Origin of the sequence: Rhodococcoides fascians NBRC 12155 = LMG 3623 (assembly GCF_001894785.1) — a bacterium.
Taxonomy (GTDB): domain Bacteria; phylum Actinomycetota; class Actinomycetes; order Mycobacteriales; family Mycobacteriaceae; genus Rhodococcoides; species Rhodococcoides fascians.
Genome location: NZ_BCWW01000003.1, coordinates 456,054 through 511,887, shown reverse-complemented (window position 1 = coordinate 511,887; position 55,834 = coordinate 456,054). Strand labels below are relative to the sequence as shown.

Below are 55,834 nucleotides of genomic sequence, written 5' to 3'. Positions count from 1 at the left end.
CAGTTTGCTCCGGCCGAAGGAAATCCAGGCCCGTATCCGCAGCGGCGCGACCATCGAACAGGTCGCCGCAGATTCCGGAATGGCCATCAGCCGAGTCGAGGTGTTCGCGCACCCCGTACTGCTCGAGCGTTCGCAGGCAGCGTCGATGGCCCAGGCCGGACATCCGCTGCGGCACGACGGCCCGGCTGTGCAGACCCTGCTCGACATCGTCACCCTCGCCTTCCGCGCTCGCGGACACAACCTCGACGACGCGGCGTGGGACGCCTGGCGCGACGAGGACAACAAGTGGGTCGCCCAGCTGAAGTGGCAGGCAGGTCGCACCACGAACAAAGCGCACTGGCAGTTCTTGCCCGACGGTCACGGCGGCACCATCGCTCCGCTCGACGACACCGCACGCGAACTGATCGACCCGGACTTCGGACGTCAACTCCGCGGCCTGGCCCCGGTACGTGCACTTGCCTCCGCCGAGGACTCCGACGACGAGACCTCGCAGCAGAGTTTCGACGAGTACTACGGCACCACCGCCGACAGCGAGATCGACGCCGAGACCATCGACGTCGAGGTGGACGATGCGCCGACTCCCGAGCCCGAGCAGCCGCGCGAACCGGTGGCGAGGGAGCCCAGGCCCGCACCCAAGCCTGCCGCCGGTCACACCAGCGGCAAGGACAAGCGTGGCAAGCCGGCCATGCCATCGTGGGAAGACGTCCTGCTCGGTGTGCGCAGCAGCGGTCACAACTGAGTTCTTCGTGTGACCGATGTGCCGCGCGATGTCGGAGTGTCGACACCCACACCGTAGGCTTCGATGGAAGTCACGGAGAGAGAGGTGCCGGTAGTGGGGGCCAAAGCATCAACGATCTGGTACGTGGACGCACCGGATCCCATATCGGTACTGCGAGAAGCCACCACCTCCGACTGGAACGCCGCCAGTGCGCTCGTCGGACGGCTCTACCCCCATCTCACGGCCGTCCCTCTCGAGCAGGGTCCCATCTCGACCTCGGCGGGTGTGGACGACGATCACGTGTTCATCGGGTGCTACCCCGGCGTCACCGTCGTCTGCGGATCCAACTTGTCGGTGCCCACGCCGTCGACCCTTCCCGAATCCGTCACCCGCCCACTGGCCTCCGAGCACACCTACCTCGTCGCCTCGGACCCCGAGCATGCCTGGGGTGCGTTCGCCTACTGGGAGCGCGGTGAATTCCGACGCTCGTTCAGCGCCACCCCCGTCTACATCTACGAGGACGTCGGTCTACCTCTGGTGTGGGAGCGTCCGTTCTGGGCCGGTGACCACCCGCTGATCTATCCGCCCGGAGTGATGCCGGATCCGCAGTCACTACCGTTCCACCCCCAGGAATTTGCCGAAGCCGCCAACGCCGAATGGCTCGGCTTCCGCTACACCGGTGCCCCGCGTCCCGGCGAGCTCGACCCGAACGCGCTGCCTGTCTGCGGTTTCACCATGTACGTGCCGGGGCAGGAGCCGCGGCCCCAGAACGTTCCGGTCCAGAATGCGCCCGCAGCGGAATCGGCCCAGCCCGCACCGCGACCGAAGAAGCGCTGGTTCTCCCGCAAATAGTGGCTCGGGTGGGCACCGTTGCACACAACGACCGACAATCGACGGGATTCCGCCGAACGTCGCCGGTAGTGCGCACCCCTGCCCGGGCCGGCTCAGAACGCCAGAGCCGCCAGGGCCACGAAACTCAGAAGCGCACCGGCGCTCGCTCCGTACACGGCCCAACGCCATACCGGAACGCCGAACCACCGCATGACCGTCGGGGCTGCGCCTGCCACGACGACGAGGTTGAGGCCGATCGCGAGCAGCGGATGAACTCTGGCCAGTTCCAGGCCGAACGCCGTCAGTGCCACCGCGACGAGGATCGCCGAGATCACGGCAACCGGGACACCGGTCCAGCGAACGTCCGGATCCTTCACGTCAGACGCACCCGTTCGTAGAAGCCCATCGCCGCGGCCGTCGCGACATTGAGCGAATCGGTACCGGGAGCCATCGGAATACGAGCGCGAATGTCGGTGGCGCGCATGGCGTGTTCGGTCAGACCGGGCCCCTCGGCACCGAGCAGCAACGCGACCTTCTCCCCCGTCATCGCCGTCGCCAAGGACACTGCCTCCGGGTTCGGTGTCAGCGAGATCAGCTGAAAACCGTGCCGCCGCACCCGATCGAGGCCACGAGGCCACTCGGGCACCTTCGCGAACGGCACTCGGAGCACATGTCCCATCGACACCCGGACAGACCGTCGGTACAGGGGATCGGCGCAGGCGGCACCGAACAACACCGCGTCCACCCCGAGACCGGCCGCATTGCGGAACATCGACCCGAGATTCTCGTGATCGTTGACGCCTTCCAGAATCGCCACCGTGCTCGCGCCCGCCAGCACGTCGTCCAGATCGAGGGCCGGCGGCCTGTTCGCCGCCGCCAACACACCACGATTGAGGTGGAAGCCGACGACCTCGGCCATCACCTCCGCCGACGTCCGATAGAACGGAACGTCCGAATCGGCGAGGTCCTCGCGCAACGCGTCGAGCCGTCGATCCACGCCGAGCAGGCTGATCATCGGAAAACGCGAGCTCAGCAGGCGCTGCGCGACGAGCACGCCCTCCGCGATCACCAACCCCTTGCCCTCGGGCAGATCGGGGCGCCTGTCCGAGGAGTTGAGGTCGCGGAAGTCGTCGAGCCGCGGGTCGAGGGGATCGTCGATGTCGATTACATGCACCACCTGCTCATCTTCTCACCCGGCATTTCTGGCAGTCCCTCGGCGAACCACCACCCCGGTATGGAAAAGTTGTGAGCGATGACTACCGACGAATCGATCACCATCCGTACCGCCACCGACGACGACTGGGATGCCGTCGCGCTGCTCGACGCCCATGCGTTCGGCGAGCACCAGAACGCCGAGGACCTGGCCGAGACGCAGATCCTGACGAAGTCCGAGCACGTCTACCTGGCGTGGGACGGCGAGACCCCGGTCGGTGTGGCCATGCACTTCCCGATGTCGGTGACCGTTCCCGGCGGAGCTCAGGTCGAGGCATCGGGAGTGTCCTGGGTGTCCGTCGCGCCGACACATCGCCGACGCGGCATCCTGCGATCGATGTTCACCCAGCAGCACCGCGCTCTGAACGACGCGGGTGCACCGTTGTCCCTGCTGACGGCCAGCGAGGCGACGATCTACGGACGCTTCGGGTACGGGCCGGTGACCGAGGAGATCAGCGTCTCGATCGACCGTCGGTTCGCTCAGTTCCGTCAGGACGCTCCCCCGGCTACCGGGGTGCGACTGATCGAATCGGCCGAGGCCACCGAACTGCTTCCCGACATCTACCACCGCTGGCAGCAGCAGACCGCAGGCGCGCAGCCCAAGCCGCCGATCCGCTGGGAGCGCTTCTTCGCCGATCGCGAGAACCGACGCGGCGGACTGACCGCACTGTTCTTCGTCGTACATCCCGACGGATACGTCGCTTACCGACGCGGACGCAACCCGAGCCGGGTCGTGGTGGAGGAATTCATCGCGGTGACCGACGACGCCTACGCCGCGCTGTGGCAGATCCTCGTCGGCGTGGACCTGGTAGACACCATCGAGGTACGGCAGGCACGCGACGAGGCACTGCCGTTCCTGCTGACCAACAACCGGCTGCCGAAGGTCACCGCTCACCACGACGCTCTGTGGGCCCGGATCATGCATGTCGAGGCTGCCCTCGAGGCGCGCACCTATGCCCTCGACACATCACTGATCATCGCCGTCCGGGATCCCTTCCTCGACGCAGGCGGTACCTATTCGCTGACCGTCACGGACGGCAGAGCCACCTGCACGCGGGTGGAATCCGAGCCGGACATCGAACTCGACATCGACGTACTCGCCAGCATCTACTTCGGTACCCACCGAGCCCGATTGTTCGCCGCGGCCAATCGCCTCACCGCCCGCAACGAGGAATCACTGCACGCACTCGACCTGACGTTCGGAACAGCGCGTCCCGCCGTCATGGGTTGGGGTTTCTGAGCGACTACCCTGCCAGCCCGTGCGTGAAGGCGAAGTGCACGGCCTGCGCTCGATCTCGCAGTCGGGCTTTGGCGAACAGATGGTTGATGTGTGTCTTGACGGTTGCCTCGCTGACGAACATCTGCTGAGCGATCTCGCGGTTCGACAAACCGGCCGCGATCGCGCGTAGGACCTCGACCTCACGCGGGGTCAAACCAGCTGGGATCTCGGGCGGACGGGAGTGCTCGACGGCTCTGAGCAGGCGCGCCTGTACCTCCGGATTCAGCACCGCCTGCCCGGCAGCCGCTGCCCGCAATGCCGCCGCTATCTCGATCCGTCCGGCGTCCTTGGTGAGATATCCGCGTGCGCCCGCACCGAGTGCATCGAGTATCGAGCGTTCGTCGGAGAAGGTCGTCAACACCACCACGGGTAGATCGGGGAAGAGCCCCTTCAGTATTCGGGTCGCCTCTATCCCGTCGGTGTCCGGCATCCGCAGGTCCATCAGCACGACATCGAGGCATTCGGTACTCATCGCGGCCTGCACTGCGGCGACCGCGCCATCGCCGTCCGTCGCGGTCGAGACGACGGTGATGTCGTCGATCAGATCGAGCATCGTCGCCAGCGCCTCGCGCACCGACGCCTGATCGTCGGCGATCACTATCCGAATGCTCATACCCTCACCTTCGTGTCGTCTTCAGTGTGGTTGCGGCACAGCAACTGTGGCACGGACCGTCCAACCCCGCCCGTCCGGACCCGCCGCGATCGACCCGCCGACCAGTGCGGCGCGCTCGCGCATGCCGACCAAACCCATTCCGGTACTGTCGACCGGTTTCGGCGGCGACGGAGCCGGGCCGTTGGTCACGGAGAGCTCCACCTGTTCTGCCGCGAAGCGAAGCACTACGTCGACTGCCGCTCCGGGAGCATGAGTACGGGCATTGGTCAGCGCCTCCTGCGCGCACCGAACAAGGAACTGCGACTGCGGCGTATCGAGATCGACAGCCTCGCCCTCGACCCGGAAGTTCCCGTCCGCGTCCACCAGAGCGGCCATCGTCGGCACCAGGGGCAGCACGTCCTGACGCAAAGTCTGCACGGCCCTGCGGGTTTCGGTGAGGCCCTCGCGAACAAGGCTCTGCGCCTTGCTCACCGCGGCTCTGGCCTCGTCGGCGCGACCGGCGTCGAGCAACGCGTCGGCGACTTCGAGCTGCATGTTGACCCCGGACAGCGAATGCGCGAGAACGTCGTGGATGTCGCGTGCGATACGGGCCCGCTCGGCCAGGGCATGCTCGCGCAATTCGGCGTCGGTGGCGCGCCGGGCATTGCGCAGTGCGTCCAGGCGACTGCGTCGTGAATACCCGATCAGTACCGGCCACCCGGCGAAAAGACCGGCGGCCCATGGCCACCCGTCGACACCATGGTGATCGGCGATCCACAGCGCGCACGCGCACGCCACGCTGAGCGACACCGCATACGGAAACGCAATCGACGGCTTGAACCGCCACCCGGCATGTCCGGCGAACAGGAACGGAAACGCTGCTGCGACCCCGGTTCCGCCCAGAGGAAGAATCGCGGCGGAGGCGACCAGTGCGATGCCGGCCCCGGCGAGCGAGAGCCGGAGACCGGTCGACCGTCGCGACACCGTCGAGGCCGCCAGTACGAGACTGTTGACGACGAGCAGCGTGAGCACGAGCGGATCGTGCAGATCCGACGTCGCGAACGCCGCCACGACGACGACGGCCGTGACATACGGCCGACTCGACAGCCGGAAGCTGTCGAGTGCGGGTAACCGTACGTCCGGCGTGGGTGCCGACGTCACCGAATCTTCGCCCGTCCTTCGCGAACCCGACTGTGCATGTCGGCCAGCGTAGGCGACAACGTGTGGTTGCCGGACTTGTCGGCTCGCCACACGATGGTGGCCTCGGAATGCATGGCTCGGTAGAGCACCACGACCGATTCGGCGAGGAATCCGACCCCCACGGCCAACATGGTGGCCTGCCCGGCGACCGACGCTGCTGCCGGATCCACGACATTCTCCACCGGCACGAGGAGGAGGCGCACCGCGATCGCGGCCACCCATAGGCCGACCGACGCCAACGAGTAACGCATCCATGCCGCTCCGTCCCGCTCGGCGATCCGGACGGTGTAGCCGCGGACCACCCCGAACACGGCTCCGACGACACAGCCGAGGAGCAAGAACCCGATCGCCGTGGCCGAGAGCGCCGTCGAATTCAGTGACGCCAGTCCGGCGACGGCGAGGATCGCCGGAAGCACCAGCATGCGCCGAGCTTCCATGAGCTGGCCGGTCATGCGCCGCACCAGCAGGTATCCGACCAGAAGGACTACGAGAGCAATCGTTGCGATGTTCATGGCAGTAACGCTACGAAGATCGCGAGGGTGGCGAATCGACCCACGGGTGGAGAACGGGTGGAGAAACCCGAGCGAAAAGGACCATGACTTTTGTCATGGCTGGACCGTGACGGTGTCACTTCAGGTCATGATGCGCTGCACTGTTTTCGGCGGTTCGGGCGCAGCAGACTCGTAGTCATGAAGCAACCAGACGAAGGAAACCTGTTCACCGATCTGATGGAGATCGGGCCGGCTCCGACGATGGCGCGTGAGATCGTCGTCATCGTCATCAGCTTGGCCATTGTCGCCGTGTTGTTCGCGATCGTCGGCACGTCCCTTCCGGCGTTCGTCGCACTCGGCGTCATCGTCGCCTTCATGGGCGTCCGGTTCGTCATCGGACTGCGGCACTGGGAGAAGCAATCATGAGCATCATCGACGTCGACGGAATGACGCGCCGCTACGGCTCGGGCAAGAACGCGTACGAGGCCGTCCAAGCCCTCGATCTGCATATCGCCGAGGGCGAGCTGTTCGGATTGTTGGGCACCAACGGTGCCGGCAAGACCTCCACTCTCGAAGTGATCCAGGGTCTTTCGCGCCCCAGCAAGGGAACCGTCCGGATCATGGGAATGGATCCGGTGGCCGATCGCCGTAAGGTGCGCCCGGCTCTGGGCATCATGTTGCAGAAAGGCGGCCTGCCACAGGATCTGACAACCGCCGAGAGCCTGCGGATGTGGGCAGGTACCTGCAGTGATCCACTGCCGGTGGCGGACGTGCTCGAACGCGTCGACCTGGCCGATCGCGCCGATACCCGGGTGAAGTTTCTCTCCGGCGGCGAGCAGCGCAGGCTGGACCTCGCCTGCGCGATCATCAGCCGTCCGCGCATCCTGTTCCTGGACGAGCCGACCACCGGGCTCGATCCCGAAAGTCGTCGCAACACATGGCGATTGATTCAGGAGCTGAAGGACTCCGGCGTGACGATCATGTTGACGACTCATTACCTGGACGAGGCCGAGTCCCTGTGCGATCGACTCGCGATCATGCACCGCGGCAGAGTCGTTCGCAGCGGCACCGTGGACGAGGTGGTCGCCGACCACCCGGCGAAGATCGAGTTGAAGGCCCCCGGCACGGCATTGCCGTCGCTGCCCGGTACGTCGATCGACGTCTCGGGTGACACCGTCTCGATCCAGACATCATCGGTACAGGACACGCTGACCGACCTGCTCGTGTGGGCCCGCACCAATGGCGTCACTCTGCACGGTCTGGATGCCCGCGCGGCATCACTGGAGACCGTGTTCCTCTCCATCGCAGACGAATTCGACAACTCCACTGTGAACGACCCAGCTATCGAAAAGACCGAGGTGATGAGCGCATGAGCACGATGACCGCCCTGTCGCGAGCAGAATTCACGCTGCTCGGACGCAACCGAGTACTTCTGTTCAACGCGATCGTCATGCCGTTGATCTTCCCTATCGCGCTGCTGATCATCGGCAGCCGGAGTGACGGCGGACTGAAAGACGCAGGCGTCGCGAGTGCGTTGGAGATCTTCGCATTGTTCCTGGTGGTGCTCGTGGTCTACTACAACATGCTCTCGGTCTACGCCACCCGTCGAGACGAGTTGGTGCTCAAGCGACTTCGCACCGGCGAGAGCTCGGACGTCCAGATTCTGCTCGGCCCGGCAATACCCTCGCTGATCCTCACCGTCGCCCTCGGTGTGATCGTCGGAGCTGTGGTGATCGCCTTCGGTGGGCCAGTTCCCGTCAACGTGCTGCTCGTCGCCGTGGCCCTCCTCGGCGGTGCCGGGCTGTTCGCCGCACTGGCACTGATCACCTCGACCTTCACCCGCAACGCCGAAGCGGCACAGATCACCAGCCTGCCGGTCATTCTGATCGCGTTGGCCGGCTCGTCCGCGCTGCGCGGCGTCGTCCCGGATTCACTGAGGAACGTCATCGACCTGACCCCAATGGCCGCGGTGTCGGACCTGCTGAATCTGGGCTGGTTCGGTAACACCACTCCCGGCGACGCGTCGTTCGGGTTCGCCGGCACCTTCGGCGAGGCCGCCATGCCTCTGGCGGTGATGCTGGCCTGGATTCTCGGAAGCCTGCTGATCGCCCGGACGCACTTCCGCTGGGAACCGCGGTCCTAGACCGCCCCCTTCCCCGTCCATCTGCAAGGCTGGAGATCATGAAGCTGTACGAGTACCTCAATCCACTGCACGGCTGGAACGACAGCAGTGCAGTGGACAAGGTACGCGTCTACACCCGCCAGTCGTTTCTGCTGATCTCCGTCGCTGTTGCCGTGGCAGGGATGCTGACGTCATTGCAGTTCGACGACTATCTCTCGATGGCAGCGATCGCGGCCTGCTCCGCCGCCGCCTTCGTGGTCGTGCAGCGCACCCCCGCACTCGGCGGCGAGTCGACGGCCGACCCACGAATCCCGTTGGCGATCCTGGCCGTCGCCGCTGTGGTCCTGGTGGCCGGCGGGACCACGAGCAACACCCTGTGGGCCGGCGTACTGGTCACCACCGCAGTTGCGACCCGGATTCCATTGCGCTGGTCTCTGGTGGCGGCCGTCGCCGCCGCTGCGCTTGCGGCGGCTCTGGGAACACCGGCAGTGGAAACTCTGATACTCGGCGTCTTCATCGCCTTCATGGCATTCACCGTGCAACTGTCGGCGTGGTTGCTGCGCATCGTCACCGAACTCGACGCCACCCGCGACGCCGCGGCTGCGCTGTCGGTAGCGGAGGAGCGCCTGAGGTTCTCGCGAGACCTGCACGACGTCGTCGGACGAGCGCTCTCGGCCATCGCGGTCAAGAGCGAACTTGCCGCAACGCTGGCCCGTCGGGGTGACGACCGCGCCGCGACGCAGATGGACGAGGTGCGCGCGTTGGCGCAGGAATCGATGACCGACGCCCGAAAGCTGGTGCGCGGCTATCGATCGGTGGATGTCGCAGGCGAACTCGACGGTGCCCGCTCGCTCCTGTCGGCGGCCGGGATATCCACCGAGCTCACCGGCGAGACCTCGGCACTGTCCGAGCGCGCGGCCGAGGCGGCCGCCTGGGTGGTTCGTGAAGGCGTGACGAACATACTGCGTCACTCCGCGGCCACCTATTGTCGAATCGAACTGACCGACAGCAGTATTCGACTGACCAACGACCACCCCGGTGCGCCGAACGGCCGCAACGACGGCACGGGTCTGAGCGGCCTGCGGGAACGCTTGGTCGCGGTCGGAGGGGAACTGCGCACGGAACAGACAACCGAGAAATTCACCCTCATCGCAGTGTTGCCCACATCGCCCCAGAACCCGAGGACCACACCATGATTCGAGTTCTACTGGCCGACGACGAGAACCTGATTCGATCGGCGCTGGCGACAATGCTGGATCTGGAGGACGACATCGAGATCGTCGGACAGGCCGATTCGGGCGAGAAGGCCCTGACGGTTGCCGCGGCCCTGGCACCCGATGTGGCAGTGCTGGACCTGCAGATGGGCGGGATCGACGGCATCGAGACGGCGCAGAAAATTGCCGAGACACTGCCCACCTGCGCGTCGATCATCGTCACCAGCCACGGTCGGCCGGGCTACCTGAAGAAGGCGCTCGAGGCCGGCGTGCGCGGGTTCCTCCCCAAGACCACCTCGGCCGCCACCCTGGCCGAGGTGGTGCGCACCGTGCACGGCGGCGGGCGGTACGTCGACCCGACGCTCGCCGCGGAAGCCATCGGGGCCGGGGACTCACCGCTCACACCGAGGGAAGCCGATGTGCTCGAGTTCGCCGCCGACGGCGCATCGATCGCGGAGATCGCGCAGCGCGCGCATCTGTCACCCGGGACCACCCGCAACTATCTGTCTGCGGCGGCCGCAAAACTCGGGGCGGCGAACCGGCACGAGGCCTGCGCACTGGCCCGACGCCACGGGTGGATCTGAGGAGCGTCAGACCTTGGCGGCTGCGGCCACCGTGTCGAGGGTGGGCAGCCGGTGACCGTCGGCGGGCGGTACCACGGTGATCCGCAAGTTGTTGTGCCGCAGCAGATACACGGCAGCGAAGAGTCCCGTCGCCAATGAGATGACACCGCCGAACAACAGCGGTGCGCGTGGATCGAGGGCGTCGGCGAGCCAGCCGAGCACCGGGCTGCCCAGCGGAGTTCCGCCCAGGAAGCACAGCATGTAGATGCCCATCACGCGGCCGCGCATGTCGGACGGCACCGACATCTGCAGAATGTTCATCGCCGACGTCGTGAACGTCAGCGTCAATGCGCCGGTGGGCACCAACAGCACTGCCACGAGAACGTAATTGGGCATCAATCCCACGAGTAACTCGAACAGACCGAACGCGATGACCGCACCGATGAAGAGCCGCAATCGAGGGGCGGTGGCGCGCCGGGCCGCCAGGGTCGCTCCCGCGAGCGTGCCGACCGCGAGGGTGGTCGACAGCAACCCGTATGCGTCGGCTCCGCTGCCGAACGTGTTGCGCGCCAGCACCGACAGACTCAGCGGAAAATTGAGACCGAACGTCGAGACCATGAACACCGTCGCCAGCAACACTCGTAGGTCTCCCCGCCCCCAGACGTAGCGAAAGCCCTCCCGTACCTGCCCTTTGGCGCGCGGTGCCGGTTCGACACGGAAGAGTTGACCGACGTTCATCGCCAAGAGGGCACCGAACACCGCGGCGAACGACACCGCGTTGATCAGGAACACCCAGCCGGTACCGACGAGGGTGATGAGCACTCCCGACACCGCAGGCCCGACGATCCGCGCCATGTTGAACGTCATCGAGTTCAACGCGATCGCGTTGGACAGAGTTTCCTTGCCCACCATCTCGATCGTGAACGATTGCCGCACCGGCGCGTCGATGGCAGACGAGCAGCCGAGGATGAAGGCGATGACATAGACGTGCCAGAGCTCGACCATGTTGCCGACATCGAGCACACCCAGCACCAGACCGCAGACTGCGGCGAACACCTGGGTGATCATGAGGAGTTTGCGCTTGTCGTACCGGTCTGCGAGTACTCCGCCCCACACCGACAGAAACAGCGTCGGCCCGAATTGCAGGGCCATGACGATGCCGACGGCAAAGCCGTAGCCGCCGGAGAGCGTCAGCACGAGCCAGTCCTGGGCCACCCGCTGCATCCACGTTCCGACCAGCGAGACGATCTGCCCCGACGCCCACAATCGGTAGTTGCGAGTCTTCAGAGCAGCGAACATCGTCGCGCCGGACGTACGTGAAACTGGAGCCACAGGTCAAATAATAAACCTAGGTAACTACTCGGAGTCGCTGACCAATGCGCTGATGATGCTCACCGCATCTCGCAGCGTCGCGAGCTGCTCGGGTCCGAGGCCTGCCAGCTGTGCGGTCATCCACGCCTCGCGAGCACTCGCCTCGTCCGCGATCAGTTCCTTGCCGGCCGCCGACAACGACACGATCACCTGACGGCCATCGGTGGGATGCGGCGTGCGCTCCACCAGACCCAGCTCGGCCAACGACGCGATCACCCGCGTCATCGACGGGGGTTGAACCCGCTCCCGAGCCGCCAACGCGCCAGGCGTCATGTCGCCCTCCCTACTCAGCGTGGCCAGAGCCGACAGCTGAGTGAGCGACACTTGCGAGTCCACTCGCCTACCTCGAAGGTGGCGAGTCAACCTCACCACCGCAAGCGACAGGTCGCTTGCCAATTCCCGATTGTCTTTCACACTGTTTCCCGACGTCACAGCGCAGAGAATACGCCCTGGTACCGACCCAGCATCAGGTAACCGCATCCGTGATGGGACCGACTGCGAAGAACGCCACGAACAGCAACGCGACGACCCATAACAGGGGATGTACCGTCTTCGCTCGGCCCGAACCGACGGCGAGCACGACCCACGTGATGAAACCGACGCCGATACCGTTCGCGATGGAGTAAGTGAACGGCATCACCAGGATGGTGAGGAAGGCCGGCAGCGCGTAATCGAAGCGCTTGAAGTCGATGTGGAGAACCTGACCGATCATCAGGGCACCCACCACCACCAGCGCCGGAGCAGCCGCCTCGATGGGCACGACAGCCGTGAGCGGGGTGAAGAACATCGCCAGCAGGAACAGCAGGCCGGTGACGACGTTGGCCAGTCCGGTGCGTGCGCCTTCCGCGATTCCCGAGGCCGACTCGACGAACACCGTGTTCGACGATGCGGACGCGCCGCCGCCCGCAATGGCTCCGGCACCTTCGACGACCAACGCCTTGCCGATGTTGGGCAGCGTGCCGTCCTTGTCGAGATTCGCTTCTTTACCCAGACCCGTCATCGTTCCCATCGCGTCGAAGAAGTTCGCGAGGACGAGCGTGAACACCAACAGACTCGCGGCCAGCACACCGATGCGGGTGAACGCACCGAACAGGTCGACGTTGCCCACCAGCGACAGGTCCGGCGACTGTACGAGAACGCTGGGCAGCTGCGGCACGGACAGGTTCCAGCCCTTGGGGTCGACGCCGTTCGACGGCCCCACGTCGGTGACCGCCTCGATGATGGCCGCCAACACCGTCGTGACCACGATGCCGATCAGCAGACCGCCGCGGACCTTGCGCACCACGAGCACACCCATCAGCAACAACCCGAACACGAAGATCACCGTCGGCCACGACGCGATGGACCCGTCGATGCCGAGGCCGACGGGAACCGTCGTGCCTGCGGCGTCGGGGATGCGGCGTACGAAGCCGGAATCGACCAGGCCGATGAACGCGATGAAGGCACCGATGCCTGCGGCGATCGCGGCCTTCAGTTCGGGCGGAATCGCGTTGAACACCGCCGTCCGGAAGCCGGTGACGGCCAACAGAACGATGATGATGCCGTCGATGACGACCAGGCCCATGGCCTCGGGCCAACTGACCTGAGGAGCGATGGTGACGGCCAAGAGAGTGTTGATGCCGAGGCCGGCCGCGATACCGAAGGGGTAGTTCGCGATGATGCCGAACGCGATGCTCATGAACCCGGCGACCAGTGCCGTCACGGCGGCAACCTGGGCGACGGGCAGGATGTTGCCGAGCACGTCGGTCTTGGCAGCTGCGTCGTCGGCGGAGAAGCTACCGAGGATCAGCGGGTTGAGCACGACGATGTAGGCCATCGCCACGAAAGTGACGACACCGCCGCGAACCTCGGAACCCACAGTCGAGCCGCGCTCGGTGATCTTGAAGTAGTTGTCGAGTAATCGCGACGACATAGGCATGAGTGAAAGATAAAGCACACCGCGAGGGTTGGCGAAATATGGTGGCGTAGCGTGAATTCGTGGCCGACGTCCCGCAGATCCCGCCCCGCCTCACCGATCCGGTGCCGGTGTTGACGATCGGCATCCTCGGTTGGATCGTTGCGCTGGTCGTGTTCACCGCCACCGGCGACCGCAGCGACGACGCGGTGGCGACGTGTTGGTCCGGCATCGCGGTTGGCGCTGTCGGGTTCGCTCTGTTCCTGGTGCAGAGAGCCGCGTCACGACGCGGCAGCAGAACCGCCCAACGCGGCCTCGATTGAGATCAGGATCACGTTAGCCCGATCACGAAAACCCTTCTGACGTGCGCAAACTAACCCCTCAGCCGGTTGAGTAACACAGAGTTAACGTGGAGCATAGGTTATGTCAGTTTCGATAACCTTTGATCCACGAAAGCACAGGCCATGAAGTTCGTCGCTCAGTACCGCAACCGCCGCAACCACGTCCGCTCGCTCCGCGCCCTCTACGCACGCGCCAACGCTGTCTCCAGCCCGGCCATGCGTGACGAGCTCCTCGTTATCGCGCAGCGCTCGGATTTCTCGCGCTGATCGCTTTTTCGGCGTAGATCCAACCCAGCCCCCACAGGGCACCGAACACCCAGCCGGCCAGCACGTCCGTCGTCCAGTGCGCACCCAGATAGATCCGAGAGAATCCGATCAGCAGGGCCGCGACCACAGGCAACGTCAGTAGCACCGGCCGATGCAGCCACGGAGTGGACGATCGCAGCATCACCGCGATCGCCACCGTGGCAAGCAACATCGACATCGTCGCGTGGCCGGACGGAAACGAATGGCTCGAAATCTCCACCAGGCGTTCAGGAATCGGTGGACGCTCCCGCGCGAACGCGAACTTCAGCGCATTCATCAGCCCCCACCCGGTGAGCATCGCACCCGCGACCATCCACGCGTCGACAGTCCTCTTGGACGTCAGCAACGCGCCCCACGCCCCCGCGGACAACACGAACATCATGAACGTGTTCCCCACCGTGGTGATGATCCAGAACATCGTCGTGACCCACCCGACTCGATGCTCGACCATCCACTCCAGCACGGCATGATCAGGCCCCACGAGGTCGCTCCCAACTTTCCACACAATGCACTGTTCCGTCTGCGGTCACCCACCACGGCACAGCGCGGTCACCGCTGACAGCCCCCGACAACCGCACCACGAGTTCGCGTTGCACCACCACCGAACCTGTCGGCAGCGGTAGACCCAGCACCGCACAGGCCAGCACGGCCCCGGGCTCTCGATCCCACGAGCTGACGCGTCCGACTCCGCGAACCTCGCCGGTGATGGCCTCCGACGCCCGCCTGATGTCGAGGACATCGGCCAACGCGGCTGCCGTGGTCATGTCCGAGAGCACCGCCACCTCCGGTGGCACGACCGGTGCCAGCCATGGCGCATCGACGACCAACCCGTCCGACGCATCGGCCACGGTGCCGCCGAGAGTGCGCACGCGATCCGGTGGATCGAGATCCGCCACGTCGATGCGTCGATCCAGGACGGCACTCGCGATCAGCGTGTGCGTGCGCGCGATCACCGCCGCCGTCGGATCTCGCTGCGGGTCCTCGAGTGCACGCAACAACACCCGCGCGCTCTCGACGCTCTCACAGGTCGACGCGGCGAGCACCGCGTGCAGTTCGTCGGCGCGCGGATGATCCAACGGATCGAGCAGACCGGCGAACGTCTCGTCCGACGGCGCCCGGAACGTGATCGGCGAGCGGTTGTCGATCAGCGCATGACGTCGCAGCCACCATGCCGAGTAGCCGTCCCGGTCGGTCAAGGCTGCACGGGTACTCGGTTCGTCGAGCAGAATCGTCAGAGCTTCGGCCCAGGCATCCGACCGGACCAGGTCGAGATCACGAACCGCAACAAGGGTTTCCGGCTCCGTGGCCAGACTCGACCACCAGGCGGGCTCGTCGTCCAGGTCGTGATCCGGCCCCGTCGGACACTCGTCGCGCACCACCGAGAACCCCCAGCCGACGCCCACCGCGCGCAGGGCCCGCTCACCGAACCTGGCCACCGAGGCCGCCGACAGAACACCGAACGGCGAATCTCGAACCAACAGCCTCGCCAACGGTGCACCGGGCAGCAACAGTTCGTCCGCACTGCGCAATTCGCCCTCGTCGTCTTCGAGTGGCAGACTCCCGAGCCACCCCGGAAGCGCTCCCGCCTCCCCCGCCAGCGCCAGCACTGCCGACACCAGGCCATCCACCTCGTCGCCGTCCCAATCGAGATCGTCGAGGGCCGCTTCGAGGGCGGGATCCGACAACAGCTCGGCCGCAGTGGCCTCCCGCGCACCCAGCCGAATCAACAACGGACTCACCGCATCCGGATGCACCAGGCGTACCCACGTCACCTCGGCCGACGCGTCCGACCCGACGACGGTAGTCCGTGGACCGGTGACCGTACGACCGTCGGCAAGCGGAACCGGCAGCGCAGCGAGTTCTTCCGCTGCCAACCCGTCGACGACGAGTGGAGTCAACGCGTCGTACAGTCGCCGCCACCAGGCCGGCTCACGGGCCTGCCCGCCGAGCATCTCGGCCAACCGCGCCAACCCGATGCGGTGCACTCCCACCGCCGACAACGCCGACGCGTGCCGCGCGCCCGACAGAGCGGCGTCCACCAGATTCGGGACCACATCGAGCAACACCGCGGCGAGTTCCTCGGTGGCATCGGCAAGAACATGCGCACGTTCGGGTACGAGATCGGGCCCATCGGCAGCGGGAAGCCATGGTGCGGTGGACAATCGGCGAAAGATCAGCTCACGTAGCTCACCGTCGATGGCACTGCGCGCGAAGCCGACCTCGGGTACGAACGACACTCGCGCGGACGCAGGCAACGACGCCACGAAATCGGGGTAACCGTGGGCCACCTCGGCGACAGAGACGCCGGGCAACACCCGTCGACGATCCGGCTGCATGGGTACATCGGCAACGACCAACGCGGGTAACGACAACAGCTCGTCCGACCGCGTCGGGGCCCGCAACACATCCGGCGCTGCGGGAACGGGTAGACCGTCGACCATCGGAACGATCCACCGCGCAGCCGAGGTGGTGTACTGCAGCCACGTTCGCGAACCGATGGCGATCTCGACGCGTGCATCGTCGAGTTCCGTTCTCACACAGTCGACGACGACACCGTCGATCTCGATGGAATCCAATGCGCGGAGCTCGAGCAACAAGTCGACGGCCTCGTCGAGGAACCCCCCGGCAAGGGATTCCGCTTGCACGTCGGGTCGCGGCGTCAACACGATCTCGGTATCGAACCCGGCAGCGGGCGGTGTGGAAGTAGGCCACGCCAACCGAAGCACCGGCACACCCGACTCCGGCACGGTCATGTCCCGCTCGCGCAACGCGCTCAGAGTGCGCTCGGCGCTGAAGATCACCCCGCCACCACGCGAGCGGACCTCGATCTCGTCGGATACCGATCGCACCGCGGTGAACCCGACCCCGAACTGCCCGACACCCGGGTCGGCTGCAGCCTTCGCCGACGCCCGCAGCGCGGTGAGAGCGTGTACACCCGACACATCCAGCGCGGCACCGGTGTTGGCGACATGCAGTGCACCCGCCTCGTCGGTCCACACCGAGAGCCGACCCGGGACGCCGGCTCGCTGCGCAGCATCAGCCGCGTTCTGTGCCAACTCGGTCAACAAACGATCGCGGTATCCCCCGCGCACCAGATCTGCCTCGGATGCCGAATCTTCCCGCAGCCGCGTGGGCGAGGAACCCCAGGACGCGAGAATCGACTCGCGAAGCGACCCGGTACCGAAAGGATCGATCAGCTCGGCGATGCCGAATCCTCCTGCTGCACAACACCGTCGACACTGGAATCGGCGTCGAGCTCGACATCGGAACCGACATGGGTCGTCTCGGCATCGACTGCGGGAGACGCGTCATCAGTCGACGAGGCGTCGCCAGTGGAAGGGGCTGCATGAATGGAAGGCGCTGCATCAGCTGCATCGTGTCCGGTCTCGACCACCTCTGGCTCTGCCGGTGCGGAGTCTGCCGACTCGGGTGCTGCCGATTCAGGTGCTGCCGTGTCGGGCTGGGGTGCCTTGGACTCCGTCACCGCTACCGTCTCGGCCGACGAGACGGTCGCCTCCGAATCATCTTCTGCAACAGCGTCGTTCGCGGTAGGCTCGTTCGACTGTGCGGCACCGGTCGGCGACGGAGTGACGTCGAGTGCTGCGTCGTCGTACGGCTCGAACTGCGGCGAGCCCGCTCCGGTGGGCAGCTCGGTATCGGAGTGCGCGCCGCAACCGTATTCGACGTGCACCACATGACCGTCTGCGGCGAACTCGTTGCCGCACACTCCGAACGCTGCGGAGAGCGATCCCGCGAGGGGTAGGTAGAAACCGCAGAGTCCGCACGTGGACGGCGCGGCCTTGGCCATCTCGCTGTCCGGGCCGAAGTCGCCGTCGTGCCATCGTTCGGCAGCATCGAGCCGTCCTTCGAGGCTGGTGACCTGAGTGCGGCCGAGCCCGATCTCGCCGGCCACCTCGTCGATGGCCGGGTCACCGGACGCGACGTATCCCGGCACCAGTCGCGGGTCGTCTCTTCGTGGAGAGAGCAGATCGCCCGGCCCGAGATCACCGGGTCGGATGCGCTCGTCCCAGGGCACCCAGGACGGTGCCACGAGAGCATCGGGACCGGGTAGCAGCACGAGTTCGCTGACGGTGGCGTGTTCGGCGTCGTCGGGAGCAGCGACGACAACGGCCCACTGCCATCCGCGATAGCCGTCCAGATCGCTGGCGAAGCGGTGGGTGGCAGCACTGTCGTCCTCCACGGTCACGCCGAGGTACTCGCCGACACCGCCCTCTCCCAGCTCGAGCAGAGCCTGCCGCGCGAGGTCCACGGCATCGGCCAAGACGGGGCGGATGGATCCGAGCTCTGGAGAAGATACGACACTCACACATTCAGTTTGCCGCATCAACTCGGTGACGCCCAGTTCGGGCTGCCATCATGGATGCAATGACCGTCCGCGCTCGCACCTTCGCTGCACTCGTGACGTCCCTGTTGACCGTCACCGCCTGCTCGTCGACGTCGGGTCCAGGCGACTCGGCCCCCATCACGTCGGACTCGGTACCCACGCTGGGTGCCGAGGTTCTGCGTTCCTACGATCGCGCCGACGACGCCTTCACTCAGGGGTTCGAGATCGACGGTGATGTGCTCTACGAGGGCACCGGCCTGGAGGGCTCCTCCTTCGTCCGCCGCACGTCGCTCGAGAACATGACCGAGCTGGAGCGGGTCGATCTGCCGTCCGACCTGTTCGGCGAGGGCATCACCGTCGACGGCAACACCCTGTGGCAGATCACCTGGCAAGACGGAGTCGCCATCGCCCGCGACCGAGACACCCTGGCCGAACAGCGCCGGGTGAACTACGACGGCGAAGGATGGGGGCTGTGCACGCAGGGTGAAGGAACGCCGGACAACCGGCTCGTCATGAGCGACGGCACGTCCACCCTGACCTTCCGTGACCCCACATCCTTCGACGCCGTGAACACCGTCGACGTCACACTCGACGGCAATCCGGTGGAACGGCTCAACGAACTCGAATGCGCCGAGGACGGCTCGATCTACGCCAACGTCTGGCAGACCTTCGACATCATGCGCATCGACCCCACCACCGGCCGCGTCACCGCCGTCGTCGACGGCAAGCCGATGTGGGATTCGATGTCGGCCACCGAGCGAAACGGAGCCGACGTCTTCAACGGCATCGCCCAGATCCCCGGGACCGACAGATTCCTCGTGACCGGCAAATTCTGGCCCAAGATCTTCGAGGTGCGATTCACCGATCCCGCGGCCGTAGGACAGAATTGATCACGTGACCGATCCGCGACTCCCCCACCCCACGCCAGGTGCGGAAAACTCGGGCGCTGGCACCGAAATAGGTCACTCCGCAGGCTCCGCTCCTGGCAACGAAACCGGTCACTCCACTGCTGACGAACAGAGCTCGGAGCATCCCGGTTTCGTCAACTATCCACCGGCCGACCCCCGTGCTGTCCAATCCGGTGCCGGCGTCCACATTCCGAGCCGCCGCCAACCGTTGCCGCCGCTGCACCCGGCGCGCACGCAGCAGATCACTGCGGCGCGTGGCCGATCCGGCGGGCGTAAGCCACCACCGATGCCCAAGAAGCTCACCGTCACCCGTGTCGCGGCGATGCGTGGGCGCGAGCTGACCGGCAAAGGAATCGCGTCGTTCCAGCGGGCTGCGAAAGCCGATGGGGCGGACAAGTCCGGGCTGACCGCGCTGACCTACGCGACGATGGCGAACTTCGCATCCGACGCTGCCCTGGCGATTGCACTGGCCAACACGCTGTTCTTCTCCGCGGCGACCGGTGAGGACAAGACGAAGGTTGCGCTGTACCTGGTGATCACCATCGCTCCGTTCGCGCTGATCGCGCCGCTGATCGGCCCGTTGCTCGACCGGTTGCAGCACGGCCGACGCATCGCGCTGGCCACCTCGTTCGGCCTGCGTACCGTGCTGGCGGTGGTGTTGGTGTTCAACTTCGACAGTTGGGTGCTCTATCCAGCGGCACTGGGCATGCTCGTCCTGAGCAAATCGTTTGCGGTACTCAAGAGCGCGGTGACGCCGCGGGTACTGCCACCGGAGATCGACCTCGTCCGCGTCAACTCGAGGCTCACCGTCTTCGGACTGCTCGGGGGCACCATCGCCGCAGGGGCTGTCGCCGGCGGTATCGCCTTCGTCGCCGATTCGCCCGGCGCACTGTGGTTCGTCGCCGCGATCACCGTGCTCGGCGCATACCTGAGCATGCGCATCCCGTCCTGGGTGGAAGTGACCGAGGGCGAGGTTCCGGCCACCCTCGGCTATCACGCCGACCAGCATCACGGCAGCGATTACCCCGGCAGCGGTGCCCCGACCGAGAAGCTGAGGCGCACCCCGCCGCCTGCCACCGCCGCCAAGAACCGCAGGCAGCCACTGGGCCGTGCGGTGATCGTCGGACTCTGGGGCAACGGCACGATCAGAATTCTCACCGGCTTCCTCACGCTGTATATCGCGTTCGTCGCAAAATCCCGCACCGAACACGAGCCGCTGCAGCAGGCCGCGATGCTCGGACTGGTCGGAGCCGCCGCCGGTCTCGGCAACTTCGCCGGAAACGCACTCGGTGCCAGGATCAAGCTCGGCCGACCATCGGTGGTCGTCCTGCGGTGCACGGTCGCGGTGACGGTCGTCGCCGTCGTCGCAGCCGTCACGGACAGTTTGCTCACTGCCGCCGTGGCCGCCCTGGTCGCGTCGAGCGCGAGCGCACTGGCCAAGGTCTCGCTCGACGCATCTCTGCAGTCCGACCTGCCTCCGGAGTCCATTGCATCCGGATTCGGCCGCTCGGAAACCGTCATGCAGCTGTGCTGGGTTCTCGGCGGAACGCTCGGGGTGTTGCTTCCCACCGAGTACTGGCTCGGTTTCACGGTCGTGTCGGTGTTGCTTACGATCGGCCTCGTGCAGACTTTCCTGACGTACCGCGGTCGATCATTGCTACCCGGGTTCGGTGGCAACCGGCCCGACCATGTCGAACAAGAAGTATCCGACAGCTCCTACGGCGAAAACGTGACCAAGTGAACCTGGCTCCCCGCACCAAGAAGATCGCGTCGCTGATCGCCGCCGGCTTGTTCGTGATCGCCGTCGCGTTCGTCGGTGTACTCGCCGTCCTGATCGGCAATGCTCCCGACAAGGAACCGGTCGTCACGGCGTACTCCAACGGTCGAGCCGTACAAGTCGAGCCGTACCTGTACTGCGCCGTGAGCGACCCGCTGTGCACCAACGTTGGCGAGACTGCCGAGATCCAGGTGGGTTCTGCCCCGACGGTGCAGTTGTCGATGCCCGAGGCCGTCTACTCCGCGCCGTGGGAACTGGCGCTGGTCTACGGCGACGACAGCGGGGCGGTCGTGGAGAGCAGCCAGTTCAATCAGCCGGGAACCCGGCTGAGCGTCACCGTCCCGACGACGGACGACGGCGGCCGAACCTTGCTCGGAATCGAGGTTCGGCTACCCACGGGAATCATCGACACCGACACCAATACCGAGAGCTTCGTCAGCCACGCGATCTGGTCCATCGGCACGCGTCCGTAACGATCAGCTGTCGAGCTCGCGAGCGACTGCGCGCACCACCTCGGAGATGCGCTGAGCGATCTTGCGGTCCGGGTACTTGCCTTTGCGGAGTTCCGGCTGCACCGTCGCTTCGAGCAGCGTGATCATGTCCTCGACCATGCCGTGCAGTTCGTCGGGTGTGTGCTTGCGCTCGACGGGCTCGCGGCGGGTGCTGCCGCTGTTCTGGCGAATCGAAGGGGCAGGCTCGAGAACCTTCAGGCTCAGTGCCTGCGGGCCACGACGACCCGCGGCCATGCCGAATTCGACGCGCTGGCCGGCTTTGAGGCCGTCGACGCCTTCGGGCAGCGCTGACGAACGCACATACACGTCCTCGCCTTCCTCCTGCGAGAGGAATCCGAATCCCTTGTCGACGTCGTACCACTTCACCTTGCCGGTCGGCACTGAGCTCACCCGTTCATCTGTTGCTGTCGTTGGTTTCGTATCCGCACGCCCGATGTCGGGACCCTGCGGTGTGCACAAGTTTCGCGCCCCACGAAAACGCAGGACGCGAATACGCCAGTCTAGCGCGCAGGCCCCGAATAGGGCATTCCGGTTTTTCGCACGACGCACCGCCGCGCACTACCGTGGTGGTGTGGACTCATCTACTCGCAAGCGAAGTACTGCACTGCTGCGCATCGCGCTGGTGCTGTTCGCGATCGGCCTCGTTGCCATCGTCGCGATCCTGTTCTTCCCGGTCTTCTCCGACGCCAAGCCGCCACTGGGCCTATACCTGACGGCGATGTTCTCGGCACCCGCCGGATTCGTGCTCGCTCTGGTGTACGCGCTGCTCTCCGGCCGACGGGCGCGATAGATCATGCGACTGCTCCTGAACGTCATCTGGCTCGTGTTCGGTGGACTGTGGCTCGCACTCGGCTACTTCTTCGCGGGACTCCTGCTGTGCATCCTGATCGTGACCATTCCGTTCGGGATCGCGTCGTTCCGCATCGGCGTCTACGCCCTGTGGCCGTTCGGATCGACGATCGTCGACAAGCCCGGCGCGGGTTCGGGTGCCCTCGTGGGCAACGTGCTCTGGCTCGTCCTCGCCGGGTGGTGGCTGGCGCTGACACACGTCGTCACGGCGATCGCGATGGCCATCACGATCATCGGTATTCCGCTCGCGATCGCGAACCTCAAGTTGATTCCGGTCTCGCTGATGCCGCTGGGAAAAGACATCGTTGCGGTTCGGTGACCTTTCGAGGCCCCCTCGGTGCATGTGACTTCCGTCACATCACGCTTCGGTAACAGACCGGCAACGACGCGGGGTCGATCACCGAGAACAGCCACTAGCTGGGCCTATTCGAGCGACCGGAATCAGACCGTCGGGACGGTCGAGGACACACGAAAAAATCGACAGTTACCAAATAGTGACGTAACCCGGGAATTTCAGTACGGTCAGCAGCGGCCGGAAAGTTCGGCCGAATTCCGGCCCGCAGCGCCAAACCTCGTCCCGCGGGAACCGGAACAACCCTCGACGATCACCCAGGGGACGAGGACGGGGGACCCACGTCCTCCACGGACAACCGGGAACTTGTAGCGACTCACGAAGCCGCACCGAGTTCCCTTGGGGTGAAGCCCAATTGCTCATCCGATATGGAAGAGCAAGAAGGCCGGGCTACCTCTCAGCCCGAACCCGACAGCTGACCTCGCAGGCGCGTGTGGAGAGGATTTCAACTCGTATGAGCGGACGTCATCGCAAGCCGAGCACCACTGGCAAGACCGTCGCAAAGGTCGCCGTCACCGGTGCCATCATGGGCACCGCGGGCATCGCCTTCACCGGTACCGCCAACGCGGCACCGGATTCCGACTGGGATCGCCTTGCACAGTGTGAAGCAGGCGGCAACTGGGGCATCAACACCGGCAACGGCTTCCAGGGCGGATTGCAGTTCTCCCCCAGCACCTGGAACGCACACGGTGGACAGCAGTACGCGGCAACGGCCAACCAGGCCAGCCGTGAAGAGCAGATCGCAGTCGCCGAGAAGGTCCTCGACTCGCAGGGCTGGGGCGCATGGCCCTCCTGCTCCTCGAGCCTCGGCCTGAGCAGCGCACCCACCGAGCGCAGCGTTCCGGCCACCCCCAAGGCACCGGAAGTTCCCGCCCTCCCCGATCTGACGTCGATCCCGTCGATCGATGCGTCGGCCGAGGTCGTCAACGGCATCGTCACCGCCGTCCAGAACATCACCAACGATCCCCAGATCGCGTCGTTCGTCCAGAACGCCGCTCAGGGCATCCAGCTCGATCCGCAGGTCGTCAGCTTCTACCAGGCGAACAAGGCGTTCCTGCCCCAGTAGCAAGAACCGCCGCTATACGAGAAAAGCCCCCGACATTGCGAAGATGTCGGGGGCGTTCTCGTGTTCGGGCGCCGTTGTCAGCGATTGACGACGGTCACCGGATGGGCGTAGGGCAGGTCTTCGACGGGCAGCGGGAACTCGGTGTCCTCACCGAAGGGCGACAAGCCACCCGATCGAGCGGACGAGAGTTCGGTCACCGCGTGGTCACCGCGAGCGGTTTCCGGCCAGCCTGGATCGACATAGGGCTTCTTCGACTTGTTCACCATGGGCCCATTTTGACACCTGCCCTGCGGCGAGCACCAGCCCAGGTCTCTAATCTGATAGACGATGACCGACACGACTGCGCCCCGACACACCGACATGCCTCCCGATCTGCCTCAGTGGATCGCAGCTCGAACAGACGCGGAGCTGATCAAGGCCATGTCGTTGCGTCCGGATCTGACTGCGCCGCCGCCCGCCTCGCTGGCAGTGCTGGCCGGCCGGGCAGAGCAACGCCGGTCGATCCTGCACACTGCGGACACCCTCGACACCCTGGCCCTGACCGTGCTCGAGATCCTGGCCATCGAAGAGGCCTACGAGCGTCCGGTCACCAGGGCCACGCTGCTGTCCGTCATCGCCAAGCGCGCCCCGGCCAAAGCCGTGGACAAAGCGCTGTCCCAACTGCGCGAACGCTTTCTCGTCTGGGGCGACGCCGCCGGGTTCCGGATCAGCGCAACCGCTGCGGACGCCGTGCCGTGGCGCATCGGCCGCGCACTCGACCCGGTGGACACCCTCACCGAAACCCACATCACCACAGCGCTGGCCGCACTCGAAGACGGCGAACGCAATCTTCTCGACACCCTGGCCAGGTCTTCGCCCACCGGCCGTACCCGAGACGCCGCACCGGGCACCCCACCCGATCGGCCCGTGCAGAAACTGCTCGCCGCAGGCCTGCTGATCTGGTTGGACGAGCAAACCGTCGAACTCCCCGTCCAGGTCGGACAGATATTGCGCGGCGAGCCCATGACGGATCCCCGCTCACTCGCCGAACCGAAGCTGACGACCACTGCACATGCGCTCGCCGACGTCGACGCTGCCGCGGCGGGCGAGGCACTGGAGCTCGGGCGGCACTGTGTGGCCATCATCGAGGCGCTGTCCGCGTCACCGGCTCCCGCCCTCAAGGCCGGCGGGCTCGGAGTGCGCGAGCTGCGCAAGATCACCAAGGCCACCGGACTCGACGACGACCGCGTGAGCATCCTCGTCGAACTGCTCGCCGCCGCCCATCTGATCTCCAGCGGAACCCCGGACCCTGTCCCCTCTGCCGACACCGGCGACGACTACTGGGCACCGACGCCCGCCGTCGACGCGTGGCTCGCCGCGGCCCCGGCCGCCCGGTGGCACACCCTCGCCTCCGCCTGGCTCGAGACGCCGCGAGCACCGTGGGTGATCGGCATGCGTGACCCCAACGACAAGCCCATCGCCGCGTTGTCGGACGAAGTCCGCTCGCCTGCCGCGCCCCGCGACCGTCGCATGATCCTGGAGCTTCTGGCCGAGCTCGGCAGTGGACACGCCGCGACGCCCACCGACCTCACCCGCACACTGACGTGGCGTCGACCCCGGTGGTCCGGACGGTTCGGCGTGACCCCCGTCGGGCACGTGATCGCCGAGGCGACCGCGCTGGGAGTGGTCGCGCGCGGCGCGATGTCGACGCCGGGACGCTCGCTGCTGCACGACGGTAATGCCGAGGCCGACATGCGCGCGGCACTCCCCGAGCCGATCGACTACGTGTTGGTGCAGGCCGACCTGACGCTGGTGGCACCGGGACCGCTCGAACCGGATCTGCAGGATCGGATCGCGCTCGTCGCCGACGTCGAGTCGGCAGGTGCCGCGACGATGTATCGCATCAGCGACACGAGCCTGCGCCGGGCCCTCGACGTGGGCCTGACGGCCTCGGAGTTGCATTCGTTGTTCGCGACCCATTCCCGCACTCCGGTTCCGCAGGCCCTGACGTATCTGATCGACGACGTGGCCAGGCGTCACGGCCGACTACGCGCCGGCGTGGCCGCGTCGTTCGTCCGGTGCGAGGATCCGGCGTTGCTCGCCGAGGTGATGGCCTCTCCGGCCGCCGAGTCGCTCGCCCTGCGCGCCCTCGCCCCGACCGTCGCGATCTCCCAGGCACCGCTGGCCGAGGTGCTGTCGGTACTCGCCGGAGCCGGATTCGCGCCCGCGGGTGAAGACTCGTCCGGCACCATCGTCGATCTTCGAGCCCGCGGCTCCCGGGTGTCGGCGCGGCGGCCGCGTCAGACCTTCCGTACCCCGGCCGTTCCCACCGACGAGCAGCTCGGGTCGTTGGTACGCGGAATGCGAGCCGCCGACCGCGCTGCGGGCAACGGCGGTGCGGTGGTGCGCGCCGACGGATCTCGCGCGAGCAGCACCGCGACCATGACGCTGCTGCAGACAGCAGCGAAGGTCAAGCGCAGCGTCAGCATCGGGTACGTCGACGCGCAGGGCGTCGCGACCCACCGCATCGTCGATCCGATCAGCATCGGCGGCGGCCAACTCGACGCATTCGATCCCGCCACCGGGGGCGTGCGGCGGTTCACTCTGCACCGCATCACCTCCGTCGCCTTGGTGGACTGAGTCACTGCTCACGTGCACGCGGGCCCCTACCTGTGGACAATGGAGAAGTTGCGCTCTTTCGGGCGCAGCAGAAGTCTCTAGGAGGAACCGTGACCGACGGCCCGCTGATCGTCCAGTCCGACAAAACGCTGTTGCTCGAGGTCGATCACGAACTCGCGGGCGCAGCGCGGGCGGCGATCGCACCGTTCGCCGAGCTCGAACGTGCGCCCGAGCACGTGCACACCTACCGCATCACCCCGCTGGCGCTGTGGAACGCGCGCGCTGCCGGTCACGATGCCGAGCAGGTGGTCGACGCGTTGGTCAACTTCTCGCGCTACGCGGTACCGCAGCCGTTGCTGGTCGACATCGTCGACACGATGGCCCGATACGGCCGGTTGCAGTTGGTCAAGAGCCCGGTCCACGGTCTGGTGCTGATCAGCCTGGACCGCGCCGTGCTCACCGAAGTGATGCGGCACAAGAAGATTGCGCCCATGCTCGGCGCGATGGTGGACGAGGACACGGTCATCGTGCATCCGAGCGAACGCGGCCACGTGAAGCAGATGTTGCTCAAGATCGGCTGGCCCGCCGAGGACCTCGCCGGCTACGTCGACGGCGAAGCGCATCCGATCGAGCTCGATACCGAGGGCGGCAAGTGGACGCTGCGCGACTACCAGGAGATGGCCGCGGATTCGTTCTGGGCCGGCGGCTCCGGCGTCGTCGTGCTGCCGTGTGGTGCGGGTAAGACCATGGTCGGTGCGGCGGCGATGGCCAGGGCCAAGGCCACCACGCTGATCCTGGTCACCAACACCGTCGCCGGCAGGCAGTGGAAGCGCGAGCTCATCGCTCGCACGTCGCTCACCGAGGAGGAAATCGGCGAGTATTCGGGTGAGCGCAAAGAGATCCGCCCTGTGACAATCGCCACGTACCAGGTCATCACCCGTCGAACCAAGGGTGAGTACAAGCACCTGGAGCTGTTCGACTCCCGCGACTGGGGATTGGTGATCTACGACGAGGTGCACCTGCTCCCCGCACCGGTGTTCCGCATGACAGCCGACCTGCAGTCACGGCGTCGACTCGGCTTGACGGCCACGCTCGTCCGCGAGGACGGACGCGAGGGCGACGTCTTCTCGTTGATCGGGCCCAAGCGCTACGACGCGCCCTGGAAGGACATCGAGGCGCAGGGGTGGATCGCACCGGCCGAGTGCATCGAGGTGCGCGTCACCCTCACCGACGCCGAGCGCATGTCGTACGCGGTCGCCGAACCCGAGGAGCGCTACAAGCTCTGCTCGACCGCGCACACCAAGATCGCCGTCGTGAAGTCCATTCTGGCGAAACACCAAGACGCTCCGACGTTGGTGATCGGCGCGTACCTCGATCAGCTGAACGAACTCGGTGAAGCCCTGAACGCGCCGGTGATCCAGGGCTCGACCAAGAACAAGGAACGCGAGGTGCTGTTCGACGCCTTCCGCAAGGGTGAGATCCAGACTCTGGTGGTGAGCAAGGTGGCGAACTTCTCGATCGACCTTCCCGAAGCGTCGGTGGCAGTCCAGGTTTCTGGAACGTTCGGCTCCCGGCAGGAAGAAGCCCAGCGACTGGGCCGATTGCTTCGGCCGAAACACGACGGTGGTCAGGCGCACTTCTACTCGGTGGTCTCGCGCGACACCCTCGACGCCGAATACGCCGCGCACCGGCAGCGGTTCCTCGCCGAACAGGGGTACGCGTACCGCATCACCGACGCCGACGACCTGCTCGGCCCGGCAATCTGACGCTTCGTGTCGGGATCGGCGGCATGCTAGGAATAGCAGTGTGCGCCGATTCGAGTTCCCTGTAGACGTAGCCCACGCGAAGTCGGTCAACGAGACGTTCACCGAACTTCGCCGGCTGCGGATGTCCGCGGCGCTCACGGCAGCGGTCCTGCTGGCACTGGGGATCTGGTTCTTCTGGATCGCGACGCCGTGGTCGTACATCCTCGGCGGCGTGTTCTGCATCGGGGCGGCGACGTCCCTGTGGGTCATGGTGTGGGCACCGAAGAAGATGGGGTCCATCGAATCGCTCTACACCCGGGGCGATCTGGTTCCGGCGGTGGTGGCCGAGACGATGCCGAGCGGCGCGACGTTGCTGTCGCTGGTCGATGTCGCGAAACCAGGAGTCGACGAGCCGCACTACGTCCTGATCACGCGCGTCGTCCGTGCGCTGCCCGGCCACGCCGTCGAACGCGGTGCCGAGGTGCCTGCGGTGTCGGTGCTCGCCGATCGCGGCCGTAACACCGGTGGACGCACCTGGCAGCTGGTGTCGGCGATGCCGATCGCCTGGGGCACCACCGACGCGGCCGTCCTGGCGCGCGCCGCCGCCGAGATCACCGAGGGCGAATGGGCACTGCTGCACGCCAACATCGGTCTGTCGGAGAAGGTACGCAAGGCCAAGAACCAGCAGCTGCTCGTGGACCCCGCCGATCTGCCCGAGGATCTGACGCGGCCTACCGAAGAGCCGGGAGTGGAGCCTGCGGAACGACCTACCGAAGAGCCGGGATGACCTCGCGCTCGAAGAGTTCGATGCCGGAGCGGTCGTAGGCGGCTTCCGGGAAGTAGAAGATTCCGTACGTCATGCCCTGCTGCTGCAGTTCGGTGAGGTTCTCGACGATCTGCTCGGGTGTTCCGACGGCGGGCATTCCGCGGTATGCGCCCAATGCCTCGTGTGCCTTCTCGGCTCCGACGTGTTCGGTCAGTCGAGCCTCGAGAGCGCGTAGCCGCTCCTGCACCTCGGCCTCCGTGGAGCCGATGGCCACGTTGTAGTTGGCCGAGCGGACGATGGCGTCGAAGTCCGTGCCGACGGCTGCGCAATGATCGCGCAGCAGAGCCGATTTGGCGGCGAATCCGGTAGGGGTTCCATCGAAGTTGGTGTAGTTCGCGTATTTCGCTGCGATCTTCAGTGTCACTTTTTCGCCGCCACCGGCGATCCACAGTGGGATGCCACCCTCCTGCAGGGGCAGTGGGCGCACCACGGCACCGTCGATCTCGTAGTGCTTGCCGTCGAGATACACCTCGCCGGTGGTCCACGCTTGTTTGAAGATCTGTACGCCCTCGTCGAGGCGGCCCAATCGTTCACCGGCAGAGGGAAATCCGTAGCCGTAGGCGCGGAACTCGTGCTCATGCCAACCGCCGCCGATACCCATCTCGACCCGACCGCCGGAGATGATGTCCACTGTCGCAGCAACTTTCGCCAGATAGGCGGGGTTGCGGTAGGACATCGCCGTGCACATCTGACCCAGTCGGATACGCGAGGTCGACGCGGCCAATGCGGACATCAGCGACCAGGCCTCGTGCGTCGCCTCGTCCGTCGCGACAGGAACGGTGTGGAAGTGGTCGTAGACCCACAGCGATTCCCACGGTCCGGCTTCGGCGGCAACGGCATGCTCGCGCAGCACACTCCACTGCTGGGCCGGATCGATCCCGACCAGATCCAGCCGCCAACCCTGAGGCACGAACATTCCGAATCGCATGACAGGCACAGTACAGACGCAGGTCCGACGCTCGCGCCGACTGTGTGAACTACGCTGCAGGAATGTCCGAGATGTTGCCGTCGCGCACAGTGACCCGGTTGCGCCCGTTCGCATCGACCATTTTCGCCGAGATGACCGCACTCGCGGTGGCGAAGAACGCCGTCAATCTGGGGCAGGGATTCCCGGACACGGACGGACCGTCGGCCATGCTCGAGGCCGCGCGTGACGCCATCGCGAACGGCCTCAACCAGTACTCCCCCGGCCCGGGGATGCCGGTCCTGCGCGCCGCCATCTCCGACGACCGGCTCGCCCGGTTCGGACTTCGGTACGACCCCGATTCGCAGGTTCTCGTCACCGTGGGTGCCACCGAGGCCATCTCGGCGACGCTGCTCGGCTTGATCGAGGCGGGCGACGACGTGCTGTTGATCGAGCCGTTCTACGACTCCTATGCGGCCGCTGTGGCGTTGGCCGGAGCCACTCGCACGGCCGTTCCCCTGGTCACCGATGGCAACGGATGGACCGTCGACACCGACGCCCTCGAACGGGCCGTGAGCCCACGAACGCGCATGCTGATCGTCAACTCGCCGCACAATCCCACCGGCACCGTGTTCGATCGCGAGACGATGATCCGTATCTCCGAGATCGCGATCGCCCACGACCTGCTCGTGCTCACCGACGAGGTGTACGAGCATCTGATCTTCGACGACGGTGTGCACACCCCGATCGCGACGCTGCCGGGCATGTTCGAGCGAACCGTCACCGTGTCCAGTGCCGCGAAGACGTTCAACGCCACCGGCTGGAAAACCGGGTGGGCGCTCGGACCGAAAGAGCTGATCGATGCGGTGCGCGCCGCCAAGCAGTTCATGAGCTTCGTCGGCGGTACCCCGTTCCAGCCCGCCGTCGCGTACGCACTCGGTCACGAGCAGGCGTGGATCGCCGCCATGCGCGACGGTCTGCAGCACAAGCGAGACACGCTGTCCGCGGCGTTGACCGAGGCGGGTGCGGACGTCAAGCACAGCGCCGGAACGTATTTCGTGTGCGCCGATATCGCACCGATCGGCCGCGGTGATGCGTACGAGTTCTGTCGCTCCCTGCCCGATCTCGTGGGCGTCGCCGCGGTACCGGTGACTGCCTTCGTCGACGAGCCCGCGCCGTGGAAGTCCTTGGTGCGCTTCGCTTTCTGCAAGCAGGACCACGTGCTCGCCGATGCCGCCGAGAGGTTACGGCGATTGTGACTGCGCAACCGACGATTCCGGCGTACTTCGTCAGGCAAGCCGTCGACCTCGCGGCCAACGGCGGAGTGGACCTGACGTACCCGTTGTCGATGGCCGGGATCGGAACCACCATTCTGGACGACCCGGCGGAGCGGCTCACCACCCGACAGGTCACCGCGTTCACCCAGGCCGTCTGGGCGATGACCGGCGACGAACTCTTCGGACTCGCCGCAGTTCCCGTGCGGCGCGGCAGTTTTCGGGTGGTGTGTCAGACGTTGATACACACGGAGAATCTGTGGGCAGCGCTGATTCGAATGTCCGAGACCATGCGCGTGCTCATTCCGGTGAAACCGATGACGCTGGATCGAACCGAGCAGTCGACGGTTCTGACGGTGCACGTCGAAGCCACGACCGATCTCAGCCCCGAAGCGAACGAGCTCGCCGAACGATTGCTGACCGACTTCCTGTTGATTCTGCTACATCGGTTCGCGGCGTGGCTGATCGGTAACCGGGTCAAACTCCTGTCGGTTCAGTTGCCCTATGCACTGCCCGGGCCCGAGGCCGGGAAGATGTACGACACCATATTCGGAACTCATGTGCAGTTCGGATCCGACCGCGCCGCACTGGAATTCGACACCGCGCTCATGCGCGCCCCGATAGTGCAGACCGAGGCCACACTGGCCGAGTACCTCGCGGAGTCACCCAACCTGCTGTTCTCGTCGAGGGACTACGACAGCACTGCGTCGAGTCAGGTCCGAAGGGCCCTGGAGACCGGATTCAGAGGCGGTACGCCGGCTACCGAAGAGATTGCGGCCATGCTCAACATCAGCCCGCCGCATCTGCGCCGCGTCCTTCGCCAGGAAGGCACCTCCATCAATCAGCTCCGCGAGGAGGTTCTGCGCGACGCGGCCATCTCGGGGTTGAGCCGCGGCGACAGCGTGGACGACATCTCGGCCCGCCTGGGCTTCTCCGAACCGAGCGCATTCCGCCGGGCCTTCAAGCGCTGGACCGGGCAAACTCCCGGCGCGTATCGATAGAGCCGGCGCGATCAGCTGACGCAGAACTCGTTGCCCTCGGGATCGGTCATGGTGATCCAGGTGCTGGGCCCTTGCTGCCCGCGATGCAGTAACGACGCGCCTCGACCTTCGAGTTCGGTCACCACCGCCTCGCGTCCGTCACCGACGCGAACGTCGAGATGGAGTCGGTTCTTCACGGACTTCGATTCGGGTACCGCCTGAAACAGCACCCGCGGGGTGCCCGGAGATTCCGGATCGGTGATGCCCTGGCCTGCTCGCCACACCAGAACGCCGTCGAACACGGTTGTGTCCTCCTCTCGGGCGTGGCCTGCCGCAACCATCTCGCGAATGAACTCCTCGTTGCTGGGTTCGACCTGCCAGCCGAGAGTCTGTGCCCACCATGCCGCGAGCGCATGCGGGTCGACGCTGTCCACGACGACCTGAATTCGGTAACCCATGCGAGAACGATACCGCCGGGAGCTGGTAATGGGAACACCTGTTCGATACAGTCGAGTCATGTCGCTCGCGATGCAAGGTTCGCTGTTCGGTGACGACGACGGTGGCGTCGGGTCGCTGCAGTCCGTCACCCGCCGCGAGCTGACGCTCGGTGCCTGGGTCGATGTGCGGCCGGGCTGGTTGTCCGACAGCGACCTTTTCGATTCGCTGGTCACCGACGTCGACTGGCGCGCCGAACGCAGGCAGATGTACGACCGCGTGGTCGATGTGCCGCGCCTGGTTCGGTACTACGCCGAGCGGGAGCACTGGCCGCATGCGGCACTGTACGAGGCCCGCGATGCACTGGACGACCACTACCGAAGCGAGCTCGGAGAGTCGTTCGCCACCGCGGGACTGTGTTACTACCGCGACGGGTCCGACAGCGTCGCCTGGCACGGCGACAACATCGGCCGCAGCGCCACCGAGGACACGATGGTGGCGATCGTATCGCTCGGTGCGACAAGACAACTCATGCTCCGTCCCCGCGGCGGCGGGACCTCTCTGAAATTCACCCTCGGTCACGGCGACCTGGTGGTGATGGGCGGGTCCTGTCAACGGACCTGGGAGCATGCAATTCCCAAATCGACCCGCGCGGTCGGCCCACGCATCAGCGTGCAATTTCGACCGCGCGGGGTTCGGTAACGCACGACGCGTCAGCGCGCGGCGTTCGAGGCCCGACGCGTCTCGACGGCCGCCGCGAGAGTGGCCAATTGCGTTGCCGTCATGTCCCAGTCGAGGCATGCATCGGTGATGGACTGGCCGTACACGAGCTCGTCGCGGTGGCCGAGCTCGAGGTCCTGACGCCCCGCGACGAGGAAGCTCTCGAGCATCAGCCCGACAGTTCCGTGCTCGCCGGCCGCGACCCTGGCGGCCACGTCGGTGACGACGTCCACCTGCTTGTTGTGATCCTTGCGGCTGTTGCCGTGGCTGGCATCGATGACGACTCGCTCCGGCAGACCCGACTTACGCAGGCGAGCAACGGTATCGGCCACGGACTCGGCGTCGTAGTTCGGTCCGTCGACGCCGCCGCGCAGGATGACATGGCAATCGGGGTTTCCGACGGTCCTGATCAAAGCCGCCTTGCCGTCGAGATCGGTTCCGGGGAAGACGTGGCTCGCCGCGGCGGCGCGGGTTCCGTCCACGGCGACCTGGATGTCACCTTCGGTCGAGTTCTTGATGCCGACCGGCATCGACAAGGCGCTGCACAGCTGCCGGTGCACCTGGCTGGCTGCGGTCCGTGCTCCGATGGCACCGTAGCTGACCAGGTCCGCAATGTACTGCGGGGTGATCGGGTCGAGGAATTCGCAGCCGACGGGCAGGCCGAGCGCCGAGATGTCCAGCAGCAGCTGGCGTCCCACTCGAAGACCTTCGTTGATATCGAAGCTGCCGTCGAGGTGCGGATCGTTGATCAGACCCTTCCAGCCGAGCGTCGTCCGCGGCTTCTCGAAGTAGACCCGCATGACGATGTGCAGTCGATCGCCCAGCTCGGCTGCCGTGGCGGCGAGGCGTCGGGCGTAATCGAGGGCAGCGTCGGTGTCGTGCACCGAACACGGGCCGACCACGACGATCAGTCGGTCGTCACGGCCGTCGAGAATGTCGACGACACCGGAGCGTCCGGTACGAACACTCGCCGAGATCGCGTCGTCCACCGCGTGCTCGCGGCGTACGACCGACGGAGCGACCAGCGGACTGATGCTGATCGTGCGCTGATCGTCGAGTGACGGGGTGTCGAGGGAGAGCGTCATGAGAGGGTTTCCTGTTCCCAGGCCGGCTCCGCATGCTCCACGCGCACTTCGAGCCGGTCTGTATCCGGCTCGTGGGGTGGAGGGTCAGCGCATGGCGTCGCTGGCTGACCCACCCGGGGCCGGCCTGCTAAACCAGAAATACGTGCGCTGCATGAAGAGCACCGTAACAGACTCTCCCGCGATGCATCTATGCTCGTCCCTGCAGTCGGTTCGCCAGGTGGTCATGAGGAGCCCCGAAGTTCACCTCGGCGTCGAGCGGTGCGTGCAGTCACGGCGCATCGCGAGAGGGAACCCGGTGAGAATCCGGGACTGTCCCGCAGCGGTATGCAGGAACGACCACCGTCATCACGCACTGAAGAAGCCTCTTCGGGAAGCGACGGCCAGTAGGAGTGGGCTCTTCGTCCGCGCGCCTGCAAGTCCGAATACCTGCCCTCTGTGCTGTGCACGCCGTGTGCAGCGGTTCACCGCCTCGTGGAATGGGCGCGTAACCCTGGTATGGCTGTGGTCAGGGCTCACCGGGATCTGCGCGCCCGTGAAGACGGTGCACCACCCACGTGTAGTCACCCTGGAGATCAACTGTGAACAACGATTTCACCGCCACCGTGCTCGGTTCGGCTCGCATCGGACCCAACCGAGAACTGAAGAAAGCCGTCGAATCCTATTGGGCCGGAAAGATCGACGCCGAGGCCCTCGAATCGGTCGCGAAGAATCTTCGCGAGAACGATTGGCACACACTCGCAGCCAGGCTCGATTCCGTTCCGGTGAACACCTTTTCGTACTACGACCAAATGCTCGACACTGCGGCCCTCCTCGGAGCGTTGCCACCGCGAGTCGAGGCGGTCGAAGGTGAACTCGATCGGTACTTCGCCGCCGCCCGCGGCACCGAGACCATCGTCCCGCTCGAAATGACCAAATGGTTCGACACCAATTACCACTACCTCGTGCCCGAGATCTCGCCGGAGACCACGTTCTCCCTGCACCCGGACAAGGTGCTCGGCGAGGTGAACGAGGCTCGTGCACTGGGGATCCCGGCACGTCCGGTGATCATCGGACCGGTCACCTTCCTGTTGCTGTCCAAGTCCGTCGGCTCCTCCGATTCGCTGCTGGGACGGGTGGACGAACTGATACCGCTCTACGACCGTCTGCTCGAACTCCTCGCCGCAGCCGGAGCCGAGTGGGTCCAGATCGACGAACCGGCGCTGGTGCGCGATCTCGACGACGAGACCGTCGCAGCGGCGACCCGATGCTTCGAGCAACTCGCAGCCTCGCAGACCCGCCCGGCCATTCTGCTGGCGTCCTACTTCGGCGACCTGGGCGACGCGCTGCCCGCAGTGGCGTCCACCGGGATCGAGGGCCTGGCCGTCGATCTGACCGTTCCTGGTGTGGCCGAGCAACTTGCAGCTACTCGCGCTACCTCGACGATGCTCGTCGTGGCCGGCGTCGTCGACGGACGCAATGTCTGGCGCACCGATCTCGACGCCGCGCTCGAGACACTGTACGAGGTCGGCAGACATGCGCGCGCAGTGGCGGTGTCGTCGTCGTGCTCGCTGCTCCACGTTCCCTATTCGTTGGACGCCGAACCTCAGCTCGAACCGACACTGCGGTCGTGGCTGGCGTTCGGGAACGAGAAGATCACCGAGGTCTCGGTGCTCGCGCGCGCACTCCAGGGCGGAACAGCCGGGGAAACCGATCGATTCGTGTCGGACCGATTCGAGTCGGCCCGCGCGGCTCTGGAGTCGCGGAGACACGATGCACGGTTGCACGATCCGGCAATCCGTACGCGCGTGACCAGCGCTGCCGGCCGTGACCGCAGCCCAGGAGACGTCCGCCGCATCGTGCAGTCCGAGCATCTCTCGCTCCCTGTTCTGCCGACGACGACCATCGGCTCCTTCCCACAGACGAGCACGATCCGCCGCGCGCGGGCGGCGCTGCGCAGCGGCACCGTCGACGAGGCGGAGTACGTGCGGCAGATGCGTGCGGAGATCGCCGATGTCGTTGCACTGCAGGAGCGTCTGGGGTTGGACGTGCTCGTCCACGGCGAGCCCGAACGAAACGACATGGTGCAGTACTTCGCCGAGCAACTCGACGGATTCGTCGTGACCGCCAACGGCTGGGTGCAGTCGTACGGGTCACGGTGCGTGCGACCACCGATCCTGTACGGCGACGTCTCGCGCCCGGCACCGATGACGGTGGAGTGGGCGACGTACGCGCAGTCACTGACCGACAAACCGGTCAAGGGCATGCTGACCGGCCCGGTGACCATTCTCGCGTGGTCGTTCGTCCGAGACGACATCCCGGCGGCCGAGTCGGCAGCTCAGATCGCCTCGGCGATTCGAGACGAGACGATCGACCTGGAGTCGGCGGGGATCCGCGTCGTCCAGGTGGACGAGCCCGCGCTCCGCGAACTGCTACCGCTGCGCTCGAAAGATACTGCAGCGTATCTGGATTGGGCCGTCCGCTCGTTTCGGATCGCGACGTCCGGCGTCGACGACGCGACACAGATCCACACGCACCTGTGCTATTCCGAGTTCGGTGAGGTCATCGACGCCATCGTCGCCCTGGACGCCGACGTGACGTCCATCGAGGCCGCACGCTCGCGCATGGAGGTGCTCGACGACCTCACTGCGGTCGGCTTCGCACTCGACGTGGGACCCGGTGTCTACGACATCCATTCGCCGCGAGTTCCGACGGTCGCCGAGATCACCGAGTCGCTCCGCGCAGCGGCCGAGGCAGTTCCCCTCGAACGGCTCTGGGTCAATCCGGACTGCGGACTGAAGACACGGGGCCCGGCCGAGGTCGAGCAGTCGTTGAGAAACATGGTGCTGGCCGCGGCAGCGCTGCGCTGACCCCATGTGAGCGGAACTTCGACCCCTGCTACGAAGTTCCGCTCACGTGGTCGCCAGGCTAGGGTTACCTATCCATGCCCGCTCGGTGAAAGAGATCGAAGTGAAACGTCTGCTCGTCGTCACTGCCCTCGTCGCAGTCGCAGCTCTGACCACCGTCGCGTGCGGCGACAGCGGCGGGCAGACGCCGAGCACCGCCACCCCTCCCACCTCCAGCACCGACGCGGCATCGGACGCACCGGGCCCCACCGACATTCCCGACGGCATGGGTTCGGGTGCCGCCGACGGCGAGTTCCCGCGCACCGTCGGGCATTTCGGCGGATCCACCGACATCCCCGCCGAACCGAAGAAGATCGTGGTGATCGCCACCGGCCAGCTCGACGCCGCATTGACCCTGGGCGTGATCCCCACCGGTGCCGCCTATGGCGACGGAGCCGATCTGGTGCCCGACTACATCAGCTTCTCGTTCCCCCAGTACGCGGACCAACTGACGCAGATGGCAGATCTGGGCAACCGCCAGAGCGTCGACATCGAGGCCGTCGCCGCCGCCGAACCCGACCTCATCCTGGCCAACAAGACCGGCTCGGAAGACATCTACCCGACGCTGTCGGCCATCGCGCCGACCGTATTGACCGAGGGCACCGGCGTGAACTGGAAGCAGGACTTCCTTCTTCTCGCGGATGCACTGGGACGCACCGAGCAGGCGCAGGGGTTCCTGGACACATTCGCGTCCGACGCTCGCGCACTGGGTGATTCGGTCTCCAACGGCGGCGGGTCCGAGGGTGCTCCGACGGTGTCGTTCGTCCGCTTCACCGCAGACCGGGCACGCGTGTTCGGCGTCGCATCCTTCGCCGGATTCATCGCCTCGGACGCCGGTCTGGCGCGCCCGCCCAGCCAGCAATTCGACAAGACCTCGCAAGACTTCAGCGAGGAAGAGATCCAGTTGGCGAACGCCGACTGGGTATTCGTCTCCAGCCAGGACGCGAGAGCCGATTCGAGCGCTGCGTCGTACACCACCAATCCATTGTGGACCGGGATGAGCGCGGCAACGCAGAACCACATCGTGCGCGTCGACGACGACCCGTGGTACCTCAACGCCGGCCCCACAGCGGCGACCATCGTGCTCGACGGCCTGAGAAACGCTCTGCAAAGCTGACCCCCATGTGAGTGGCACTTCGTAGCAGGCTACGAAGTTCCACTCACATCGGGCGGATAGGTTGCGCACAACTTAAACGTGCGCTACCGTTCTTCTCGTGACCAACGAACTCGCACTCGATCGTCAGGTGTGCTTCGCGCTGTACTCCGCATCGCGGGCTACCACCGCGGTGTATCGCCCGATGCTCGACAAGTTGGGTGTCACGTACCCGCAGTACCTGGTTCTGCTGGTGCTGTGGGAGAAGGACGGGCGCGGCGTCAAGGACATCTGTGCCGAACTCGATCTCGACACCGGCACGCTCTCGCCGATGCTCAAGCGACTCGAAGGGCTCGGCTTCATCGAGCGTCGACGCCTGAGCAGCGACGAGCGCCGCGTCGAGATCCATCTCACCGAGACCGGAAGCGCCTTACGCGCTGAGGCACTCGACATCCCGCGCAAGTTGGCCGAGAAGACCGGCATGGACGTCGGCGATCTCGTCAAGCTCAAAGAATCGCTCGACGCGTTGACGAGCGCTCTCCATCACACCGATTCGCGCACGACAGAAGGAGAATCATGAAAACCATCTACACCGCAGAGGCACTCGCCACCGGCGAAGGCCGTAACGGCCACGCCCGCACGTCCGACGGACGTCTCGACCTCGATCTCGCCATCCCGGAGGCCATGGGCGGCAGCGGAAACGGCACCAACCCCGAGCAGCTGTTCGCAGCCGGCTACGCCGCGTGCTTCCACTCCGCACTGCAGATGGTGGCGCGTCAGGACAAGGCCGACGTCACCGATTCGGCTGTCGGCGCTCGCGTCGACATCGGCCCGAACGACCAAGGCGGCTTCCAGCTCGCAGTCACCCTCGAGGTGACTCTGCCCAACCTCAGCCGCGAGAACGCACAGGCACTGGCCGACAAGGCACATCAGGTCTGCCCGTACTCCAACGCCACCCGCGGCAACATCGACGTCACCGTCACCGTCACCGAAGACGAGTAAGAGGAAACACCATGAAGGCACACGAAATTCACCTCGCGTCCCGCCCAGAAGGCTGGCCGACCGAAGACAACTTTCGCGCGGAGGTCGTCGACCTCCCCGAACTGCAGGACGGGCAGATCCTCGTTCGCAACATCGTGATGTCGGTGGATCCGTACATGCGTGGTCGGATGAACGACGTGAAGTCGTACGTCCCGCCGTTCCAGCTCGATGCGCCGCTCGACGGCGGTGCCGTCGGCGAGGTCATCGAATCCAAGGCCGACGGTTTCGCAGTCGGCGACGCTGTTGTGCACGGCAAGGGATGGCGCGATCTCGCCATCGTCCCGGCACAGGGAGCCAGCAAGGTGGACCTCGGCGCAGCCAAGGCATCGGCATACCTGAGCGCACTCGGAATGACCGGCACCACAGCGTATGCGGGTCTGACGGCCGTGGCGTCGTTCCAGAAAGGCGACGTCGTGTTCGTCTCCGGCGCTGCCGGGGCCGTCGGCTCGCTCGTCGGACAGATCGCCAGGGCGCTCGGCGCATCTCGCGTCATCGGTAGCGCCGGATCCCCCGCCAAGGTTGCTCGCTTGCTCGAGCTCGGGTTCGACGCGGCATTCGACTACCACGACGGCCCTGTCGCCGAACAGCTCCGACAGGCAGCTCCCGACGGCATCGACGTGTACTTCGACAACGTCGGCGGTGACCATCTCGAAGCTGCTATCGGGTCGATGAACAAGCACGGCCGAATTGCCATGTGCGGAGCCATCGCTCAGTACAACTCGACCGAACCGACCCCGGCCCCGCGCAACCTCGCCCTCGCCATCGGCAAGGAGCTGACGTTGAAGGGATTCATCGTCGGCTCGTACGCGCACCTCACCGAGGAATTCCGCGCGAAGATGACGGATTGGCTCGCCAGCGGCGCAATCGAATTCGACGAAACGATCGTCGAAGGCCTCGACAATGCCCCGGCCGCCTTCATCGGACTGATGAAGGGCGAGAACACCGGCAAGATGGTCGTCACCATCTAGGTCGGGCCGGCACGGCGCGTCACCGCAGTCCACACCCCGGTCGGGAATTCCGACCGGGGTGTTTCCATGCGTGCACCGATTACAGTCGTTGCATGCCTGCCGCCCCACTTCCGTTGCGCGACGGCCTCGACCCCACCAGGGTGCGGATGCCCGACGTCGCGACCGGCGCAACGGTGCTCGAATATCTGTGTGCCCGCTTCCCGCAGGATGCGGCCAGGCTGACCGAGAAGGTGTCCGGCGGGGAGGTCGTCGATGCAGCGGGCGTACCGATCGACCCGTCGACGATCGCCGGCCCGCGTGCGGATATCTACCTCTACCGTGACCCACCGGTGGAATCGGCCGTGCCGTTCTCCCTCGATGTGCTGCACCGCGACGAGAACCTGCTCGTGGTGGACAAGCCGCACTTCCTCGCCACGACGCCGCGAGGCGCGTACATCGCACGCTCGGCGTTGGTTCTGCTGCGACGACAATTCGATCTCCCCGAGTTGAGCCCTGCTCACCGACTGGATCGACTCACCGCGGGTGTCCTGGTGTTCACCGCGCAGCGGCAGGCGCGCCGGCCGTATCAGGAGATGTTCGCTCAGCGCACGGTCACCAAGCAGTACGAGGCAATTGCCCCACTCTCCCAGAATGTCGACTTCCCACTGACAGTGCACAGTCGAATCGTCAAGGAACGCGGCGTTCTTCAGGCGCGAGAGGTACCGGGCGAGCCCAATGCCGAGACACGCGTCGAACTGGTCGACACTCTCGGATCGTACGGTCGATATCGGCTGCACCCGCGCACCGGGAAGACGCATCAACTTCGGGTTCATCTGTGCTCGCTGGGAATCCCGATCGTGGGCGACAACTTCTACCCGTCGTTCCGCGAGGTCGCCGACGACGACTACTCCGATCCGCTCCGCCTACTGGCTCGCTCCATCGAGTTCGTCGATCCGCTCAGCGGCGTGGTTCGACGGTTCGAGAGCAATCGGAGTCTCGATCCTCCTGCAGTGCAACCGATTCCGTAGTACCGGCTATTTCGTCGGCTCGGACGGTGATGCGGTGCGAGATGACCGCGAGCGCGAACAGACCGACCGCTACATTTCCCAGCGCAGCGAACCCCTCCTGGGCGAAATCCACGAGCGCGTTGAGCAACGTGAACACCAGTGCGGACACGCGGAGAGTGCGCAACGGCCACACGGGACCGTCCGTTCGCAACCGCAGCATCGCCGGCAGCGCCGTGGCGAAAGTGATGCAGGCACTGACGAACAGGATGCCGCTGGCGATGCCCATCCTGTCGACGTCGATCGTCAGGTCTCGGCGATCGATGAGCAGGTCACCCAGGACGAGCTCGACGATCCCGAACACGACTCCCGCCCCGGAGATCAGGACCAGTCCCCAGCCGACGACGGGAACCCAACGGGGACTGGTGAAGAACGCGGGAATCAGCCGTGGAACGAACTGGCGCATCGAGTGGGTACGCGATGTCGACCGGCGGCAGGTGCCGAGCAACAATCTGATTCCGGCTACGGTGTCCGGGTCGGCTCCGTCCGACTCCGCTCGCGCAACCATCCGCAGCGCCCAGTCGCGCCGATGCTCGGGAAGACCGTGCGCGACGCCATCCGCGGCGATCGCGGCCGCATTCGCCAGCGACTCGTCCCGCGACGGCCTGCGGAACTCCCGCACGATCCTGCTGAACACCAACAGCAGCACCACCAGGACGTACATGATCTCCGACGACGGGCCGTAGAAGTAATCGTTGTCCTTGGTGACGAACTTGCCGACCTCGTCGAGAAACAACCCGAACCCGATTCCGCCGAGCACCACGGTGAAGACCCGAACGCCGAACCCGATGAACATCCACCCGATCAGCAGAGCCAGCATCATCGCCGCCCCGCCGTACAGAGCGTGCGCGATGTGCAGCGACTTGCCACCGACCTGCGGGTAGTGCGTGAGCTCCAAATACGCCCTGGTGACCAGAATCGTGGCAATGGCCACCACCATGAAGGCCTCGGACGCGGAACTGCCGTAGGCATCGCGGACCACGCCGGTACGTTGCGGGTGCCCCGGACGAGCGATCATGAACCGAGTATGAGCTTCCCGCCGTCGCCTCCGGGCTGTTTTCGCCTCTGCATTCCCGCGCGCCGCATGGGAGCGACTTGACAAATTCGTTTGCCGAAACTGCAATGGATCGATGACGGACGCAGAAACCACCCTCGACGAGCTCATCGCCGGCCTCGGCCCCCGCCTCAAGCGCATCCGAATGGAGAAGAACACCACCCTCGCCGCACTGTCCGAGACCACCGGCATCTCGATCAGCACGCTCTCGCGGCTCGAATCCGGTGACCGCAAACCCAGTCTCGAATTACTGTGGCCGATCGCGCGAGCGCATCAGATGGCACTCGACGATCTGGTGACGACTCCCCCCGTCGCCGATCCCCGAGTACGCACCACAGCCACGGTGCGCGAGAACGTCACCATCCTTCCGCTGACGCTCCGCCCCGGCGGACTGCAGGCCTTCAAACTGCTGATTCGTCCGGACGACAAGGAGCCGCGCCCACGAGTGCACGAAGGATACGAGTGGTTCTACGTTCTCGACGGCACCCTGAGACTTATTCTCGGCGAACACGATCTGACGATGAAGGCCGGTGAGGCCGCCGAATTCGACACCCGGGTACCGCACTGGTTCGGCGCTGTCGGCAACCGACCGGTCGAGCTGCTGAGCTTGTTCGGACCTCAGGGCGAGCGCATGCACGTCCGCGCGAAACCGACTGTATGAAAAGTCATGTCGGTGTGAGACAGTGAAGCCCGCTCGACGCAGAATCCACTCGGTCATCCGCACCGACAACACCATCTCGAGGAAAAAGATGACCGACAGACTGCCCGATTCACCCGCCTCTCGTACCGACGTCGACATCGCGACCGGAGTGCTCATCGGGATCCACGGCGGCTCGGTGGCCGACGCCATCGACGAGTTGTTCACCACGGCGAAGAATCACCGGGTAAGTCTGTTCGAGCTCTCCCGCACGCTGATCACTGTCGCCGAGGGGCGCGACGTCGAGCAGTCCACGACGACTGACGCGGTGTACTCGGTGTGGGGTTCGGCGCTGGGCCGGCGTGGAGCCGAGACCACGTTCGGCTTGGTCACCGGTTCCGCCGCAGTCTGATTCGGGCGCTCGCTATCCGCGGACTGCCGGGTCGGTCCGCAGTTCCGGGAATCGAGCCGTCATCGCGTCGATGTGCCGATACATCTCGTAGAGCTCGGTGCGAAGAGTGGATGCCTCGGACTCGAATTGCCTCGCGCGAGATTCGGCACGATCGGCGCGAGCCCGAAATGCTTTGGATTGCGCAATTTCGATGGCCGCCGAACACGTCCGAATGTGTTCGGCCAGTCCTCGCGCGAACACTCTCGCCTGGGCAAGATTGACGTCGTAATTGTCGTCGCGCGGTGACGGTGCGCCGTTCGCTGTGCCCATGAAATGAAGTCGCCCTCGGTCGTCGGCCTCGATATCCTCCGACGAACTCTACGCTCGGATTCGAGCGACCCGTTCGAGAACCGCCCCTCCGAGAATCGCCATCAGCCGAAGACGAGTGCCAACACCACCGACGCAGAGGTGGCAACGATGGCAAGGACAATGGTTGCTGCGATCGCACGTTGCCGGACGGTGCGGTAACCAGACGTCTTCAACCCGTCGTCGGCATCGTCCTCGTCGGCGGTACGCGCGGCATAGAAGTCGTCGGAGTCGACTCCGTCCTCGTCGAAATACACGACATCGCGCGGTGGGATCCAGCTCTGCCCATTGGCTGCGATTGCGGCTCCCAGTCGCTCCAGGCGCATCTGAGCCCGCACCGGATACCAATCCGAGGGCGCATGGATGGGGAGGGCTCGGGCGAGCATCAGCGGCGACCGGTACTGCTTCTGCAGTGCCGCGAACGCAGCCGACGCCGTCGGATCGTCGTCGGCCTTGTCGGTCAGAAACCACACGGCACCGGCCGCCGCACGATCACCGAGAAGGAGATACGTGTACGCGAGCAATTCCAGAACCGCAGGCGACGACGGGTTGCGGGGCAAGGCGTCGAGGAGCCCGTCTCGTGCGGCGTTGGTGTCTCCACGTGCGAGATCGGCTTGCGCGCGAGCGATCACATCCACCTGTCGAGCCTAACGTTGCAATCGAGCGCCGTCACGGGACAGTGGGTACTCCGCATACGACAAAGCCCCTCCCGACCGAAGTCGAAAGGGGCTTTGCAGTGCTTGTCGATCACAACCGTGGTGGCCAGGGCCGGGATCGAACCGGCGACCTTCCGCTTTTCAGGCGGACGCTCGTACCAACTGAGCTACCTGGCCGGGCGGCACCGGTGAAACAATGCCATCGCAATGCCGGTGCTTTCACACCGATTCTGCGACCCTGACGGGACTCGAACCCGCGACCTCCGCCGTGACAGGGCGGCGCGCTAACCAACTGCGCCACAGGGCCTTGCTGTTGTTGCCGCGCTATTTCTAGCGCACCAACTCTCCGAACTGCAAATCTGCTTCTCGCCGGAGCGAGATGAAGAATGCTGTACTGCACATCGGATTGTCAATCCGATGCTTTCCTGCGTACCCCCTACGGGATTCGAACCCGCGCTACCGCCTTGAAAGGGCGGCGTCCTAGGCCGCTAGACGAAGGGGGCCCGCCGAATTGCTTCGACGCTACCCTCAACGGCGTTCCGTTGGGAGCTGGGATAGCTTAGGACACTTTCGCGGTAAATCTCAAACCGGCAGGTCAGAGGCAGTTTTTGCCTCGTTTTCGCCGAACTGCTCCCACCCGTGGAGCTCGAACTCGGCCAACCAACTATCCGACGCCATGGCAAGGAGCACGATCTCGACGGACTCCTCGAACCGCTCGCGTAGATCTGCGTTGTCGGCCACCAGATCCGACATGTAACGCTGACCCGCCATCGACGCAGCGAGTACCCGCACGAACTTGGCCGCGTCGAACTGCGGCTTGAGGTCTCCCATCGCCAGCGCTCGCTCGGCCTGCGCGTACCCCTGAGCGCCCCACACCCGGCCACCACCGGAGTGCACCTCTGCGTAGAACTCGGGCTCGACGATCAGCCGGAATTCTGCACGCACGATCACGTCGTTCTGAAAGTTCTGCGCGATGTCGTCGACGATTCCCTTGATGACGTAAAAGGGATGCGCGGTCGAATCCGCCCATTTCTCGGAGATTGCGACATAACGGTCGAGTCCGGCCGCGAGCACCGCTCGGGCCAGGTCTTCCTTGGACTGGAAATGGAAGTACATCGCCCCCTTGGTGGCGTTCGATCCTTCCAAGATGGTGTTGACGGACGCAGCCGCATATCCGCGCTTGGCGAATTCCGCCGCCGCTGCCTCGACGATTGCCGCCCGGGTCCGCCGTGCGCGCTCCTGTTGTGCCATTTACTCCGTGCCTCCGAGCCCAAGCGCCCTGCATATCCACAGGTAGTACAAGTAGAGAGTACTTCACCCGAACGACACGCGACTCGACTCACCTGCGGTCCGCTACGACGCGTGCAGCCGACAGAAAATTCGGTTGGGTAACTGAAACAAGCCGAATGGTATTGTTCACCCGGCTCGAGTGCGCTGCAGGGGGTGCGCACTCGAGCCGCTCACGTACGTCCGCTCGGGCCAGGTCGGCACCGCCGTTCGAGCCACAACGCCGAGACCGAGCATGCGTACGCATTCCGCCGAATGGCCGCCGGTCTCCCAGAGCCGGAAAGCAGTTGAATATCGAATTACATTCTGCACGAGCATCTCTCGAGGCACCTTCGTTTGCACCGCTCCTTAGCGCATGAAAACTGTTGCTGATCAATCGAATACGGCAAACCCGCTCCGTAAGGTCACCAAAAGCACTGTCTCATTATCGATATCAGCGGCGAAACGGTAACGGTTTCGACACATTCTCGGAATAGCCAAAGGCGTACACCACCTCGGGCATAGCGTGATGCGCATCACACATGTTGCTTCGGCCGATCGGGGACGGGTGCACACCATGAATCTATCGATCCGCGTATGTCGTTCGATGACAGTACTACTCGTGTCGTCGGCCTTGACGTTGTCGACGGCGCACACCGCCGCCGCCGACCCACTGACGAATTTCCTCGATCCCGTCGCCGATCCCGCCCTCTACCTGCCGACCCCACTCGGCGAGCCGTTCTTCGACCCGCCGGCAGGTTTCGAGGAGCTCCCGCCCGGATCGGTTCTCGGCACCCGACGCGTGAGCGTGGGGCCGCTGTTCACCCCGGTCACCTCGACCCAGATCCTTTACCGCACACACGATTCCAAAGACCGACCCGTCGCTGCGGCGACGACCGTCATCGTGCCCGACGCGCCCTGGGCCGGTCCCGGCACGCGTCCCGTCGTCGCGTACAACATGGCCATCAACTCACTGGGCAACACCTGTGCACCGTCGTGGACCCTGCCCCGAGGTATTGCCCGCGAGATTCCAGCGGTGCAGGCGTTCCTCGCCAAGAATTATGCAGTGGTCGTCACCGATCACGAGGGTCCGCGGCAGGCGTACGCGGCCGGGCGCATGGCCGGCCATGCGGTGCTCGACGCGTTGCGCGCGATGGTGCGCCTCCCCGAACTAGGGTTGCCCGCGTCCTCCCCGATTGCCGTTACAGGCTATTCGGGCGGGGCGATCGCCACCGGATGGGCCGCTCAACTCGCCCCGTCGTACGCGCCGGAGGTCAATCTGGTGGGCGCGGCCTTCGGCGGTCCACCGACCGACTACCGGATTCTGCTGACGTCGATGAACGGCAACGTCGCGTCGACGCTGTTCCTGTCCGCAGCGCTCGGGGTTGCCCGCGAGTATCCCGAGATGTTCTCCCTGATGAACGCCAACGGACTGCGCCTGGCCACCGTGGCCAAAGATCTCTGCATCACACTGCTCGCTCCCGGCGGACTGGTGGCACCGATACCGGCCCAGGCCCTCTCGGACGTGCCGAACGTCGACCGGACCGAGATCGCCGAACGCATCATCGCCGCGACCCGGATGGGCGGTGATCTCGCCCCCACCGTGCCCACGATGATCTACCAGGGCCGTCAGGAATTCTGGATTCCCCGGGAAGGTGCGGAAACGCTGTACGACGAGTGGTGCGCACACGGTGCCGACGTACGCCTCGAGGAGTACTTCGGTGAACACCTCGTCGTCGCGATCAGCGGCATTCCCGGTGCGTACTCCTGGATCGACGACCGCCTGGCCGGTATCCCCGCGCCGCAAGGCTGCAGCAGTTTCGGGCGCTGACCCCCGAAACGCGGTGCCGGGGGTGCATGACCGACACGGCTGCACTGCCCATTACACTTTCGATCCGCGCCCCTATAGCTCAGTTGGTAGAGCTACGGACTTTTAATCCGCAGGTCGTAGGTTCGAGTCCTACTGGGGGCACCACACACCCTTCCGCCGAACTGCATTCGGCGGCACCCGGTCCGTACACTCGGGGTAACGATCGGCCCGTCCGCAGCGACGTGCAGGGAGAACTGCAGCAGTCGCGAAGATCCCCACATCGGCCGATGTCGGTCGTCACGACTGCTCGAACAGCAAGTGAACAGCCGCGACACGGTTCACACCGAACCTACGGTGCCGTAAGCTGGACCGGTCGTACGCAATCTATGGAGGCGATCTAATGGCGAGGGATCTGACACAGCTCGAGCTTCTGCAAGAGCTGGTGCCCACTGCCGAGGACAACGTGAACCGTCACATTTCGATGGCGCGCGAATGGCATCCCCACGACTACGTGCCGTGGGACGAAGGCCGTAACTTCGCCGCCCTCGGCGGCAAGGACTACGACCCGGAGCAGTCCAAGCTCTCCGACGTCGCGCAGGCCGCGATGATCACCAACCTGCTCACCGAGGACAATCTGCCGTCCTACCACCGTGAGATCGCCGAGAACTTCTCCCAGGACGGTGCCTGGGGAACCTGGGTCGGCCGCTGGACCGCCGAAGAGAACCGCCACGGCATCGTCATGCGCGACTACCTCGTCGTCACCCGAGGCGTCGATCCCGTCGCCCTCGAAGAAGCCCGCATGATCCACATGACCAACGGCTTCGCCTCGCCCGCAGGTTCGCAGACCGGATTGCTCCACTCGGTGGCGTACGTGACGTTCCAGGAACTCGCGACCCGAGTCTCGCACCGCAACACCGGCAAGGTCTGTGACGACCCGATCGCCGACCGCATGCTCCAGCGCATCGCCGCCGACGAGAACCTGCACATGATCTTCTACCGCAACATCACCGGCGCAGCGATGGACATCGCTCCCGACCAGACCCTCGACGCGGTCTCCGACATCGTGACGAACTTCGTCATGCCCGGTGCAGGCATGCCGAACTTCCGCCGCAACGGTGTGTTGATGGCCAAGCACGGCATCTACGACCTGCGTCAGCACCTCGAAGACGTCGTCTGGCCCGTCCTGCGCAAGTGGAGCGTCTTCGAGCGCAACGACTTCACCGCACGCGGTGAGAACAAGCGCGAGGAACTCGCCGCGTTCCTCGAAGACCTCGAACGTCAGGCCACCAAGTTCGAGGAGATGCGAGATCGCTCGCTGGCCCGCGAACGCGCCAAGGCTGAAGCACGCGCGTCCTGAGTTTCGATCGACTGGTGTGCCCGGTACCGACTTCGGTGCCGGGCACCGCCTTTTCTCCTGAAAGTTCTCCCTTCGTTCCAAAGGCTTGTTTTCCATGACATTGCAGATCGGCTCCCTGGAGTTGCGCAGCCCCGTCGTCCTCGCACCGATGGCAGGCGTCACCAATGTGGCGTTCCGCACGTTGTGCCGCGAGCAGGAACTCGAGCGCGCGGGCAGCACGTCCGGTCTGTACGTCTGCGAGATGGTCACCGCACGTGCTCTCGTCGAACGGCAACCCGCCACGATGCACATGACGACGTTCGGGCCCACCGAAACTCCCCGGTCCTTGCAGCTCTACACGGTCGATCCCGACACCACGTACGCCGCGGCGAAAATGATCGTCGACGACAACCTGGCCGATCACATCGACATGAACTTCGGCTGCCCGGTCCCGAAAGTCACCCGCAAGGGCGGCGGAGCCGCATTGCCGTACAAGCGAAACCTGTTCGGCCGCATCGTCGCTGCCGCGGTCAAGGCCACCGAGGGCACAGACATCCCAGTCACGGTCAAGTTCCGTGTCGGAATCGACGAGAACCATCACACCCATCTCGATGCCGGCCGGATCGCCGCCGACGAGGGTGCAGCGGCCGTGGCGTTGCACGCCCGCACCGCCTCCCAGCGTTACTCCGGCACCGCCGACTGGAACGAGATCGCTCGACTCAAGGAGCACGTCACCGGGATTCCCGTCCTGGGCAACGGCGATATCTTCTCGGCGTCCGACGCCGTCCGCATGATGGCGGAAACCGGATGCGACGGCGTCGTCGTCGGGCGTGGCTGCCTCGGTCGTCCGTGGTTGTTCGCCGAGCTCAGTGCCCGCCTGAACGGGCGGCCGGAGCCGACGCCGCCGACCCTGGGTGAGGTGGCCACGATCATCGCGCGCCATGCCGAGTTGCTCGCGCAGCACCACGGTGAGGGCAAAGGCCTGCGCGAGTTGCGTAAGCACGTGTCCTGGTACCTGCGCGGCTTTCCCGCCGGCTCGGATCTTCGGGTGTCGATGGCATTGGTGTCGACCCTCGCCGAACTGGACGACCTTCTGGCGCAACTGGATCCGACCGTTCCGTTTCCCAAGGACGCCGAGGGTCCCCGCGGCCGGCAGGGCTCGCCCGGTGCAGTGTCGCTGCCCGACGGATGGCTCGACGATCCGGAGGACCTGTGTGTCCCCGCCGGTGCAGATCTGATGCATTCCGGCGGCTGATCGACCCGCTCACCAGGGCCCGTCTCGCACGAAGTGGACCGCGCCGCTCGAGTCAGTACTATGGCTTGGATTGCCGAGTAGACGGCACATGCGTGTGATGGAAGGCCAGGTTCGAATTCGTGGGAGACGATCGAGAGTCGGGCCCGTCTGTGCCCGAGGGTCGCGCCCCATGGGAGCGCCCGCTGTCCTCAATCGGACGAACCGGCGCAGGCGGACGTTCCGGACAACGTCCCCCTCGGTCCGACGACCCCGCCGCACCCGACCCCGCTGGTTCGGAACCCGACGCACCCGACTCCGATTCTCCGCCGAAGCCGGGTGACAGCGGCCGACTCGGTAAACGCTCCCCCCGCAATGCCGACACGGTGTCGGTCGCCGAGCTGGTCGACAAGATGTCTCGTTCGGGAGCGACCCGACGTGATCCCCCCGAACGGCCGGACGTCGAAGAGCCCACCGAGGTCATCTCACCGATCACCGACTCCACTCCCCCGCCGGCTCGGGCGAACCGTCCGATGCCCACCCCGCCGCCGCACGCTGCCCCCGAACCCGTCGGAGCACCCGCCGCCGACCGGCCGGCGCTGACGCGTCTGGCGATGAGCCGGGTACGGCGACGACGACGAATACGCATGATCGGCCGAAGTCTGGTCTCGATCGTCGCCATCCTCGCCGTGGCACTCACCGGAGTGGTGTGGGGCTATCTACGCAACACCGATCAGGGATTCCTCCAAGTCGCCGCGCTCGACCCCGATTCGACCGACGTCGTCGACGCCGCAGGCCAGTACGGAGACGAGACCTACCTGATCGTCGGCACCGATACGCGCGCCGGTGCCAGTGGGCAGGTAGGCGCAGGAACCGTTGCCGATGCCGAGGGATCTCGCTCGGACACCGTCATGCTCGTCAACATTCCGGCCGACCGCAGCCGCGTCGTCGCCGTGTCGTTCCCGCGCGACCTGGACGTGACCCGCCCCGAGTGCGAGCAGTTCGACAACGTCACCAATACCTACACCGGTGAGATGTTCCCGGAGGCGTACGGCGACAAGCTGAACGCCACCTACGCCCTCGGCGGCCCGAAATGCCTGGTCAAGACCATTCAGAAGATCTCAGGACTGCGGATCGGACACTTCGTCGGCATGGACTTCGCCGGGTTCGAGTCCATGGTCGACGAGGTCGGCGGTGTCGAGGTGTGTACCGCGCAGCCTCTCGTCGACTACGAACTCGGAGACGTACTCCCCAACGCCGGTACCCAACGCATCGACGGCCGCACCGCACTGAACTACGTCCGGGCACGCAACATCGAATCGGAGGGCAACGGCGACTACGGCCGCATCAAGCGCCAGCAGCGCTTCCTGTCGTCACTGTTGCGATCGGCGTTGTCGAACAAGGTTCTTCTCGACCCGGGCAAGCTGAACGGATTCGTCAACGCGTTCACCTCCGACACCTTCGTCGAGAACGTCAAGACCCAGGACCTGGTGACGCTCGGCCGTTCGTTGCAGAACGTCGACGCCGGCGCGGTGACCTTCCTGACCATTCCCACCACCGGGACGAACGACTACGGCAACGAGATCCCCAACGAGGACGCGATCGGTGCCATCTTCCAGGCGATCATCGACGACCTGCCCCTGCCCGGCGAAGAACGGGCGGAACCGGTGACGCCGGAACCGACCCCGCCGCCCGCCGCCCCCGACGCCCCGCTGCTGGCCGTCGATCCTGGCACCGTGTCGCTGCAGGTGTCGAACGCATCGGACATCGCGGGAATGGCGCAGACCGCATCCGATCAGCTGGCGACGTACGGGTTCCAGATCCTCACGGTCGGCAACTTCTCCGGCTCCGCCGCTCAGACGGTCGTGCGGTACTCCCAGGATCAGGAAGCCGCTGCGGCGACGGTGGCGTCGGCGATACCCGGCGCTGCGATCGAACTGGCTCCGAGCCTGAACAACGTCGTGGAGGTGGTCCTCGGTTCCAACTACCCGGGCTACACCCAGTACCCGGCCGACGTCGGTGCGCAGATCGACCCCACCCAGGTGGAGGGAACGACCGAAAGTGCACAGTTGCCCGAGGATCTGTCGTTCACCAACGCGGCCGACGACACGTGCGCCTGACTCCATTCATTCCCCGTTAACCCTCGGGACAGAGAACTGGTCGGTGTGACCTACTAAACTGCGCTCATGCGCGTCGCCTACAACGAACAGATGAACGAGCTCGCCGATCTCCTCGGAGAAATGGCGAGCCTGGCTGGTGCGGCCATGGAAAAGGCCACGCAGTCTCTCCTCCAAGCAGACCTGGTTCTCGCCGAGCAGGTCATTTCCGAGCACGACAAGATCACCGAGCTCAGCGCGATCTGCGAGGAGAAGGCATTCACACTTCTTGCGCTGCAGGCTCCGGTCGCGGGCGATCTCCGTTCGGTGGTGGCCGGCATCCAGATCGTCGCCGATATCGACCGGATGGGCGCACTCGCACTCCACGTCGCCAAGATCACCCGTCGCAGGCACCCGAACCACGCCCTCCCCGAGGTTGTCAACGGATACTTTGCCGAGATGGGACGCCTCGCCGTGCAGATCGGTGCCTCGGCCCGCGAGGTGCTCGAGACCCGCGATCCCGAGCGTGCTGCGAAGCTGCAGGAAGAGGACGAGGCGATGGACGACCTGCACCGTCACCTCTTCACGGTGCTGATGGACCGTGAGTGGAGCCACGGCGTCGCCGCCGCAGTGGACGTGACCCTGCTGGGCCGCTTCTACGAACGCTTCGCCGATCACGCCGTCGAGGTCGGCCGCCGAGTCATCTTCCTCGTCACCGGCCAGCTTCCCGCCGACCTCCACCAGCAGAACATTCCCAGCTCGTAGCACCCACTTCGCTCGAGGTCGAGTAGCGCTGCGCGACAACGCTACTCGATCTCGAACCCAGGGCAGGCGCACAAAGAAGAACCCCCGTCGAGCTTTCGCTCGGCGGGGGTTCTCTGTGCGGTGTGCGGTTATCCGAAGCGACCGGAGATGTAGTCCTCGGTGGCCTTCTGCGTCGGATTGGAGAAGATCTTCTCGGTGTCGTCGATCTCGATCAGCTTGCCGGGCTTGCCCGTTGCCTCGAGGTTGAAGAAGCCGGTCTGATCGCTCACGCGCGCGGCCTGCTGCATGTTGTGCGTGACGATGACGATCGTGAAGTCCTGCTTGAGTTCCTGAATCAGGTCCTCGATCGCCAGTGTCGAGATGGGGTCCAGGGCCGAGCACGGCTCGTCCATCAGCAACACGTCGGGAGAGACGGCGATGGCGCGGGCGATGCACAGACGCTGCTGCTGACCACCGGAGAGTCCGCCGCCCGGCTTGTCGAGGCGATCCTTGACCTCGGTCCACAGGTTGGCACCCTTGAGCGAGCGCTCGGCGATCTCGTCGAGTTCCTTCTTGCCGCGGCCACCCTGCAGCTTCAGCCCGGCGACGACGTTGTCCTTGATGGACATGGTCGGGAACGGGTTGGGTCGCTGGAAGACCATGCCGATGGTGCGTCGCACACCGACGGGGTCGACGCCACTGCCGTAGATGTCCTCGCCGTCGAGCAGCACCGAACCTTCGACGCGAGCGCCGGGCGTGACCTCGTGCATACGGTTGAGCGAACGCAGGACGGTCGACTTACCGCAGCCGGACGGTCCGATGAACGCGGTGACGCTGCGCGGCGGGACTGCCAGAGTGACGTCGGAGACGGCATGGAACTTGCCGTAGTAGATGTTGACGTCCTTGAGATCGAGACGCTTTGCCATGTTCTGATTCCTTAGGATTCTCTGGAGTCGGGTGGGTCAGAAGTTCTTGGGCGAGAAGAACTTCGAGACCAACTTCGCGCCGATGTTGAGTATTGCGACGATCAGGATCAGCGTCAGGGCTGCTCCCCACATGCGCTCCGCGGTGAGCACGCCGGTTCCTGCTTTCTGCAGGTCGACCATCATGAGCGGCAGTGACGTCTGCGGCCCCTCGAAAATATTGAAGTTGATAGCGGTGGCCGAGCCGACCAGGATCAGCACCGGAGCCGTCTCACCCATGACTCGGGCCAGCGCCAGCATGATGCCGGTGACGATGCCGGAAAGCGCGGTGGGGATGACGATCTTGGCGATGGTCTTCCACTTCGGCACGCCCAGTGCGTAGGACGCCTCGCGCAGATCCTGCGGAACGATGCGCAGCATCTCCTCGGCCGACCGCACGATGACCGGAATCATCAGCAGCACGAGGGCGAAGGCAACGGCGACACCGGAGCGCTGGAACCCGAAGGTGGCGATCCACAGCGCGTAGATGAACAGGGCCGCGACGATCGACGGAACACCGGTGAGGATGTCGACCATGAACGTCGTGACCTTGGCCAGTTTGGTCCCTGCGCCGTACTCGACGAGGTAGATGGCGACGAAGATGCCGATCGGGATGGAGATGACGGCGCAGAACAGTCCTTGCAGGAGGGTTCCCACGATCGCGTGGTACGCACCACCGCCGGCGATGAACTGGGTGATTCCGGCCTGCGAGTTCTGCCACCAGGCCGGTGCGACCACAGCGGACAGTCCACGTGAGATCACCGTGTAGAGCACCCAGATCAGTGGTACGAGGGCGACGAGCACCGACAGGCTGACGAGAATCGTCGCCGCGAGGTTCGACGCCTTGCGCCGGGCGCTGACGCCCTGGAACGTGGGCTCCTTGACGGGCTTGTCCATGGTTGCGGTCATGGGTCAGTCCTTCTTTCCGGCGATGGCGGCGCGGGCACCGGCGTTGACGACGAAGGTCAGGACGAACAGCACCAGACCGGCGGCGATGTAGGCACCGGCCTGCAGCGGGTTGTTGAACTCGCCTGCTGCCAGCGCGATCTTGGTCGCGAAGGTGGAACCGCCGTCGAACAACGTTCCGCCGAAGGTCGCCTGGGTGCTGCGAATGATGATGTAGAGCGCGATGGTCTCACCGAGTGCGCGCCCGAGGCCGAGCATCGAACCGCTGACGAAGCCGGACTTGCCGAACGGAATGACCGTGGTGCGAACAACTTCCCAGCGAGTGGCTCCGAGCGCGAGAGCCGCCTCGACCTGGCCCTTGGGCGTCTGGACGAACACCTCTCGGGTCACGGCGGCAATGATCGGCAGGATCATCACGGCGAGCACGATGCCGCCGGTGAAGATGGTGCCGCCGCCTGCGATCGATACCGAGCCGGTGCTGAACAGCGGGAACCAGCTCAGCGACGAGTTCAGCCATTCGGCGAACGGGCTGATCGCCGGGGCCAGGACGTACAGGCCCCAGAGGCCGAAGACGATCGACGGGACGGCGGCGAGGAGGTCGATGACGTAGCCGAGCGGTCCGGCAACACGCTTGGGTGCGTAGTTCGTCAGGTAGATCGCGATACCGAGCGCGACGGGCATCGCCAGGATCAGAGCGAACAACGACACGGTGACGGTGACCAGAAACAGGTCGAGTACACCGAACACCATTGCCGAGGTGTTCGAGGTGTCCCACGCGCCGTTGTAGGTCAGGAAGTTGACCGTGTTGTTGGACAGTGAGGGAATCGCTCGCCAGAGCAGGA

At 65.4% G+C, this 55,834-nt stretch carries 57 protein-coding genes, 4 tRNA genes, 1 pseudogene and 2 riboswitches (2 of these 64 only partly in view); of the genes and pseudogenes, 36 read left to right on the top strand and 26 right to left on the bottom strand.

The annotated features are described in order from the left end of the window. Nucleotides 1-739: the 3' portion of a septation protein SepH gene (gene sepH, locus RFA01S_RS10195; RefSeq protein WP_032372953.1), read on the top strand. 161 nt of this gene lie to the left of the window's left edge; 739 of the gene's 900 nt are visible here — the last part of the coding sequence; its start codon lies beyond the left edge, outside the window; its stop codon occupies nt 737-739. 63 nt (nt 740-802) lie between these two features. After that, nucleotides 803-1,570, top strand: a complete 768-nt coding sequence (locus RFA01S_RS10190; RefSeq protein WP_094694799.1) for a DUF6928 family protein — start codon at nt 803-805, stop codon at nt 1,568-1,570. Nucleotides 1,571-1,662: 92 nt separating this feature from the next. On the opposite strand, the gene RFA01S_RS10185 is transcribed toward RFA01S_RS10190, so the two are convergent. After that, complete coding sequence (locus RFA01S_RS10185; RefSeq protein WP_032381663.1) at nt 1,663-1,926, bottom strand: DUF2537 domain-containing protein; 264 nt, start codon at nt 1,924-1,926, stop codon at nt 1,663-1,665. After that, on the bottom strand, nt 1,923-2,726 hold the full coding sequence (locus tag RFA01S_RS10180; protein WP_027495915.1) for a TrmH family RNA methyltransferase: 804 nt from the start codon (nt 2,724-2,726) through the stop codon (nt 1,923-1,925). The genes RFA01S_RS10185 and RFA01S_RS10180 overlap by 4 nt, the downstream gene beginning before the upstream one ends. A 75-nt stretch (nt 2,727-2,801) precedes the next feature. Between RFA01S_RS10180 and RFA01S_RS10175 the strand changes: the two genes are divergently transcribed. Then, complete coding sequence (locus tag RFA01S_RS10175; RefSeq protein ID WP_032407634.1) at nt 2,802-4,001, top strand: GNAT family N-acetyltransferase; 1,200 nt, start codon at nt 2,802-2,804, stop codon at nt 3,999-4,001. 4 nt (nt 4,002-4,005) lie between these two features. On the opposite strand, the gene RFA01S_RS10170 is transcribed toward RFA01S_RS10175, so the two are convergent. The 3 genes from RFA01S_RS10170 to RFA01S_RS10160 are packed head-to-tail and all read right to left on the bottom strand — an operon-like array spanning nt 4,006 to nt 6,344. Then, nucleotides 4,006-4,653, bottom strand: coding sequence for a response regulator transcription factor (locus tag RFA01S_RS10170; RefSeq protein ID WP_032407635.1), 648 nt, complete (start codon nt 4,651-4,653; stop codon nt 4,006-4,008). 21 nt (nt 4,654-4,674) lie between these two features. Next, complete coding sequence (locus RFA01S_RS10165; RefSeq protein WP_080733190.1) at nt 4,675-5,793, bottom strand: sensor histidine kinase; 1,119 nt, start codon at nt 5,791-5,793, stop codon at nt 4,675-4,677. Beyond that, a complete protein-coding gene (locus RFA01S_RS10160) occupies nt 5,790-6,344 on the bottom strand; it encodes a CcdC protein domain-containing protein (protein ID WP_027495911.1) in 555 nt (184 codons plus the stop codon). Before RFA01S_RS10160 ends, RFA01S_RS10165 begins: the two co-directional genes overlap by 4 nt. 177 nt (nt 6,345-6,521) lie before the next feature. On the opposite strand from RFA01S_RS10160, the gene RFA01S_RS10155 reads away from it, so the two are divergent. From RFA01S_RS10155 to RFA01S_RS10135, 5 genes are read left to right on the top strand one after another with little or no spacing between them, the layout of a single operon-like run. Then, a complete protein-coding gene (locus RFA01S_RS10155) occupies nt 6,522-6,749 on the top strand; it encodes a hypothetical protein (protein WP_174557234.1) in 228 nt (75 codons plus the stop codon). Further along, on the top strand, nt 6,746-7,696 hold the full coding sequence (locus tag RFA01S_RS10150; RefSeq protein ID WP_032407636.1) for an ABC transporter ATP-binding protein: 951 nt from the start codon (nt 6,746-6,748) through the stop codon (nt 7,694-7,696). The genes RFA01S_RS10155 and RFA01S_RS10150 overlap by 4 nt, the downstream gene beginning before the upstream one ends. Next, complete coding sequence (locus RFA01S_RS10145; protein ID WP_032407637.1) at nt 7,693-8,466, top strand: ABC transporter permease; 774 nt, start codon at nt 7,693-7,695, stop codon at nt 8,464-8,466. The genes RFA01S_RS10150 and RFA01S_RS10145 overlap by 4 nt, the downstream gene beginning before the upstream one ends. 38 nt (nt 8,467-8,504) lie before the next feature. Continuing rightward, nucleotides 8,505-9,641: a sensor histidine kinase gene (locus tag RFA01S_RS10140; protein WP_052060769.1), complete on the top strand. Its 1,137-nt coding sequence runs from the start codon at nt 8,505-8,507 to the stop codon at nt 9,639-9,641. Then, complete coding sequence (locus RFA01S_RS10135; protein ID WP_027495906.1) at nt 9,638-10,243, top strand: response regulator transcription factor; 606 nt, start codon at nt 9,638-9,640, stop codon at nt 10,241-10,243. Before RFA01S_RS10140 ends, RFA01S_RS10135 begins: the two co-directional genes overlap by 4 nt. Nucleotides 10,244-10,249: 6 nt before the next feature. Here RFA01S_RS10135 and RFA01S_RS10130 read toward each other — a convergent pair whose 3' ends face one another. The 3 genes from RFA01S_RS10130 to RFA01S_RS10120 are packed head-to-tail and all read right to left on the bottom strand — an operon-like array spanning nt 10,250 to nt 13,511. Next, nucleotides 10,250-11,521, bottom strand: coding sequence for an MFS transporter (locus tag RFA01S_RS10130; protein ID WP_032407638.1), 1,272 nt, complete (start codon nt 11,519-11,521; stop codon nt 10,250-10,252). 57 nt (nt 11,522-11,578) lie between these two features. After that, nucleotides 11,579-12,007 (bottom strand): Rv0880 family HTH-type transcriptional regulator, encoded by a 429-nt coding sequence (locus RFA01S_RS10125; RefSeq protein WP_027495905.1) that lies wholly within the window; start codon nt 12,005-12,007, stop codon nt 11,579-11,581. Between the two features lie 52 nt (nt 12,008-12,059). Further along, nucleotides 12,060-13,511, bottom strand: a complete 1,452-nt coding sequence (locus RFA01S_RS10120) for an NCS2 family permease (RefSeq protein ID WP_027495904.1) — start codon at nt 13,509-13,511, stop codon at nt 12,060-12,062. A 59-nt stretch (nt 13,512-13,570) separates the two neighbouring features. Here RFA01S_RS10120 and RFA01S_RS10115 point away from each other — a divergent pair, with 59 nt between their 5' ends. Together RFA01S_RS10115 and RFA01S_RS27720 are read left to right on the top strand one after the other, a co-directional pair. Beyond that, a complete protein-coding gene (locus RFA01S_RS10115) occupies nt 13,571-13,810 on the top strand; it encodes a DUF2530 domain-containing protein (RefSeq protein WP_032388590.1) in 240 nt (79 codons plus the stop codon). A gap of 141 nt (nt 13,811-13,951) precedes the next feature. After that, nucleotides 13,952-14,095: a hypothetical protein gene (locus RFA01S_RS27720; RefSeq protein WP_167327272.1), complete on the top strand. Its 144-nt coding sequence runs from the start codon at nt 13,952-13,954 to the stop codon at nt 14,093-14,095. On the opposite strand, the gene RFA01S_RS10110 is transcribed toward RFA01S_RS27720, so the two are convergent. From RFA01S_RS10110 to RFA01S_RS10100, 3 genes and pseudogenes are all read right to left on the bottom strand, one after another. Beyond that, entirely contained in the window at nt 14,064-14,615 is a 552-nt protein-coding gene (locus RFA01S_RS10110; RefSeq protein ID WP_230597324.1) for a phosphatase PAP2 family protein, read from the bottom strand. The two genes, RFA01S_RS27720 and RFA01S_RS10110, sit on opposite strands and share 32 nt — an antisense overlap. Continuing rightward, complete coding sequence (locus RFA01S_RS10105) at nt 14,605-17,331, bottom strand: sacsin N-terminal ATP-binding-like domain-containing protein (protein WP_032388589.1); 2,727 nt, start codon at nt 17,329-17,331, stop codon at nt 14,605-14,607. The genes RFA01S_RS10110 and RFA01S_RS10105 overlap by 11 nt, the downstream gene beginning before the upstream one ends. A gap of 307 nt (nt 17,332-17,638) precedes the next feature. After that, nucleotides 17,639-18,479: pseudogene (locus RFA01S_RS10100) on the bottom strand (DUF3027 domain-containing protein); the annotation flags it as partial. A gap of 41 nt (nt 18,480-18,520) precedes the next feature. On the opposite strand from RFA01S_RS10100, the gene RFA01S_RS10095 reads away from it, so the two are divergent. The 3 genes from RFA01S_RS10095 (at nt 18,521) to RFA01S_RS10085 (ending at nt 21,637) form a co-directional block, all read left to right on the top strand. Next, the gene (locus RFA01S_RS10095) at nt 18,521-19,369 is read left to right on the top strand and encodes a glutaminyl-peptide cyclotransferase (protein ID WP_032407639.1); all 849 of its coding nucleotides are present in this window, start codon (nt 18,521-18,523) and stop codon (nt 19,367-19,369) included. 67 nt (nt 19,370-19,436) lie between these two features. Continuing rightward, nucleotides 19,437-21,128: an MFS transporter gene (locus tag RFA01S_RS10090; RefSeq protein ID WP_371829096.1), complete on the top strand. Its 1,692-nt coding sequence runs from the start codon at nt 19,437-19,439 to the stop codon at nt 21,126-21,128. After that, a complete protein-coding gene (locus RFA01S_RS10085; protein ID WP_032381659.1) occupies nt 21,125-21,637 on the top strand; it encodes a DUF2771 domain-containing protein in 513 nt (170 codons plus the stop codon). The genes RFA01S_RS10090 and RFA01S_RS10085 overlap by 4 nt, the downstream gene beginning before the upstream one ends. 3 nt (nt 21,638-21,640) lie before the next feature. Here RFA01S_RS10085 and RFA01S_RS10080 read toward each other — a convergent pair whose 3' ends face one another. Further along, nucleotides 21,641-22,057, bottom strand: coding sequence for a cold-shock protein (locus RFA01S_RS10080; protein WP_167327283.1), 417 nt, complete (start codon nt 22,055-22,057; stop codon nt 21,641-21,643). Between the two features lie 190 nt (nt 22,058-22,247). On the opposite strand from RFA01S_RS10080, the gene RFA01S_RS10075 reads away from it, so the two are divergent. From RFA01S_RS10075 to RFA01S_RS10065, 3 genes are all read left to right on the top strand, one after another. After that, nucleotides 22,248-22,466, top strand: a complete 219-nt coding sequence (locus RFA01S_RS10075; RefSeq protein WP_027495896.1) for a hypothetical protein — start codon at nt 22,248-22,250, stop codon at nt 22,464-22,466. Nucleotides 22,467-22,469: 3 nt separating this feature from the next. After that, complete coding sequence (locus tag RFA01S_RS10070; protein ID WP_027495895.1) at nt 22,470-22,844, top strand: YccF domain-containing protein; 375 nt, start codon at nt 22,470-22,472, stop codon at nt 22,842-22,844. 270 nt (nt 22,845-23,114) lie between these two features. Next, a riboswitch (cyclic di-AMP (ydaO/yuaA leader) is annotated at nt 23,115-23,323 on the top strand. Between the two features lie 8 nt (nt 23,324-23,331). After that, nucleotides 23,332-23,943, top strand: a complete 612-nt coding sequence (locus RFA01S_RS10065) for a transglycosylase family protein (RefSeq protein WP_027495894.1) — start codon at nt 23,332-23,334, stop codon at nt 23,941-23,943. A 77-nt stretch (nt 23,944-24,020) separates the two neighbouring features. On the opposite strand, the gene RFA01S_RS10060 is transcribed toward RFA01S_RS10065, so the two are convergent. Then, the gene (locus RFA01S_RS10060; RefSeq protein ID WP_008719333.1) at nt 24,021-24,209 is read right to left on the bottom strand and encodes a hypothetical protein; all 189 of its coding nucleotides are present in this window, start codon (nt 24,207-24,209) and stop codon (nt 24,021-24,023) included. A 61-nt stretch (nt 24,210-24,270) separates the two neighbouring features. Here RFA01S_RS10060 and RFA01S_RS10055 point away from each other — a divergent pair, with 61 nt between their 5' ends. The 3 genes from RFA01S_RS10055 to RFA01S_RS10045 all read left to right on the top strand — a co-directional run bounded on the left by RFA01S_RS10055 (nt 24,271) and on the right by RFA01S_RS10045 (nt 29,073). Further along, entirely contained in the window at nt 24,271-26,562 is a 2,292-nt protein-coding gene (locus RFA01S_RS10055; protein WP_032365879.1) for a helicase-associated domain-containing protein, read from the top strand. A gap of 89 nt (nt 26,563-26,651) precedes the next feature. Then, nucleotides 26,652-28,307 carry a DNA repair helicase XPB gene (locus tag RFA01S_RS10050; protein WP_027495892.1) on the top strand — a complete coding sequence of 552 codons (1,656 nt, stop codon included), beginning with the start codon at nt 26,652-26,654 and terminating at the stop codon, nt 28,305-28,307. Nucleotides 28,308-28,347: 40 nt separating this feature from the next. Further along, complete coding sequence (locus RFA01S_RS10045) at nt 28,348-29,073, top strand: DUF3239 domain-containing protein (protein ID WP_169879424.1); 726 nt, start codon at nt 28,348-28,350, stop codon at nt 29,071-29,073. Here the strand turns inward: RFA01S_RS10045 and RFA01S_RS10040 are convergent. Then, nucleotides 29,054-30,040 (bottom strand): LLM class F420-dependent oxidoreductase, encoded by a 987-nt coding sequence (locus RFA01S_RS10040; RefSeq protein ID WP_032371317.1) that lies wholly within the window; start codon nt 30,038-30,040, stop codon nt 29,054-29,056. The genes RFA01S_RS10045 and RFA01S_RS10040 overlap by 20 nt on opposite strands. A 62-nt stretch (nt 30,041-30,102) precedes the next feature. Here RFA01S_RS10040 and RFA01S_RS10035 point away from each other — a divergent pair, with 62 nt between their 5' ends. Next, nucleotides 30,103-31,275 carry a pyridoxal phosphate-dependent aminotransferase gene (locus tag RFA01S_RS10035; RefSeq protein ID WP_032407724.1) on the top strand — a complete coding sequence of 391 codons (1,173 nt, stop codon included), beginning with the start codon at nt 30,103-30,105 and terminating at the stop codon, nt 31,273-31,275. Then, nucleotides 31,272-32,291, top strand: a complete 1,020-nt coding sequence (locus RFA01S_RS10030; protein ID WP_027495889.1) for an AraC family transcriptional regulator — start codon at nt 31,272-31,274, stop codon at nt 32,289-32,291. The genes RFA01S_RS10035 and RFA01S_RS10030 overlap by 4 nt, the downstream gene beginning before the upstream one ends. A gap of 11 nt (nt 32,292-32,302) precedes the next feature. On the opposite strand, the gene RFA01S_RS10025 is transcribed toward RFA01S_RS10030, so the two are convergent. After that, complete coding sequence (locus RFA01S_RS10025; RefSeq protein ID WP_027495888.1) at nt 32,303-32,728, bottom strand: VOC family protein; 426 nt, start codon at nt 32,726-32,728, stop codon at nt 32,303-32,305. A gap of 58 nt (nt 32,729-32,786) precedes the next feature. Here RFA01S_RS10025 and RFA01S_RS10020 point away from each other — a divergent pair, with 58 nt between their 5' ends. Then, the gene (locus RFA01S_RS10020; RefSeq protein ID WP_027495887.1) at nt 32,787-33,407 is read left to right on the top strand and encodes an alpha-ketoglutarate-dependent dioxygenase AlkB; all 621 of its coding nucleotides are present in this window, start codon (nt 32,787-32,789) and stop codon (nt 33,405-33,407) included. 11 nt (nt 33,408-33,418) lie between these two features. Here the strand turns inward: RFA01S_RS10020 and RFA01S_RS10015 are convergent, their stop codons facing one another. After that, nucleotides 33,419-34,510 (bottom strand): 3-deoxy-7-phosphoheptulonate synthase, encoded by a 1,092-nt coding sequence (locus RFA01S_RS10015; RefSeq protein ID WP_032407640.1) that lies wholly within the window; start codon nt 34,508-34,510, stop codon nt 33,419-33,421. Between the two features lie 238 nt (nt 34,511-34,748). Beyond that, a riboswitch (cobalamin riboswitch) is annotated at nt 34,749-34,958 on the top strand. A 130-nt stretch (nt 34,959-35,088) separates the two neighbouring features. Between RFA01S_RS10015 and metE the strand changes: the two genes are divergently transcribed. The 6 genes from metE (at nt 35,089) to RFA01S_RS09985 (ending at nt 41,501) form a co-directional block, all read left to right on the top strand. Beyond that, nucleotides 35,089-37,356: a 5-methyltetrahydropteroyltriglutamate--homocysteine S-methyltransferase gene (metE, locus tag RFA01S_RS10010; RefSeq protein WP_032407641.1), complete on the top strand. Its 2,268-nt coding sequence runs from the start codon at nt 35,089-35,091 to the stop codon at nt 37,354-37,356. A gap of 100 nt (nt 37,357-37,456) precedes the next feature. Beyond that, on the top strand, nt 37,457-38,509 hold the full coding sequence (locus tag RFA01S_RS10005; RefSeq protein WP_032407642.1) for an iron-siderophore ABC transporter substrate-binding protein: 1,053 nt from the start codon (nt 37,457-37,459) through the stop codon (nt 38,507-38,509). Between the two features lie 97 nt (nt 38,510-38,606). Then, complete coding sequence (locus tag RFA01S_RS10000; protein ID WP_032407643.1) at nt 38,607-39,065, top strand: MarR family winged helix-turn-helix transcriptional regulator; 459 nt, start codon at nt 38,607-38,609, stop codon at nt 39,063-39,065. Next, entirely contained in the window at nt 39,062-39,487 is a 426-nt protein-coding gene (locus RFA01S_RS09995) for an organic hydroperoxide resistance protein (protein ID WP_032365872.1), read from the top strand. The genes RFA01S_RS10000 and RFA01S_RS09995 overlap by 4 nt, the downstream gene beginning before the upstream one ends. An 11-nt stretch (nt 39,488-39,498) precedes the next feature. Further along, entirely contained in the window at nt 39,499-40,494 is a 996-nt protein-coding gene (locus RFA01S_RS09990) for an NADP-dependent oxidoreductase (protein ID WP_032407644.1), read from the top strand. Nucleotides 40,495-40,586: 92 nt separating this feature from the next. Beyond that, a complete protein-coding gene (locus RFA01S_RS09985) occupies nt 40,587-41,501 on the top strand; it encodes a pseudouridine synthase (RefSeq protein WP_032407645.1) in 915 nt (304 codons plus the stop codon). Here RFA01S_RS09985 and RFA01S_RS09980 read toward each other — a convergent pair. Beyond that, nucleotides 41,431-42,555, bottom strand: a complete 1,125-nt coding sequence (locus tag RFA01S_RS09980; RefSeq protein ID WP_230593516.1) for a hypothetical protein — start codon at nt 42,553-42,555, stop codon at nt 41,431-41,433. The two genes, RFA01S_RS09985 and RFA01S_RS09980, sit on opposite strands and share 71 nt — an antisense overlap. Before the next feature lie 112 nt (nt 42,556-42,667). Here RFA01S_RS09980 and RFA01S_RS09975 point away from each other — a divergent pair, with 112 nt between their 5' ends. Both RFA01S_RS09975 and RFA01S_RS09970 read left to right on the top strand, forming a co-directional pair. After that, nucleotides 42,668-43,252, top strand: a complete 585-nt coding sequence (locus RFA01S_RS09975) for a helix-turn-helix domain-containing protein (protein ID WP_027495879.1) — start codon at nt 42,668-42,670, stop codon at nt 43,250-43,252. 88 nt (nt 43,253-43,340) lie between these two features. Continuing rightward, the gene (locus RFA01S_RS09970) at nt 43,341-43,640 is read left to right on the top strand and encodes an ANTAR domain-containing protein (protein ID WP_045842143.1); all 300 of its coding nucleotides are present in this window, start codon (nt 43,341-43,343) and stop codon (nt 43,638-43,640) included. Nucleotides 43,641-43,652: 12 nt separating this feature from the next. Here the strand turns inward: RFA01S_RS09970 and RFA01S_RS09965 are convergent, their stop codons facing one another. The 6 genes from RFA01S_RS09965 to RFA01S_RS09940 all read right to left on the bottom strand — a co-directional run bounded on the left by RFA01S_RS09965 (nt 43,653) and on the right by RFA01S_RS09940 (nt 45,892). Continuing rightward, complete coding sequence (locus RFA01S_RS09965; RefSeq protein ID WP_032365867.1) at nt 43,653-43,949, bottom strand: hypothetical protein; 297 nt, start codon at nt 43,947-43,949, stop codon at nt 43,653-43,655. Nucleotides 43,950-44,050: 101 nt separating this feature from the next. Then, nucleotides 44,051-44,623, bottom strand: coding sequence for a DUF6584 family protein (locus tag RFA01S_RS09960; RefSeq protein ID WP_032371325.1), 573 nt, complete (start codon nt 44,621-44,623; stop codon nt 44,051-44,053). A gap of 118 nt (nt 44,624-44,741) precedes the next feature. Beyond that, nucleotides 44,742-44,818 (bottom strand) — tRNA-Phe (locus RFA01S_RS09955). A 56-nt stretch (nt 44,819-44,874) separates the two neighbouring features. Then, nucleotides 44,875-44,948 (bottom strand) — tRNA-Asp (locus RFA01S_RS09950). Nucleotides 44,949-45,071: 123 nt separating this feature from the next. Then, a tRNA-Glu gene (locus RFA01S_RS09945) sits at nt 45,072-45,144 on the bottom strand. 79 nt (nt 45,145-45,223) lie between these two features. Further along, nucleotides 45,224-45,892, bottom strand: a complete 669-nt coding sequence (locus RFA01S_RS09940; RefSeq protein WP_027495877.1) for a TetR family transcriptional regulator — start codon at nt 45,890-45,892, stop codon at nt 45,224-45,226. Between the two features lie 622 nt (nt 45,893-46,514). Here RFA01S_RS09940 and RFA01S_RS09935 point away from each other — a divergent pair. The 6 genes from RFA01S_RS09935 to phoU all read left to right on the top strand — a co-directional run bounded on the left by RFA01S_RS09935 (nt 46,515) and on the right by phoU (nt 53,145). After that, the gene (locus RFA01S_RS09935) at nt 46,515-47,738 is read left to right on the top strand and encodes a lipase family protein (RefSeq protein WP_032407646.1); all 1,224 of its coding nucleotides are present in this window, start codon (nt 46,515-46,517) and stop codon (nt 47,736-47,738) included. Between the two features lie 68 nt (nt 47,739-47,806). Further along, nucleotides 47,807-47,882, top strand: a tRNA-Lys gene (locus RFA01S_RS09930). A 235-nt stretch (nt 47,883-48,117) separates the two neighbouring features. Further along, the gene (locus RFA01S_RS09925; protein ID WP_032381649.1) at nt 48,118-49,074 is read left to right on the top strand and encodes an acyl-ACP desaturase; all 957 of its coding nucleotides are present in this window, start codon (nt 48,118-48,120) and stop codon (nt 49,072-49,074) included. Between the two features lie 94 nt (nt 49,075-49,168). Continuing rightward, a complete protein-coding gene (gene dusB / locus RFA01S_RS09920; RefSeq protein WP_027495874.1) occupies nt 49,169-50,308 on the top strand; it encodes a tRNA dihydrouridine synthase DusB in 1,140 nt (379 codons plus the stop codon). Nucleotides 50,309-50,427: 119 nt separating this feature from the next. Then, complete coding sequence (locus tag RFA01S_RS09915; protein WP_032407648.1) at nt 50,428-52,404, top strand: LCP family protein; 1,977 nt, start codon at nt 50,428-50,430, stop codon at nt 52,402-52,404. Nucleotides 52,405-52,470: 66 nt separating this feature from the next. After that, nucleotides 52,471-53,145: a phosphate signaling complex protein PhoU gene (gene phoU, locus RFA01S_RS09910; protein ID WP_027495872.1), complete on the top strand. Its 675-nt coding sequence runs from the start codon at nt 52,471-52,473 to the stop codon at nt 53,143-53,145. A gap of 128 nt (nt 53,146-53,273) precedes the next feature. Here phoU and pstB read toward each other — a convergent pair whose 3' ends face one another. The 3 genes in view from pstB to pstC are tightly spaced (at most 36 nt apart) and all read right to left on the bottom strand, a layout consistent with a single transcriptional unit that may run on beyond the window. Then, the gene (pstB, locus tag RFA01S_RS09905; RefSeq protein ID WP_027495871.1) at nt 53,274-54,050 is read right to left on the bottom strand and encodes a phosphate ABC transporter ATP-binding protein PstB; all 777 of its coding nucleotides are present in this window, start codon (nt 54,048-54,050) and stop codon (nt 53,274-53,276) included. Between the two features lie 36 nt (nt 54,051-54,086). Further along, nucleotides 54,087-54,995 carry a phosphate ABC transporter permease PstA gene (gene pstA, locus RFA01S_RS09900; protein WP_027495870.1) on the bottom strand — a complete coding sequence of 303 codons (909 nt, stop codon included), beginning with the start codon at nt 54,993-54,995 and terminating at the stop codon, nt 54,087-54,089. Between the two features lie 3 nt (nt 54,996-54,998). Continuing rightward, nucleotides 54,999-55,834: the 3' portion of a phosphate ABC transporter permease subunit PstC gene (pstC, locus tag RFA01S_RS09895; RefSeq protein ID WP_027495869.1), read on the bottom strand. It continues 202 nt past the right edge of the window; only the last 836 of its 1,038 coding nucleotides appear in the window; its start codon lies beyond the right edge, outside the window; its stop codon occupies nt 54,999-55,001.

What these genes read in the sequence shown, in the direction of transcription:
- RFA01S_RS10190 (WP_094694799.1), top strand. Translation starts at nt 803, where the DNA reads ATGGAAGTCACGGAGAGAGAGGTGCCGGTAGTGGGGGCCAAAGCATCA.
- RFA01S_RS10175 (WP_032407634.1), top strand. Translation starts at nt 2,802, where the DNA reads ATGACTACCGACGAATCGATCACCATCCGTACCGCCACCGACGACGAC.
- RFA01S_RS10170 (WP_032407635.1), bottom strand. Translation starts at nt 4,653, where the DNA reads ATGAGCATTCGGATAGTGATCGCCGACGATCAGGCGTCGGTGCGCGAG.
- RFA01S_RS10160 (WP_027495911.1), bottom strand. Translation starts at nt 6,344, where the DNA reads ATGAACATCGCAACGATTGCTCTCGTAGTCCTTCTGGTCGGATACCTG.
- RFA01S_RS10155 (WP_174557234.1), top strand. Translation starts at nt 6,522, where the DNA reads ATGAAGCAACCAGACGAAGGAAACCTGTTCACCGATCTGATGGAGATC.
- RFA01S_RS10150 (WP_032407636.1), top strand. Translation starts at nt 6,746, where the DNA reads ATGAGCATCATCGACGTCGACGGAATGACGCGCCGCTACGGCTCGGGC.
- RFA01S_RS10145 (WP_032407637.1), top strand. Translation starts at nt 7,693, where the DNA reads ATGAGCACGATGACCGCCCTGTCGCGAGCAGAATTCACGCTGCTCGGA.
- RFA01S_RS10140 (WP_052060769.1), top strand. Translation starts at nt 8,505, where the DNA reads ATGAAGCTGTACGAGTACCTCAATCCACTGCACGGCTGGAACGACAGC.
- RFA01S_RS10135 (WP_027495906.1), top strand. Translation starts at nt 9,638, where the DNA reads ATGATTCGAGTTCTACTGGCCGACGACGAGAACCTGATTCGATCGGCG.
- RFA01S_RS10130 (WP_032407638.1), bottom strand. Translation starts at nt 11,521, where the DNA reads ATGTTCGCTGCTCTGAAGACTCGCAACTACCGATTGTGGGCGTCGGGG.
- RFA01S_RS10120 (WP_027495904.1), bottom strand. Translation starts at nt 13,511, where the DNA reads ATGCCTATGTCGTCGCGATTACTCGACAACTACTTCAAGATCACCGAG.
- RFA01S_RS27720 (WP_167327272.1), top strand. Translation starts at nt 13,952, where the DNA reads ATGAAGTTCGTCGCTCAGTACCGCAACCGCCGCAACCACGTCCGCTCG.
- RFA01S_RS10095 (WP_032407639.1), top strand. Translation starts at nt 18,521, where the DNA reads ATGACCGTCCGCGCTCGCACCTTCGCTGCACTCGTGACGTCCCTGTTG.
- RFA01S_RS10070 (WP_027495895.1), top strand. Translation starts at nt 22,470, where the DNA reads ATGCGACTGCTCCTGAACGTCATCTGGCTCGTGTTCGGTGGACTGTGG.
- RFA01S_RS10065 (WP_027495894.1), top strand. Translation starts at nt 23,332, where the DNA reads ATGAGCGGACGTCATCGCAAGCCGAGCACCACTGGCAAGACCGTCGCA.
- RFA01S_RS10060 (WP_008719333.1), bottom strand. Translation starts at nt 24,209, where the DNA reads ATGGTGAACAAGTCGAAGAAGCCCTATGTCGATCCAGGCTGGCCGGAA.
- RFA01S_RS10055 (WP_032365879.1), top strand. Translation starts at nt 24,271, where the DNA reads ATGACCGACACGACTGCGCCCCGACACACCGACATGCCTCCCGATCTG.
- RFA01S_RS10040 (WP_032371317.1), bottom strand. Translation starts at nt 30,040, where the DNA reads ATGCGATTCGGAATGTTCGTGCCTCAGGGTTGGCGGCTGGATCTGGTC.
- RFA01S_RS10035 (WP_032407724.1), top strand. Translation starts at nt 30,103, where the DNA reads ATGTCCGAGATGTTGCCGTCGCGCACAGTGACCCGGTTGCGCCCGTTC.
- RFA01S_RS10025 (WP_027495888.1), bottom strand. Translation starts at nt 32,728, where the DNA reads ATGGGTTACCGAATTCAGGTCGTCGTGGACAGCGTCGACCCGCATGCG.
- RFA01S_RS10020 (WP_027495887.1), top strand. Translation starts at nt 32,787, where the DNA reads ATGTCGCTCGCGATGCAAGGTTCGCTGTTCGGTGACGACGACGGTGGC.
- RFA01S_RS10015 (WP_032407640.1), bottom strand. Translation starts at nt 34,510, where the DNA reads ATGACGCTCTCCCTCGACACCCCGTCACTCGACGATCAGCGCACGATC.
- RFA01S_RS09995 (WP_032365872.1), top strand. Translation starts at nt 39,062, where the DNA reads ATGAAAACCATCTACACCGCAGAGGCACTCGCCACCGGCGAAGGCCGT.
- RFA01S_RS09990 (WP_032407644.1), top strand. Translation starts at nt 39,499, where the DNA reads ATGAAGGCACACGAAATTCACCTCGCGTCCCGCCCAGAAGGCTGGCCG.
- RFA01S_RS09985 (WP_032407645.1), top strand. Translation starts at nt 40,587, where the DNA reads ATGCCTGCCGCCCCACTTCCGTTGCGCGACGGCCTCGACCCCACCAGG.
- RFA01S_RS09980 (WP_230593516.1), bottom strand. Translation starts at nt 42,555, where the DNA reads ATGATCGCTCGTCCGGGGCACCCGCAACGTACCGGCGTGGTCCGCGAT.
- RFA01S_RS09975 (WP_027495879.1), top strand. Translation starts at nt 42,668, where the DNA reads ATGACGGACGCAGAAACCACCCTCGACGAGCTCATCGCCGGCCTCGGC.
- RFA01S_RS09970 (WP_045842143.1), top strand. Translation starts at nt 43,341, where the DNA reads ATGACCGACAGACTGCCCGATTCACCCGCCTCTCGTACCGACGTCGAC.
- RFA01S_RS09965 (WP_032365867.1), bottom strand. Translation starts at nt 43,949, where the DNA reads ATGGGCACAGCGAACGGCGCACCGTCACCGCGCGACGACAATTACGAC.
- RFA01S_RS09940 (WP_027495877.1), bottom strand. Translation starts at nt 45,892, where the DNA reads ATGGCACAACAGGAGCGCGCACGGCGGACCCGGGCGGCAATCGTCGAG.
- RFA01S_RS09935 (WP_032407646.1), top strand. Translation starts at nt 46,515, where the DNA reads ATGACAGTACTACTCGTGTCGTCGGCCTTGACGTTGTCGACGGCGCAC.
- RFA01S_RS09925 (WP_032381649.1), top strand. Translation starts at nt 48,118, where the DNA reads ATGGCGAGGGATCTGACACAGCTCGAGCTTCTGCAAGAGCTGGTGCCC.
- dusB (WP_027495874.1), top strand. Translation starts at nt 49,169, where the DNA reads ATGACATTGCAGATCGGCTCCCTGGAGTTGCGCAGCCCCGTCGTCCTC.
- phoU (WP_027495872.1), top strand. Translation starts at nt 52,471, where the DNA reads ATGCGCGTCGCCTACAACGAACAGATGAACGAGCTCGCCGATCTCCTC.
- pstB (WP_027495871.1), bottom strand. Translation starts at nt 54,050, where the DNA reads ATGGCAAAGCGTCTCGATCTCAAGGACGTCAACATCTACTACGGCAAG.
- pstA (WP_027495870.1), bottom strand. Translation starts at nt 54,995, where the DNA reads ATGACCGCAACCATGGACAAGCCCGTCAAGGAGCCCACGTTCCAGGGC.